The sequence below is a fragment of the Metabacillus sp. Hm71 genome, assembly GCF_051842955.2.
Lineage (GTDB): Bacteria > Bacillota > Bacilli > Bacillales > Bacillaceae > Metabacillus.
This window is the reverse complement of sequence record NZ_CM200278.1, coordinates 4,610,023-4,667,693: the sequence shown is the minus strand read 5'-3', so window position 1 is coordinate 4,667,693 and position 57,671 is coordinate 4,610,023. Positions and strand designations below refer to the sequence as shown.

Annotated in this window: 48 protein-coding genes and 1 riboswitch (2 of these 49 only partly in view); of the genes, 36 read left to right on the top strand and 12 right to left on the bottom strand. The window is 38.1% G+C overall.

Features of this window, described 5'->3' with window-relative positions:
• The 3 genes from kimA to ACSVDH_RS22995 form a co-directional block, all read left to right on the top strand.
• Positions 1–1,419, top strand: partial view of a potassium transporter KimA gene (kimA, locus tag ACSVDH_RS23005; RefSeq protein ID WP_439251706.1) — the 3' portion only. Its footprint begins 408 nt before the window's first position; only the last 1,419 of its 1,827 coding nucleotides appear in the window; the start codon falls outside the window, past its left edge; its stop codon occupies positions 1,417–1,419.
• Positions 1,420–1,656: 237 nt separating this feature from the next.
• Positions 1,657–1,838: riboswitch (Lysine riboswitch) on the top strand.
• A gap of 245 nt (positions 1,839–2,083) precedes the next feature.
• Positions 2,084–3,502 carry an amino acid permease gene (locus tag ACSVDH_RS23000; RefSeq protein ID WP_439251707.1) on the top strand — a complete coding sequence of 473 codons (1,419 nt, stop codon included), beginning with the start codon at positions 2,084–2,086 and terminating at the stop codon, positions 3,500–3,502.
• Positions 3,503–3,617: 115 nt separating this feature from the next.
• A complete protein-coding gene (locus ACSVDH_RS22995) occupies positions 3,618–4,868 on the top strand; it encodes a cation:dicarboxylate symporter family transporter (protein WP_439251708.1) in 1,251 nt (416 codons plus the stop codon).
• Between the two features lie 155 nt (positions 4,869–5,023).
• Here the strand turns inward: ACSVDH_RS22995 and ACSVDH_RS22990 are convergent, their stop codons facing one another.
• The 5 genes from ACSVDH_RS22990 to ACSVDH_RS22970 form a co-directional block, all read right to left on the bottom strand.
• Complete coding sequence (locus ACSVDH_RS22990; protein ID WP_439251709.1) at positions 5,024–5,788, bottom strand: sulfite exporter TauE/SafE family protein; 765 nt, start codon at positions 5,786–5,788, stop codon at positions 5,024–5,026.
• Between the two features lie 709 nt (positions 5,789–6,497).
• The gene (locus ACSVDH_RS22985; protein WP_439251710.1) at positions 6,498–6,974 is read right to left on the bottom strand and encodes a small multi-drug export protein; all 477 of its coding nucleotides are present in this window, start codon (positions 6,972–6,974) and stop codon (positions 6,498–6,500) included.
• A 197-nt stretch (positions 6,975–7,171) separates the two neighbouring features.
• Positions 7,172–7,444, bottom strand: coding sequence for a YkvA family protein (locus ACSVDH_RS22980; protein ID WP_299087567.1), 273 nt, complete (start codon positions 7,442–7,444; stop codon positions 7,172–7,174).
• Positions 7,445–7,490: 46 nt separating this feature from the next.
• Positions 7,491–7,877 carry a sporulation protein gene (locus ACSVDH_RS22975; protein ID WP_439251711.1) on the bottom strand — a complete coding sequence of 129 codons (387 nt, stop codon included), beginning with the start codon at positions 7,875–7,877 and terminating at the stop codon, positions 7,491–7,493.
• A gap of 23 nt (positions 7,878–7,900) precedes the next feature.
• Positions 7,901–8,023, bottom strand: a complete 123-nt coding sequence (locus tag ACSVDH_RS22970; protein ID WP_084822273.1) for an FbpB family small basic protein — start codon at positions 8,021–8,023, stop codon at positions 7,901–7,903.
• 712 nt (positions 8,024–8,735) lie between these two features.
• Between ACSVDH_RS22970 and ACSVDH_RS22965 the strand changes: the two genes are divergently transcribed.
• The 8 genes from ACSVDH_RS22965 (at position 8,736) to rhaA (ending at position 18,721) form a co-directional block, all read left to right on the top strand.
• Positions 8,736–9,458, top strand: coding sequence for a (Fe-S)-binding protein (locus tag ACSVDH_RS22965; RefSeq protein WP_299087226.1), 723 nt, complete (start codon positions 8,736–8,738; stop codon positions 9,456–9,458).
• Between the two features lies 1 nt (position 9,459).
• Positions 9,460–10,884 carry a LutB/LldF family L-lactate oxidation iron-sulfur protein gene (locus tag ACSVDH_RS22960; RefSeq protein ID WP_439251712.1) on the top strand — a complete coding sequence of 475 codons (1,425 nt, stop codon included), beginning with the start codon at positions 9,460–9,462 and terminating at the stop codon, positions 10,882–10,884.
• Between the two features lie 2 nt (positions 10,885–10,886).
• On the top strand, positions 10,887–11,606 hold the full coding sequence (locus tag ACSVDH_RS22955; protein ID WP_439251713.1) for a LutC/YkgG family protein: 720 nt from the start codon (positions 10,887–10,889) through the stop codon (positions 11,604–11,606).
• Between the two features lie 69 nt (positions 11,607–11,675).
• Complete coding sequence (locus tag ACSVDH_RS22950; RefSeq protein WP_439251876.1) at positions 11,676–13,784, top strand: bifunctional aldolase/short-chain dehydrogenase; 2,109 nt, start codon at positions 11,676–11,678, stop codon at positions 13,782–13,784.
• A gap of 291 nt (positions 13,785–14,075) precedes the next feature.
• Positions 14,076–14,846: a rhamnose catabolism operon transcriptional regulator RhaR gene (rhaR, locus tag ACSVDH_RS22945; protein WP_439251714.1), complete on the top strand. Its 771-nt coding sequence runs from the start codon at positions 14,076–14,078 to the stop codon at positions 14,844–14,846.
• A gap of 51 nt (positions 14,847–14,897) precedes the next feature.
• Positions 14,898–15,860, top strand: coding sequence for an AraC family transcriptional regulator (locus ACSVDH_RS22940; protein ID WP_299087218.1), 963 nt, complete (start codon positions 14,898–14,900; stop codon positions 15,858–15,860).
• Positions 15,861–16,046: 186 nt separating this feature from the next.
• Positions 16,047–17,462, top strand: coding sequence for a rhamnulokinase (gene rhaB / locus ACSVDH_RS22935; protein ID WP_439251715.1), 1,416 nt, complete (start codon positions 16,047–16,049; stop codon positions 17,460–17,462).
• A gap of 5 nt (positions 17,463–17,467) precedes the next feature.
• Positions 17,468–18,721 carry an L-rhamnose isomerase gene (gene rhaA, locus ACSVDH_RS22930; RefSeq protein ID WP_439251716.1) on the top strand — a complete coding sequence of 418 codons (1,254 nt, stop codon included), beginning with the start codon at positions 17,468–17,470 and terminating at the stop codon, positions 18,719–18,721.
• Here rhaA and ACSVDH_RS22925 read toward each other — a convergent pair.
• From ACSVDH_RS22925 to glcD, 3 genes are all read right to left on the bottom strand, one after another.
• Positions 18,707–19,261 (bottom strand): hypothetical protein, encoded by a 555-nt coding sequence (locus tag ACSVDH_RS22925; protein WP_439251717.1) that lies wholly within the window; start codon positions 19,259–19,261, stop codon positions 18,707–18,709. The two genes, rhaA and ACSVDH_RS22925, sit on opposite strands and share 15 nt — an antisense overlap.
• Before the next feature lie 101 nt (positions 19,262–19,362).
• Entirely contained in the window at positions 19,363–20,697 is a 1,335-nt protein-coding gene (locus ACSVDH_RS22920) for a (Fe-S)-binding protein (protein ID WP_439251718.1), read from the bottom strand.
• Positions 20,694–22,106 (bottom strand): glycolate oxidase subunit GlcD, encoded by a 1,413-nt coding sequence (glcD, locus tag ACSVDH_RS22915; protein WP_439251719.1) that lies wholly within the window; start codon positions 22,104–22,106, stop codon positions 20,694–20,696. The genes ACSVDH_RS22920 and glcD overlap by 4 nt, the downstream gene beginning before the upstream one ends.
• A gap of 158 nt (positions 22,107–22,264) precedes the next feature.
• Here glcD and ACSVDH_RS22910 point away from each other — a divergent pair, with 158 nt between their 5' ends.
• The 5 genes from ACSVDH_RS22910 to ACSVDH_RS22890 all read left to right on the top strand — a co-directional run bounded on the left by ACSVDH_RS22910 (position 22,265) and on the right by ACSVDH_RS22890 (position 27,473).
• Positions 22,265–23,119 (top strand): HAD family hydrolase, encoded by an 855-nt coding sequence (locus ACSVDH_RS22910; RefSeq protein ID WP_439251720.1) that lies wholly within the window; start codon positions 22,265–22,267, stop codon positions 23,117–23,119.
• Positions 23,120–23,223: 104 nt separating this feature from the next.
• Positions 23,224–24,132, top strand: coding sequence for an N-acetylmuramic acid 6-phosphate etherase (murQ, locus tag ACSVDH_RS22905; protein ID WP_439251721.1), 909 nt, complete (start codon positions 23,224–23,226; stop codon positions 24,130–24,132).
• Between the two features lie 12 nt (positions 24,133–24,144).
• Positions 24,145–24,999, top strand: a complete 855-nt coding sequence (locus ACSVDH_RS22900) for a MurR/RpiR family transcriptional regulator (RefSeq protein WP_439251722.1) — start codon at positions 24,145–24,147, stop codon at positions 24,997–24,999.
• 96 nt (positions 25,000–25,095) lie between these two features.
• Complete coding sequence (locus ACSVDH_RS22895; protein ID WP_439251723.1) at positions 25,096–26,457, top strand: PTS transporter subunit EIIC; 1,362 nt, start codon at positions 25,096–25,098, stop codon at positions 26,455–26,457.
• Positions 26,454–27,473: a MupG family TIM beta-alpha barrel fold protein gene (locus tag ACSVDH_RS22890; RefSeq protein ID WP_439251724.1), complete on the top strand. Its 1,020-nt coding sequence runs from the start codon at positions 26,454–26,456 to the stop codon at positions 27,471–27,473. The genes ACSVDH_RS22895 and ACSVDH_RS22890 overlap by 4 nt, the downstream gene beginning before the upstream one ends.
• A 96-nt stretch (positions 27,474–27,569) precedes the next feature.
• Here the strand turns inward: ACSVDH_RS22890 and ACSVDH_RS22885 are convergent, their stop codons facing one another.
• Positions 27,570–28,511: a LysM peptidoglycan-binding domain-containing protein gene (locus ACSVDH_RS22885; protein WP_439251725.1), complete on the bottom strand. Its 942-nt coding sequence runs from the start codon at positions 28,509–28,511 to the stop codon at positions 27,570–27,572.
• 555 nt (positions 28,512–29,066) lie between these two features.
• Positions 29,067–29,720, bottom strand: a complete 654-nt coding sequence (locus ACSVDH_RS22880; RefSeq protein WP_439251726.1) for a TetR/AcrR family transcriptional regulator — start codon at positions 29,718–29,720, stop codon at positions 29,067–29,069.
• A gap of 163 nt (positions 29,721–29,883) precedes the next feature.
• On the opposite strand from ACSVDH_RS22880, the gene ACSVDH_RS22875 reads away from it, so the two are divergent.
• The 10 genes from ACSVDH_RS22875 to ACSVDH_RS22830 all read left to right on the top strand — a co-directional run bounded on the left by ACSVDH_RS22875 (position 29,884) and on the right by ACSVDH_RS22830 (position 41,152).
• A complete protein-coding gene (locus tag ACSVDH_RS22875) occupies positions 29,884–30,081 on the top strand; it encodes a DUF2187 family protein (protein ID WP_299087197.1) in 198 nt (65 codons plus the stop codon).
• Between the two features lie 25 nt (positions 30,082–30,106).
• Positions 30,107–30,271 (top strand): hypothetical protein, encoded by a 165-nt coding sequence (locus ACSVDH_RS22870; protein WP_299087195.1) that lies wholly within the window; start codon positions 30,107–30,109, stop codon positions 30,269–30,271.
• A 348-nt stretch (positions 30,272–30,619) separates the two neighbouring features.
• Entirely contained in the window at positions 30,620–32,380 is a 1,761-nt protein-coding gene (locus tag ACSVDH_RS22865; protein ID WP_439251727.1) for a sensor histidine kinase, read from the top strand.
• 1 nt (position 32,381) lies between these two features.
• Positions 32,382–33,455 (top strand): response regulator transcription factor, encoded by a 1,074-nt coding sequence (locus ACSVDH_RS22860; protein WP_439251728.1) that lies wholly within the window; start codon positions 32,382–32,384, stop codon positions 33,453–33,455.
• 86 nt (positions 33,456–33,541) lie between these two features.
• Entirely contained in the window at positions 33,542–34,825 is a 1,284-nt protein-coding gene (locus tag ACSVDH_RS22855) for an ABC transporter substrate-binding protein (protein ID WP_439251729.1), read from the top strand.
• A gap of 118 nt (positions 34,826–34,943) precedes the next feature.
• On the top strand, positions 34,944–35,849 hold the full coding sequence (locus ACSVDH_RS22850) for a carbohydrate ABC transporter permease (RefSeq protein WP_439251877.1): 906 nt from the start codon (positions 34,944–34,946) through the stop codon (positions 35,847–35,849).
• On the top strand, positions 35,846–36,670 hold the full coding sequence (locus ACSVDH_RS22845) for a carbohydrate ABC transporter permease (protein WP_439251730.1): 825 nt from the start codon (positions 35,846–35,848) through the stop codon (positions 36,668–36,670). Before ACSVDH_RS22850 ends, ACSVDH_RS22845 begins: the two co-directional genes overlap by 4 nt.
• 22 nt (positions 36,671–36,692) lie before the next feature.
• Positions 36,693–38,699 carry a beta-galactosidase gene (locus tag ACSVDH_RS22840; RefSeq protein WP_439251731.1) on the top strand — a complete coding sequence of 669 codons (2,007 nt, stop codon included), beginning with the start codon at positions 36,693–36,695 and terminating at the stop codon, positions 38,697–38,699.
• Positions 38,700–38,711: 12 nt separating this feature from the next.
• The gene (locus ACSVDH_RS22835) at positions 38,712–40,040 is read left to right on the top strand and encodes a glycoside hydrolase family 30 protein (RefSeq protein WP_439251732.1); all 1,329 of its coding nucleotides are present in this window, start codon (positions 38,712–38,714) and stop codon (positions 40,038–40,040) included.
• 119 nt (positions 40,041–40,159) lie between these two features.
• Positions 40,160–41,152, top strand: a complete 993-nt coding sequence (locus ACSVDH_RS22830) for an AraC family transcriptional regulator (RefSeq protein ID WP_439251733.1) — start codon at positions 40,160–40,162, stop codon at positions 41,150–41,152.
• A 98-nt stretch (positions 41,153–41,250) separates the two neighbouring features.
• Here ACSVDH_RS22830 and ACSVDH_RS22825 read toward each other — a convergent pair whose 3' ends face one another.
• Together ACSVDH_RS22825 and ACSVDH_RS22820 are read right to left on the bottom strand one after the other, a co-directional pair.
• Positions 41,251–42,825, bottom strand: a complete 1,575-nt coding sequence (locus tag ACSVDH_RS22825) for an alpha-L-rhamnosidase-related protein (protein WP_439251734.1) — start codon at positions 42,823–42,825, stop codon at positions 41,251–41,253.
• 33 nt (positions 42,826–42,858) lie between these two features.
• Complete coding sequence (locus ACSVDH_RS22820) at positions 42,859–44,226, bottom strand: MFS transporter (protein ID WP_439251735.1); 1,368 nt, start codon at positions 44,224–44,226, stop codon at positions 42,859–42,861.
• 315 nt (positions 44,227–44,541) lie between these two features.
• Here ACSVDH_RS22820 and ACSVDH_RS22815 point away from each other — a divergent pair, with 315 nt between their 5' ends.
• The 10 genes from ACSVDH_RS22815 to iolB form a co-directional block, all read left to right on the top strand.
• A complete protein-coding gene (locus ACSVDH_RS22815) occupies positions 44,542–46,332 on the top strand; it encodes a sensor histidine kinase (RefSeq protein ID WP_439251736.1) in 1,791 nt (596 codons plus the stop codon).
• On the top strand, positions 46,310–47,788 hold the full coding sequence (locus ACSVDH_RS22810; RefSeq protein ID WP_439251737.1) for a response regulator: 1,479 nt from the start codon (positions 46,310–46,312) through the stop codon (positions 47,786–47,788). Before ACSVDH_RS22815 ends, ACSVDH_RS22810 begins: the two co-directional genes overlap by 23 nt.
• 185 nt (positions 47,789–47,973) lie before the next feature.
• Positions 47,974–49,266, top strand: a complete 1,293-nt coding sequence (locus tag ACSVDH_RS22805; protein ID WP_439251738.1) for an ABC transporter substrate-binding protein — start codon at positions 47,974–47,976, stop codon at positions 49,264–49,266.
• Between the two features lie 62 nt (positions 49,267–49,328).
• Positions 49,329–50,210: a carbohydrate ABC transporter permease gene (locus ACSVDH_RS22800; RefSeq protein ID WP_439251739.1), complete on the top strand. Its 882-nt coding sequence runs from the start codon at positions 49,329–49,331 to the stop codon at positions 50,208–50,210.
• 18 nt (positions 50,211–50,228) lie between these two features.
• Entirely contained in the window at positions 50,229–51,077 is an 849-nt protein-coding gene (locus ACSVDH_RS22795) for a carbohydrate ABC transporter permease (RefSeq protein WP_439251740.1), read from the top strand.
• A gap of 43 nt (positions 51,078–51,120) precedes the next feature.
• Positions 51,121–53,844, top strand: coding sequence for a family 78 glycoside hydrolase catalytic domain (locus ACSVDH_RS22790; protein ID WP_439251741.1), 2,724 nt, complete (start codon positions 51,121–51,123; stop codon positions 53,842–53,844).
• A gap of 158 nt (positions 53,845–54,002) precedes the next feature.
• Positions 54,003–55,334 carry an aminotransferase family protein gene (locus ACSVDH_RS22785; protein ID WP_439251878.1) on the top strand — a complete coding sequence of 444 codons (1,332 nt, stop codon included), beginning with the start codon at positions 54,003–54,005 and terminating at the stop codon, positions 55,332–55,334.
• Positions 55,335–55,598: 264 nt separating this feature from the next.
• Positions 55,599–56,363: a DeoR/GlpR family DNA-binding transcription regulator gene (locus ACSVDH_RS22780; RefSeq protein ID WP_439251742.1), complete on the top strand. Its 765-nt coding sequence runs from the start codon at positions 55,599–55,601 to the stop codon at positions 56,361–56,363.
• A 76-nt stretch (positions 56,364–56,439) separates the two neighbouring features.
• Entirely contained in the window at positions 56,440–56,829 is a 390-nt protein-coding gene (locus ACSVDH_RS22775) for a tautomerase family protein (protein WP_439251743.1), read from the top strand.
• A gap of 398 nt (positions 56,830–57,227) precedes the next feature.
• A protein-coding gene (iolB, locus tag ACSVDH_RS22770) for a 5-deoxy-glucuronate isomerase (RefSeq protein ID WP_439251744.1) crosses the window boundary here: on the top strand, positions 57,228–57,671 show its 5' portion. The gene runs 372 nt beyond the window's last position; 444 of the gene's 816 nt are visible here — the first part of the coding sequence; the start codon lies at positions 57,228–57,230; its stop codon lies off the right edge, out of view.

The following is a 57,671-nucleotide window of genomic DNA, read 5'->3' as shown; positions in this document are numbered from 1 at the left end:
TTTCCAGCCTTACATTCATACAATGTCATCATTGCGTGTTTACTTGTTGTGTTTTTAACTATCTTGAATTTAAGAGGGGTTACTGAATCAGCTTCCTTTTTAGCCTATCCAGTTTACTTATTTGTTTTCGCTTTGTTTGTCTTAATTGGAGTAGGCTTATATCAGATTGTGACTGGTCATGTCTCACCAGAGCTTCATGCACCTGTTGGTTCGCCGGTTACTGGTATAACCTTGTTTTTGCTGCTTAGAGCATTTGCGTCAGGTTGTTCTGCTTTAACTGGTGTAGAAGCGATTTCGAATGCGATCCCCAATTTTAAGGACCCAGCTCCGAATAATGCAGCGAAAACACTGACAGCAATGGGGGTATTGCTCGCGATATTATTTTCAGGTATTGTGTATTTAGCCTATTATTATGGCATAACGCCAAAAGCAGAGGAAACGGTTGTTTCACAAATAGCATCAGAAACATTTGGAAGGAATTTCATGTATTTCTTCATTCAAGGAACAACAGCTATGATTCTTATTCTAGCGGCAAATACCGGTTATTCTGCTTTCCCTCTATTGGCTTTTAATCTTGCAAAGGATAAATATTTGGCAAGAATGTTTACCATTAGAGGAGATCGCTTAGGGTATTCTAATGGTATCATATTTCTTGGAGTGGCTTCCATTCTTTTGATTATCGCCTTTAGAGGACATACTGAGCAATTAATTCCGCTCTATGCAGTTGGTGTATTCATACCATTTACCTTATCTCAAACAGGGATGCTGGTTAAATGGATTCGTGAAAAGCCTGATGGCTGGGTGGTAAAGCTGACAATTAACTTTGTCGGGGCATTCATTAGCTTTTTAGTTATGATGACGTTCTTTATCACTAAATTTGGCCAGGTGTGGTCTGTGTTGGTTTTCCTGCCAATTCTTGTGTTCATTTTTCATCGGGTGAAAAAGCACTATGACGCAGTAGGAAACCAATTAAGAATCACAACATGTGAACCAGTTAAACCAATTGAGGGAAATGTGATTATTGTTCCAGTCGCAGGAATTACTCATGTTGTAGAGAATTCATTAAATTATGCGCAATCTTTAAATGCTGACCAAATCATTGCTGTTTATGTTTCGTTTGAACGAAAGGATGAAAAAACCTTTGAACAGAAATGGGAAAAATGGCAGCCGGATATTCGGCTAGTGACATTACACTCATATTACAGAAGCATCATCCAGCCGCTATCAAAATTTATTGATACAGTGGAACATAAAGCAGATGAGTCAAATTATCGGGTTACGGTGTTAATCCCGCAATTTATTCCGAAGAAAAGATGGCACTATATTCTTCATAATCAGTCAAGCTTGTTAATTCGGGCTGTCCTTTTGTATAGGAAAGATGTTGTAGTTACTACAGTTCCTTATCACCTAAAGGAATAGGATTCATTTCTGTTAACTTATTCCATTAACCTTACTTGATTAAAATGTTCAACCTAAAAGGAATAGCGAAAAACCTTCTATCTTAAAGGATATGAAGGTTTTTCATTTTTTAAAATGAGAATCATTCTGAAGAAACAGAATATTAGAGCTTTTTTTCAAATGATTGACCATCGGAAAATGATTTGCTATTCTCGAAATCTAGTAAATTAAATATCGATAAAATCCTCATCGCTATCCCGGTGAGGTAGAGGTTGCGACAATTAAGAGTAGTTCTTACTGAGATCTGGTGGGATCGTTGAAGGAGATACAAAAGGAATTGTTGCCGAAGCAAGTATAGACCACACATCTATTCCTGCTGGGACTGCACTGAAAAAGTGCAGGACTGTCATAGATTGTTTCTATGGAGAGCTATAACGGGATAGGGAGCGGGTTTTTTGTGAAAAACGCGTAGAGTATGAATCTATGCGTTTTTTTTATAAAAAGGTAAGTATAATATTTTAACCTAGTTTTAGTGTCTAGTTCCAGGCGCCATCGGCTCTAGGGTCTAGTCAAATAGGAATTGAAGGTAAAGAACACCTTCTATTCCTATTTGCCTTATGCTTGTCGCCGAATGCTTAGCGCCTTGCGCTTTTCTTATATAATTTATCAATTCGGAGGAATTCTTATGATAGACAAAAAATGGGGGCTTTTAGTTTTGACCTCCTTAGTAGTTGGAAATATGGTAGGCTCGGGCATCTTTATGCTTCCAAGCACACTTGCACAGACAGCAAGTCCTTTAGGGGTAACCTTTGCATGGATCATTACCGGGCTGGGTGTTTTGATGATTGCCCTTGTCTTTGGTAAGTTAGCAATCCGCAGGCCTGATTTAACAGCTGGGCCTCAAAGCTATGCACGTGAATTATTTGCATCAAAGAATAAGGGAAATGTTGCCGGTTTTGGTATGGTTTGGGGATATTGGATCGCAAATTGGATAAGTAACGTTGCGATTATTACAAGCTTTGCAGGCTATCTATCTACTTTCTTTCCTATCATGAGCAACCCATCCATTTTGTTTACAATTGGAAACCAAGATGTTGAATTAGGGAGACTTGTGACATTTATTGTTTGTACCCTGTTACTATGGGGAACACATTTCATTTTGGTAACGAACCTAAATGTTGGAGGAAAAGTAAATGTTGTAGCAACTTCTACAAAAATTATTGGCTTTGTTTTATTTATTGTCGCAGCGCTTTTTGCATTTCAATCCTCAAATTTAGGAGATTTATATTCACCTGTTGTAGATGCTAATGGACAAACACATGGATTATCCAGTCAAATCAATTTAGCGATGATTTCGACCCTATGGGCATTTGTTGGGATTGAGTCTGCTGTGATCTTATCTGGACGGGCAAAATCTCAACGCGATGTCAGCCGCGCAACTATTATTGGCTTGTTTATCGCGTTAACGATCTATATAGGAATTACATTACTGATCATGGGCGTTTTACCGCAGGAGGTATTAAAAGCTTCTGACAAACCATTCGTAGATGCGCTTTCTGTTATGATTGGCGACATGGGTGCAACCGTTATGGCCATCCTTGCGATTGTTTCATTGCTTGGCTCGACAATCGGTTGGATCCTTCTAAGTGCTGAAGTGCCTTATCAAGCGGCAAAAAAAGGAACTTTTCCAAGCTTTTTTGCCAAGGTAAATAAGAAAGGAAGCCCGGTTCGTGCTTTAACCGTTACAAATGCTATGTCGCAAATTTTTATTCTTTCCGTCATTTCAGGTACGATTAGTGAGGCATATACATTTTTGACAACTTCTGCAACACTGGCCTATCTTATTCCTTATTTTGTTTCAGCGTTATTCTTCTTAAAGCTTGTGATAAAAGGAGAAACATATGATCGTATAGCAGGTTCTAGATGGTTCGACGGTTTGATTGCAGTTTTAGCACTTATCTATTCGGTATGGGTTATTAAATCAGGAATCTCAGATTTAACGACATTTTCGTTGGGAATTGGATTATTTCTAGCAGGTATTATTATTTATCCGTTTGTAAATCGTAAAAAAACTAACAGTCAAGTTGGTCATGAAGCCGAATAACCAACGATTTTAGATTAACCAATATCGCGTCTATTATTTTTGCGAAAAAATAAAATTTAATATAATATAAATAGTTGGGATTGATGTAAACTAGATTTAGATAGGAGGAATCAATTTGAAAAGAATTGGGCTAGCTTGGCAAATTCTTATTGGACTCATCCTCGGAATTATTGTAGGAGCCATTTTTTATGGAAATGAACAAGTGGCGTCATACTTACAACCGATTGGTGATATATTCTTAAGATTGATTAAAATGATTGTGGTACCTATTGTTATTTCAAGTATTATCGTTGGTGTTGCAAGTGTAGGTGATACAAAAAAGCTTGGTCGTTTAGGCGGCAAGACCATACTTTATTTTGAAATTATTACGACGATTGCCATCATATTAGGTCTCGCAGTTGCGAACATCTTCCAGCCTGGTGCAGGTGTGGATATGGGAGCCATTGAAAAAACAGATATTAATAGTTATGTTGAAACATCTGAGGATGTAGAAAGTCATGGCATCGCTGAAACATTTGTCCATATTGTACCAAGTAATGTCTTTACATCATTTGTTGAAGGCGATATGCTGGCGATTATCTTTTTCTCTGTCCTATTCGGTTTTGCTCTTACAGCAATTGGAGAAAGGGGGAAACCTGTCCTTGCCTTTTTCCAAGGCACAGCTGACGCCATGTTTTACATGACAAATCAAATTATGAAGTTTGCTCCTTTTGGTGTTTTTGCTTTAATAGGGGTAACAATTTCAAAATTTGGTTTAGAGTCTCTTATACCACTAGGAAAATTAGTGATTACTGTTTATTTAACGATGGCGTTTTTTATCATTGTCGTACTAGGTTTCGTTGCGAAATTAGCAGGAGTTAATATTTTTCACTTTATCCGAATCATAAAGGATGAATTGCTATTAGCTTATTCAACAGCCAGCTCTGAAGCAGTATTGCCAAGAATTATGGAGAAAATGGAGAAATTCGGATGTCCGAAAGCCATTTCCTCATTCGTCATTCCTACAGGTTATTCGTTTAATTTAGACGGTTCGACTTTATATCAAGCATTAGCAGCTGTTTTCATTGCGCAAATGTATGGCATTGATTTATCGCTATCACAACAGATTTCTTTACTGCTTGTGCTAATGGTCACATCTAAAGGTATAGCAGGTGTTCCAGGTGTGTCATTTGTTGTGCTGTTAGCTACCTTAGGTACAGTTGGTATTCCGATTGAAGGTTTAGCTTTCATTGCAGGGATTGACCGTATTTTAGATATGGCCAGAACAGCAGTGAATGTCGTAGGAAACTCACTGGCAGCAGTGGTTATCTCCAAGTGGGAGGGCGAGTTCAAACCTAATACTTCTCCTTCTAGGCAAATTGCATAACGATATAATGATTGGAATAACCTTTATCTCAAGACGTGAGTTCTCCATCATTATGGCGACCCTAGGAATTGCCGGCGGGCTAATGCCTTGGAGTAACAAAGGTCAAATAGTAAAGAACAACAAAGAACCCCTTCTTGATGAAGAGGTTCTTTTGTTTAAATGAGCTTTAATCCACTAACGAGAATAATTGTTGCCATGACCGCTTGTAGTGGTTTAGGTGATACTTTTGCAGCCAGCATGCTTCCTACTATAACTCCAGGGATTGAGCCGATTAGCAAGTTAGCTGTTAGCAAATAGTCAACACTTCCAAATCCGGCATTTAATATTCCAGCCACAGTTACAAGTAAAAAGGCATGTGCAATATCTGTACCAACTAGTTCAGATGTCTTCATTTTGTATAGATAAAGCATAGCAATTGCAAATAAAGATCCAGAGCCAATCGATGTTAAGCCAACGATGAATCCAAAGATGACCCCAATGAAAATCGTTAAGGCTTTTTTGTTTTCTAATGGCAGGCTCTGCCACTTGTTAGGGCGAATTTTCTTATCGAAAAATACTCGAAGCAATATCGATATAGCAACTAAAGTAAGAACGTATCCTAAAGCATGGGTAATGATTTTTTCCTGGTGCTGGTGAAGTGCTGGAAATAAATGAAGAGTTCCGATCGCTAGCACTGCACTAGGAATACTGCCAAAAGCTAAATATTTAACCATTTTAAAATTAATGGTTTTCTGTCTCCAATGCTGAGCAAATCCAAATAATTTTGTAATGGAATTATAAACAAGGTCAGTTCCTACTGCGATCGTAGGATTAATCCCTAAAGCTATTAAAAGAGGAGTTAACAAAGCAGCGCCTCCAACACCTGTTAAACCTACTAATATACCAACTGCTAATCCCATAATCATAATACTAATACTCATTTGGTATCCTCCTGATCAAAATCCGAGTATGTTTATCTGATTTTAACCTATTAGCGTTATTTAGTAAATAAAATTCTTACTATTCAGCTAATTTTTTCTTAACATTAGGGGCAGGAAGCCTCCTCACGTTTTTTTCTATTCCTGCAGGTACTTTTTGTTTCCTTATTCACTTTCGAAGCATCAACAAGCTTAAACACAATTCTTTTAAAAAAGGGAGTTAGTGTAAAACAAGAAAGATAGATTGTCTTATTTTTCTCAATTTGACTTACGGTATCATTACGAACTATTATATTCATTGATTTTATAATCGCTATTACATTTTTAAAAAATGTTCATTTGTGCAAGAATTGTATAATAGGGGTGCAAGTTTGTGAGAAGGAGACTTATCAGTGATTAAACTATTGCGGTAAATGATTGAGCGGGTGGGAATTCTCATTAATGTTGTTGTAGGACTCATGGCAGGAACAAGTGCCTTGCAAACATAAAAAGCACTGTACATCACACAGCATACGTTTTTTTCGACAAGGGCTAAACCCCTATTTGTGCAGGGAAGCAGCCGAAATGATCCTGAACGGCAGCGCAGCGAAAGCGATGCGATTGCCATCAGGAATCAAAAACGTGCACTTGCACATGTAGGAAGAGAAATAAGATAAGATCGCTATATGCTTAGATAGCGATCTTATCATTAAAAACAATGGTTAATCTATCATTATATCAAATCCATATAACCGAAACCATATACAGAACCAACTGTCAATGCAATGGTCCATAGTGCAAGACTAATAGCCATCCAAGAGATAACACGAGGACGAGAAGATCCGAAGCTTAGGGCCAAGATTGCTGCTAAGTCTGTTCCAACTATCCCTGGTGCTACTAAAGCTAGACCGGGAAGTCCATATCGTTCCCATATTCTTCTTGCTCTTGTTTCCCTTTTTGACGGAGTTGTAATACCTTTCTTTTGTCGTCTTTTATCTCTCCATTTTGAAAGTTGCTTAAAGAAGAAGCCAAAAAGAAGTACTATTAAAAAGTTCCCAGCAAAACCAATAATACCGACTGCCATTGGATTTAGACCTAATGCTACCCCAAAGGGCACAACAAGAAATACATCTAATAACGGTGCTGCTGCGAGCACAAATAATATAACATATTGCCATATTCCATCAGTTTGTTGAATCCATTCCATCATTAACATAGCCCTCCGTTATTCTATTCATTGAATACATATACGCACCAATTTTGCAAAAAGTTTCATAGTAATATTAATTTTTGAAAAAAAGAAAGCTTGTAAAGAAAATAGAATCCTTTTCTTTACAAGCTGAGCAAAAAGCTAATGCTATGGGTCTTGTTATTTATTATAAAATGGTGTAACTCCCTATATCTTGATTAGTGAAGCTGATATTTGTCTTTTAAAGACGCTGGAGCCATTTTAATCATCCCATCTAAAATAAATCCTGCAATTACAACATCATCGACAATCCCAAGTAGTGATAAAAAGTCTGGGATTAAATCAAATGGGAAAAAGACATAGGTTAATATTAATAAAACCCCTAGTACCTTTTTATGGAGTACAACCTCTCTTGAAAGAAAAAAATCTTTTAAGAAAGGAATGAACTTCCAGAACTTAAGGATAAATTTTATTCTTTTAAAAAACTTAATCAAACGAATCACCCCTTTTAAGGTAATTTTCATGCTTACTTATTTCTTAGATTACCTGGATGATGTCTTGGTCTTTACTTTCAACCCCTTCGTTAAAGGTCAATCGAGTTTTAAAGCGATAAGAGATTTTCTCGCTTGAAATAGGAATTGACTCAGGCAGCTTAAATGTAAAAGAAACGGTATTTGATTCATCTGAATGAATATTCTTTGATGATAAAATGGTCGCGGTATCGATTACCTTTTCTTGACCAGTCGTTTGGTCGTGCATCACTAAATCACAGTCAATACGTTTAAGCTGTTGTTCTATAGTACCGCCTTTTATATAGAAATGTCCGTTTATTAGCTCGCCGCGTCGATACGTTTCCTTTGGCAAAATGAGGTCAATAATTGCTGAACCTACACCTAATAGCGACATATATTTTCTAAGTAGCATCATGTTCCTCCCGTATTCTCCTTTTATTTGCTTTGTTTAATATATTTTTGATCAAGACGTTTTTCAATTTTTTCTAGTTGTTTTTTATCATTTAGCAGCTCTTCCTTATTCTTTTTTATTAATTCAACGAATGACATTTTTTTCATAGTATAGTTCTCCTTTCGTTACCCTAAAGAAGGATGTTCAACAGAAAAAAACCTTTACCGTCTTGGTAAAGGTTTTAGAAAACAAATAAAGACCTTTACCAATAAGTAAAGGTCTTGCTAACAACGGAATGTTGCCAACAAAGCCGAGAGCTTAACATCCACTCTGTAATGACGACTTTATTGTAAAAGCTACTCCCCTTTAGGAGATACGATATATTATTTGAGTAAATCATATGCTATTTTAAAATATTCGTCAACAGGTATTTACATGATTTTTTAGGGAAAATGTTACAAATATGTTAACTGCTTCTCGATTTTATTTGAAAATAGTAATAAAATACGTTAGACAGTAAGATCTTTACAAGTTTACCAATCTATTTTCAACCAATTATCGGTAATGGGCTAATCATAGGAGTTATTTTATAGATATTTATCGAAAAATAATCAACTGGGAAAAGGTAGAACCTTCAACATAACGAATTTCTATTAGATAGAAGGTTGACTTAAATGGTCGGCCTTATTTTTTAATTTAATGAAGAGAAACGTGTTAGAATCAGCCCATCAATGAAGAAAAACAAATCAAACCAAAATAAACAAATGCTTATATCTAAAAAACAGACAAAAACGGGTGTTAAAACAAAAAGAAAAGTAGTATAATCATATTAATAGATAGGAAAGAGGAAATTGGTTCATATTGAATGGAGGTTATGAAATGAAGGTCTCTCTTTTTATTACATGCTTGGCAGATGTATTTTATTCAAATGTTGGGAAGCATACAGTAGAACTTTTAGAGAAACTGGGCTGTGAAGTTGATTTTCCTGAACAACAAACATGCTGCGGACAGCCTGCTTATAATAGCGGTTATCATAAGGAAACAAAGGAAGTAGCAAAGCATATGATTCGTACGTTTGAAGGATCTGATTATGTGGTCGGTCCATCAGGGTCATGTGTGGCCATGCTGCGTGAATACGGACATTTATTTGAAAATGAACCAGTTTGGAAGGAAAAAGCTGAAAAATTAGCAAGCAAATCATATGAATTAACACAATTTATTGTAGAAGTATTAAAGGTCGAAAACGTGAATGCTAGTTTACCAGCATGTGCCACTTATCATAAATCCTGCCATATGACAAGGCTGCTAGGTGTGAAGGATGCCCCTGGAAAGCTTTTAGAAAATGTAGAAGGCTTAAAGGTGAATCCGCTTCCGAACAGTCAGGATTGCTGCGGCTTCGGCGGGACGTTCTCAGTGAAAATGGTGCCGATTTCTGAGCAAATGGTCGATGAAAAGGTGCAGCATATTGAGGAAACAGGTGCAGAAATTTTAATTGGCGCGGATTGCGGCTGCTTAATGAATATCGGTGGGAGAATCAACCGTAAGGGCAAGCCAATCAAGGTGATGCATATTGCAGAAGTACTGAATAGTGAGGTGAAGTAAGATGGCAATGAAAATTAGCGATGATAAGTTTTTTGAACGGGTTGATAAAGGTGTTCACAATACATTTATGCGTAATGCAGTTGTCTCCGCCCAGGAGCGTATGCAGGGAAAGCGTTTGGCAGCGGCTGAGGAATTAGGAAATTGGGAGGAATGGCGCAAGCTTGGTGAGGAAATTCGTACACACACGCTTGAAAACCTCGATTACTATTTAGAACAGCTAAGTGAAAATGTCACGAAGCGCGGGGGTCATGTTTTCTTTGCTTCAACAAAGGAAGAAGCAAATGAGTATATTTCCAAAGTAGTCAAAGAAAAGCAAGCTAAGAAGGTTGTAAAGTCGAAATCAATGGTAACAGAAGAAATTCATTTGAATGCTGCCCTTGAGGAGGCTGGCTGTGAGGTCATTGAAACAGATTTAGGCGAGTATATTCTTCAGCTTGATGATCATGATCCGCCATCCCATATTGTCGTTCCTGCACTTCATAAAAATAAAGAGCAAATTCGGGACACATTTAAGGAAAAACGGGGCTACGATAAGTCGGAGATTCCCGAAGAGCTTGCGCTTTTTGCAAGAGAGCAGCTTCGCCAGGAATTTTTAACTGCAGATTTAGGAATTACAGGCTGTAATTTTGCTGTTGCGGAATCCGGATCAATTAGCCTTGTAACAAATGAAGGAAATGCAGGACTTGTAACCGCTTTACCTAAAACGCAAATTACGGTTATGGGGATGGAGCGGATTGTTCCTACCTGGGAAGAGCTTGATATCCTTGTAAGTTTACTGTGCCGAAGCTCTGTAGGGCAGAAACTAACAAGCTATATTACAGGCTTAACAGGGCCGAAGGATGAAGGGGATGTTGATGGTCCTGAGGAGTTTCATCTTGTCATTGTCGATAATGGACGTTCCAATATATTAGGCACTGAATTCCAAAGTGCGCTCCATTGTATTCGTTGTGCAGCATGTGTGAATGTTTGCCCGGTTTATCGCCATATTGGCGGCCACTCCTATGGATCGATTTATGCTGGTCCAATCGGGGCTGTCTTAACACCATTATTAGGCGGTTATGAAGATTATAAGGAGCTACCATATGCTTCTTCTTTATGTGCGGCATGTACGGAAGCATGTCCTGTAAAAATACCGCTGCATGAATTGCTCATTAAGCACCGGAGAAAAATTGTCGAAGATGAGAAAAAATCGCCATTTGCTGAAAAGCTTGCCATGAAGGGCTACCAGTTAGCTGCAAGTTCACCAAGTCTTTATAAGGCGGGAACAAAATCAGCTTCAACCGTTATGGCGCCATTTACCCAAGCGAATAGCATTCAAAAAGGGCCTGGTCCTATGAAGCCTTGGACAGATGTTCGTGATTTTCCAGCGCCAAGTAAGGAAAGATTTAGAGATTGGTATAAAAAGAGAGAGAAAGGTGGGGAATAGAAATGGCACAGGGACAAATCTATCATCGCGAATCATTTCTAAATACCGTTGCAGCAAAGCTTGGTCGCAGACGTAAATCAACTGTTACTAAGCCTGAGTGGAAAACAACCCCGCAATATGATGTGTTAAAGGATGCTTCACAGGATGACTTAGTAACGGTTCTAAAAAAGCATTGTGATGTAATCCATACACAATTTATCGAAACGAATTCAAATGATTTAACAAAAAACCTGCGCAAGGTTTTTGAACAATATGAAGTTGGCAGCGTTGTAACCTGGAAGGATGACCGTCATAAAGAGTTTCATTTGGAGGATGAGCTTCAAACAAATTGGCCTGCTGAAGGTATTGATGTTCATATTTGGGACCCTGCCCTTAAGGAAAAGAATCTTGAAGCGGCAGAAAAAGCGGATGTAGGAATCACCTATAGTGACATCACCCTTGCTGAATCAGGCACAGTTGTCTTATTCAGCAGTGAAAATAAAGGCCGGTCAGTTAGCTTATTGCCTAAAACGTATATTGCGATAATTCCAAAAAGTACGCTCGTTCCAAGAATGACACAAGCAACATCATTCATTTCTAAACAAGTCAAGGAGGGGAAAAACATTTCTTCTTGTATCGACTTTATTACCGGTCCAAGCAATAGTGCTGATATCGAACTCAATTTAATTGTTGGTGTACATGGTCCGATAAAGGCTACTTATATATTAGTAAACGATAAATAAAATAATTTCAAAAACAAACAAAAAATATATTCAAAAACAAACAAAAATATAGTATAATAAAACCAAGATATAAAAAGAGGAAACAGAAATAAAGAGGAGGAAACAAAAATGGTACAAAGCTTATGGAATAAAGAAAAGGCTTCGGCACTACAACCGGGGTTAGAGGAGTTAGTTTACCGCTCTAATCTTATAGGTTCAGACCGTTCCGTTTGTAACTGGGGCGGCGGCAATACATCAATGAAAACAATTGAAAAGGATTTCCGCGGCCGTGAAGTAGAAGTCATGTACGTTAAAGGAAGCGGATCTGACTTAGCAACGATGAAGGCTCACAATTTTACTGGCTTAAGAATGGAAGATATTCGCCCATTAATCGAGCGTGACGAAATGTCAGATGAGGAAATGGTAGCATATCTTGCTCACTGTATGATCGACAGCAAGCATCCCCGTGCATCAATCGAAACATTATTACATGCATTCTTGCCATTTAAGCATGTTGATCACACACATCCAGATGCGATCATCAGCATTTGCTGTGCAGACAATGGCAGACAAATTGCTGAAGAGATCTACGGTGACCGTTTCGTGTGGGTTCCATATGTTCGACCAGGATTCACTTTATCAAAAATGATCGCTGAAGGCGTCAAAAACAATCCAAATGCAGAGCTTGTTCTTATGGAAAAGCATGGATTAGTCGTTTGGGGAGAAACAGCTGAAGAAAGCTATGAAAAAACAATTTCCGTAATTAATGAGGCTGAACAATATATTCAAGCTAAAGTGGTAGAAGAAAACGTATTTGGCGGTCAAAAATACGAAGCGCTTTCTGAAGAAGATCGTAAAAAAGTTTTAGCTCAAGTTATGCCTGTTATCCGAGGTGCAGTTAGCGAAGAAAAGAAAATGCTTTTAACTTATGATGATGCTGAAGATGTATTACAATTTGTAAACAGCAACAATGCTCCGGAATTATCACAAGTAGGAGCAGCATGTCCTGATCACTTAGTTCATACAAAAATGACACCATTATTCATTGACTGGAATCCTCAATCTGAAGATGCTGCAACGCTGATAGAAAAAGTAAAAGCCGGAATTGCAAATTTCAAAGAAGAGTACAAAGCATACTTTGAAAGAAACAAAAATGAAGGTGACCAAATTTCTGAAACAGCTCCACGTGTTATTTTAATTCCTGGGATTGGAATGGTGAACACTGGTAAAAATATAGCAATGGCTAACGTAAGTGGTGCTCTATACCACCGTGCAATTGCGGTTATGAAGGGTTCAACGACTCTAGGAAGCTTTGTTTCTTTAAATGAAAATGAATCATTCAATGTTGAATACTGGCCATTAGAGCTTTACAAATTATCTCTTGCTCCTGCTGAAGCTGAATTTTCAAGACAAGTAGCATTTGTTACAGGTGGTGCAGGCGGTATCGGCAGTGAAACTTGCCGTCAATTTGTTGCAGAAGGCGCACATGTAGTGATTGCTGACCTTAATCTTGAAGGGGCAGAAAAAGTTGCAGCAGAAATCAATGAAAAATATGGTGAGGGCCGTGCATTCGCTGTGAAGATGGATGTAACAAGTGAAGAGGCTGTTCAAGCTGCATTTGAACAAACTGCCTTAACATACGGCGGTGTTGACATTATTGTTAACAATGCAGGTCTTGCAACATCAAGTCCATTTGACGAAACATCTTTAAAAGAATGGAATCTTAATATGAATGTACTTGGAACTGGTTATTTCTTAGTTGCCCGTGAAGCATTCAAGCAAATGAAAACACAAGGCACTGGCGGTAATATGGTATTCATCGGTTCGAAAAACTCAGTATATGCTGGTAAAAATGCAGCAGCTTACAGCTCTGTTAAAGCGATGGAAACTCATCTTGCAAGATGTATTGCGGCAGAAGGCGGAGAATTTGGCATTCGCGTAAACTCTGTACTTCCAGATGCTGTGCTTCAAGGATCAGCTATTTGGGGATCAAGCTGGAGAGAAGAACGTGCTGCAGCATACGGAATTCACCCAGATCAGCTAGAAGAGCACTATCGCAAACGTACAACTTTATTAGTGAATATCTATCCAAAAGATATCGCTCAATCGATTTTATTCTTTGCTTCATCTAAATCAGATCGTACAACGGGCTGCATGCTAACTGTTGACGGTGGTGTACCAGCTGCGTTTACTAGATAATAGATAAACGTTCAAGAGGTTATCCCAAAGGGTCTGACTCCTTTAGACAAACACCAATATACGGAATTTTCTTTTAGTCAAAATCCATATATCATGTGTTTGAGGGGTCTGACCCTTTTCTGTAAGAAAAAATTTTTTACAGACAATGAAAACGCTTAATATGGAAGTCTAATAAGGACTATACGACATTTGCAGACTATGTGATAATATGAAATTAGGGACAACAAGCACAAGGTCTGGCACTTATAGTCATTCCTCATTGTAAGTATAACTTGGAGGTATTCATTCAAAATGCTTGTAGCAGAAAGACATCGGAAAATCGTTGAAGTAGTAAATGAAAAATTAAGTGTAAGAGTAACAGAGTTAAGCAAGCTTTTTAAAGTTACCGAAGAAACCATTAGACGTGATTTAGAGAAATTGGAAAAAGAAAATTTACTTCGCCGCAGTCATGGCGGTGCCGTAAGTATTCAGGATGAGCAATCAGAGGTTTCTTATACCGAAAGAGAAATTACGAACGCAGCAGAAAAGAAAGCTATTGCACTCGAAGCAGTAAAGCTTATTCAGCCTGGTGACCAAATTGTTTTAGATGCAAGTACATCCGCATGGTATATGGCAAAGGAAATGCCTGATTTGCCATTAACCGTCATAACAAACTCTATTAAAGTGGCGGTTGAGCTCAGCAAAAAAGAGCAGGTGAAAGTGATCTCGACCGGAGGGATGCTCTTGGCAAGATCCCTTTCATATGCAGGCCCTTTAGCAGAAAGATCATTAAATATGTACCATGTAAACAAAGCGTTTATTTCTTGCAAAGGAGTTCATTTGGAAGGCGGCTTAAGCGATTCAAATGAATGGCAGGCTTTATTGAAAAGACAAATGATGTCAATAGCAGATCAAACCATCCTGTTGGCGGATTCTACGAAGTTTGGTGTTCGCACCTTTGCTCATATCACCAACATCGGGCAGGTTAGCTCTATACTGACTGACTCCAAAATTGATGATTCATACAGCAAGGCATTGGAGGAAAAGGGTGTCCAAGTTAATACTGTTAAGGTTGCAGAATAAATCCGGGCAGGCAGCATGACAAGCTTGCCCAATTTAAATGAGGGATCTAAGGTGAATTCTGATCTTTTACAGGAATTACTCCAACTGACTGAAGAAGAAAAGCTAATGCTTCAACAAAAAAAAGAAGTGAAAAAAGAACTGTACACAAGCCAGGATCACTTTATTGTTGAAAGTGAGAAATTTCTTAATAATAATTCGATGATCATGGTGCGAAAGCATACAAGGTTTGTTGACTTTCCAAAGCATAAACATAATTATATCGAATTGAATTATGTGTATCATGGAACGCTAAAGCAAACGGTCGGAAATGAACGTTTTACCTTAAAAAAAGGCGATCTTCTGTTTTTAAATCAACATATTGAGCATGAGCTTGAGGCATGTGGTGAAGAGGATATTATCATCAATTTTATCATCAAGCCAGAATTTTTCTCGTTTATCTTCTCCTACTTAACAAGCGAAAACCTGCTCAGCAATTTTTTAATCAACAGTCTTTTTAATCATACTCAAAACGGGCAATACCTTTATTTTGCTGTATCAGAGATTGAGAGTATCCAAGAGCTGGTTGGGAAAATTATCGTTGAAATCATGCAGCCCTCGTTCATGTCTGAATCAACCATTAAATTATATATGGGCTTATTAATGGTCGAACTTATTAAGCATTCTGATAAGATGAAATATAAAGAGGATGCTGATAAACATCATACCATTATTGAATCGTTGAAATATGTAGAAGAACACTATCAAGACGCATCCTTATATCAGTTAGCTGAAAAATTAAATCAGCCGCACTATGCCTTAAGTAAACAAATCAAAAAGGCTACGAATCTAACCTTTAAAGAATTGCTGCAGGAAAAAAGATTAAGTGTTGCAAAGGATTTATTAGAAAATACATCTTTATCAATCACTTCGATTATTGAACAGGTTGGATATGAAAATATCAGTTACTTCTATCGAGTATTTAAAAGCAAATACGGATATACACCAAAACAATTTAGAGAACTGACAATTAAATAGTTTTCACAAATAGCCATATTCCATCTAGTTAAACTAAGAAAATATGGCTTTTTTTGTCGGTAATCGACAAATCAGGTGAATGTGCAAATAAGGACAATAAATTGGTTGAATGGCGATATTGGATAAACGGCTAAACTATTTTATTATATAAATAAGCAAGCGTTTTCAATGAAGAGGGTGAAAAAAATGAGTAAATACAGCTTAGCAGTAGATATAGGAGCTTCAAGTGGAAGATTGATTCTTGGGCATCTTGAAAATGGCAAGCTAAAATTAGATGAAATTCATCGCTTTGAAAACAATATTGTTCAGAAAGGTGAGCATTATTGTTGGGATATAGAAAAACTATTCAATGAAATAAAAGCGGGAATCAAGAAATGCAATGATTTAGACATAAAACCAGAAAGTATAGGGATTGACACTTGGGCTGTTGATTTTGTGCTGCTAGATGAAAACGATCATCCATTAACAGATGCAGTCGCCTATCGTGACCCGCGCACAGATGGGATGATGGAGGAAGTTTTTAAAATCATTCCTAAGGAAAAGCTTTATTTAGAAACAGGTATTCAATTTCAAAAATTCAATACAATCTATCAGCTTTATGCATTAAAGCAAAAGTCGCCAGAGGTACTAGAAAAAGCGAAATCATTTCTCATGATACCAGAATACTTTAACTTTTTACTAACCGGCAAAAAGGCAAATGAATATACAAATGCAACCTCAACACAGCTAGTGAATGCATTTACAAAAAAATGGGATCATGAGATTTTGGATCAATTAGGAATAAATAATCAAATGTTTCAAGAAATCCATCCGCCAAAAACGGTATTAGGCACTCTTTCTGAAGAGCTTATAAGTGAAGTTGGATTTGATATGAAGGTTGTTCTGCCAGCAACGCATGATACCGGGTCAGCTGTCATTTCTGTTCCTGAATTAAAGGATACGATTTATATCAGCTCTGGTACATGGTCATTAATTGGTGTGGAAAACCGCTTCCCAATTTGTGTACCGAAGGCTCTTGAATATAACTTTACAAATGAAGGCGGAATGGATTACCGCTTCCGTTTTTTAAAGAATATTATGGGACTCTGGATGATTCAAGAGGTGAAACGAAATTACAATGATCAATATTCATTCGCTGAATTAGTTAACTTCGCTCGTGAGGAAAAGGAGTTTAGCTCAATTGTGAATGTTGATGATGACCGTTTCTTAAAGCCTGAAAATATGGTTGCGGAAATTCAGAAGTACTGTGAAGAAACGAATCAGCAGGTACCGCAAACACCGGGACAAATCGCAAAATGCGTCTATGAAAGTTTAGTTGAAAGCTATAAGCAAGCTATTAATGAAATTGAAGAAATCTTTGAAAAGACATTCCCTAAAGTAAATGTCATCGGCGGGGGCTGCCAAAATGAAATGTTAAATCAACTTATTGCCGATGTGACGAATAAAGAGGTCGTAGCCGGACCGGTTGAAGCTACAGCGATTGGCAATATTGTCTCACAGCTTATGGCCCTTGGAGAAATAGAAGACATTACCCAAGCACGATCAATTATTAAAGATTCTTTTGAAGTGAAAACCTATAAACCGTTATTAGTGAAAGGATGAGAGCAATGTCAGTAAAAGAAAGCTTTGAATTAGCTAAAAAGGAATACGAAAAATGGGGAATCAACGTTGATGAAGTATTCGAACAATTAAAGCAGGTGCCTATTTCGATTCATTGCTGGCAAGGTGATGATATCGCCGGCTTTGAAGTAAATAAAGGTGAACTATCCGGAGGAATTGATGTAACAGGAAACTATCCTGGAAAAGCAACAACACCTGAAGAACTAAGAAGCGATTTAGAGAAGGCACTTTCCCTTATCCCTGGTAAACACCGTGTCAATTTACATGCAATCTATGCTGAAACAAACGGTGTAGCTGTGGATCGAGATCAATTAGAACCAAAGCATTTTGAAAACTGGGTAAACTGGGCAAAGAAAAATGGGCTAGGCCTTGATTTTAACCCAACGCTATTCTCCCATGAAAAAGCAGCAGATGGCCTAACATTAGCACATCCGAATCAAGAAATTCGCGAGTTCTGGATTAACCACTGTATTGCCAGCCGTAAAATTGGCGAGTACTTTGGAAAAGAATTAGGTACACCAGCGTTAACGAATGTCTGGATTCCTGATGGCTATAAAGATGTCCCAAGCGACCGCCTTACACCAAGAGTACGTTTAAAGGAGTCTTTGGACAAAATTTTTGAAGAGCAAATTGATGAGCAATACAATATCGATGCAGTTGAAAGCAAATTGTTCGGCATCGGCTCTGAATCCTATGTTGTTGGCTCACATGAATTTTATTTAGGCTATGCCTTAAAAAATAACAAATTATGTCTGCTTGACACTGGACATTTCCATCCAACTGAAACGGTATCAAATAAAATTTCGTCCATGCTATTATATAGCGACAAGCTTGCCTTACACGTTTCACGTCCGGTACGATGGGACAGTGACCATGTTGTCACACTCGATGACGAGTTAAGAGAAATTGCCTTAGAAATCGTTCGCAACGATGCATTGGACAAAGTCATGATCGGACTTGATTTCTTTGACGCAAGCATCAACCGTGTTGCAGCGTGGGCAATCGGAACACGCAATATGATTAAATCCTTGCTGTACGCAATGCTTGTTCCAAATAACCACTTAAAACAACTGCAAGAAGAAGGCAACTTTACAGAAAGACTAGCATTAATTGAAGAATTCAAAACATACCCATTCGGAGCGATCTGGGATTACTACTGCGAACAAATGGGTGTACCAGTAAAAGAAGCTTGGTTAGAAGAAGTGAAGAAATATGAACAAGAAGTATTATCGAAAAGATAGATAAAAGGCAAGGGCTGCAGCCGCTTGGGAAGAGTGGTGCAGCCCTTTTATTTTGGTCATAAGGTGTCTTTCAAAAATGTGAGATACGCAGTTTAATTGGGTTTCGCGGAAATAAAGGGGGAATTTCTGATAAATTTGAGATTCCGCCGATAAAAAGAAAAATCCGCCGATATATCTGAGATTCCGCCGATAAAAAGGAAAATCCGCCGATAAATTTGAGATTCCGCCGATAAAAAGGAAAATCCGCCGATAAATTTGAGATTCCGCCGATAAAAAGAAAAATCCGCCGATATCTTTGAGATTCCGCCGATAAAAAGGAAAATCCGCCGATAAATTTGAGATTCCGCCGATAAAAAGAAAAATCCGCCGATATCTTTGAGATTCCGCCGATAAAAAGGAAAATCCGCCGATATATCTGAGATTCCGTTGATAAAAAGGAAAATCCGCCGATAAAAAGGAAAATCCGCCGATATATCTGAGATTCCGCCGATAAAAAGAAAAATCCGCCGATAAAATGCAGAACCCGCCGAATAGTGCCAATGCACCTATTAAAAAGGAGAGGTATCCGTTAAATTCCGTTTAAATTGGTTACCCCTCCAATCAATCTCAACTCACTATCCTTAACATTCTCTGCAAAACCCTTACTCTTCCTGAGAATCCTGCAAAGCTTCCAATAACAAATCCACAATATGCAAGGCACGCACACGCTCAGACAGTCCTTCACGTTCAATCCCGAGCTTCATTTGCAATAAGCAGCCTGGATTCGCAGTAACAATCGTAGTAGCATGTGTTTCTTTAGCTTGTTCCATTTTATGATCTAAAATCTGCATGGACATTTCCGATTCGACAATGTTGTAGATTCCAGCTGAACCGCAGCATCGGTCGGCATCCTTCATTTCCTGAAAATCAATGCCTTTTATCGCTTGCAGCAGAAGGCGCGGTTCAATGGAGGTCTTCATCACATTACGTAAATGGCAGGAATCTTGGTACGTCACAACTTGTGCGGGCAGCTTCAAGTTTCGTTTATGGAATTCCAGCTCAACTAGGACAGCCGAAACATCCTTCAGCTTGTCAACAAAAGCTTTGGCACGTTCCTTCCATTCTGGATCATTTTTTAATAAATGATCATAATCGATTAGGAATGCCCCGCAGCCGCCTGCATTGGTAATAATATAATCAATGTTAAGTTCTTCAAACGCTCGAATATTGCGTTTTGCTAATTCCTTTGCTTGTTCTTTTTCTCCGCTATGACCGTGAAGTGCGCCGCAGCATGCTTGATTTTGCGGAATCACGATTTCACAGCCAGCTGTTTGTAGGAGTTTGACCGTTGCATTATTTGTCTCTAAAAACATCGTATCCATTAAACAACCTGAGAAAAAGGCGACTCTTTTTTTACGTGTCCCTTCAGCTTGAAGATGGGTAGGCCGGTTTTTCATTTCCTTCATTGTCGGTACTTTCGGAAGCACTTTTTCCATTGTCACCAGATGATCAGGCAGAAGATTTAGTAAGCGGGTTTTTCTCATCATGCTTTGTAAACCTGAACGCTGATAGAATCCTAGAAACCCGGTGGCCATCATCATTCGATTTTGATGTGGAAAAAGTCCTGCAAAGACGGCCTTTCGTACGGCACGGACAGGCAGTGAATGTTTTTTATTTTGGTTAATAATATCCCTTGCTTCCTCTAGTAAATGTCCGTAATTGACACCAGATGGGCAAACAGGTTCACATGCGCGGCAGCCAAGGCAAAGCTCCAACGAACGTTCAACATCCTCGTCTGGTTCAATCAGTCCGTCTGCTACCGCCTTCATTAGGGCAATCCGTCCCCGTGGAGAATGGGATTCCTTAAAACCTGATTCTACGTAAGTCGGACAAGATGGCAAACAAAAGCCGCAGCGCATGCAATTCAGAAGCTCATCTTCATTCATGCGTTCTTTAAATTGTTGTTGAATCGTCTCACGTTCTTTTAAGGTTGTCATCTTGTTACCACCACCCGTTTACGAGATTCCTTGGCAAAAACTTTCCCTGGGTTCATAATATTGTTTGGGTCTAAGGCAGTTTTGATCGCCTTCATCGCTGCGATTCCTTCTTTTCCAAGCTTTAGTTCCAGGTATGGGGCTTTCATCACGCCGACACCATGCTCGCCTGTAATGGTTCCGCCAAGCTCGATTGCTTTTTCGAAGATCTCCGCGAATGCTTTTTCAACACGTTCAATTTCATCATGGTTTCGTGAATCTGTTAAGCATGTTGGATGAAGGTTTCCGTCACCTGCATGACCAAATGTACAAATGTTGACCTCGTATTTTTTCGCGATTTCATTAATGGCACGTACCATCTTCGCGATTTCTGAACGCGGAACAGTTGCATCCTCCAGAATCGTTGTTGGTTTTAAACGAGCAAGCGCTGATAAGGCTGAACGACGTGCGGTTCGAAGCGCCATTGCCTGTTCTTCTGATTCGGCCACTTGAACGGAAATAGCATGTTCCGCAGCACAAACTTCCGAAATTCGTGTTATATCTCGTTCAACTACTTCAGAAGGTCCATCTTGTTCAATTAAGAGAACGGCTTGGACATTTGTCGGCAAGCCAATTTTTGCAAAGTCCTCCACGACCTGAAGTGTAGGCTGATCAAGAAATTCCAGTGTCGTTGGGATGATTTTACTAGCGATCATTTTTGAAACAGAGCGTGCTGCGGCTTCAAGATCCTGATATAACGCAAGAATGGTTTTTTTCGTTTCCGGCATCGGGATTAATTTTAAAGTAGCTTCTGTAATGATCCCCAGAGTCCCTTCAGAACCGACAAATAATCGCGTTAAATCATATCCAGCTACATCCTTTGCCAGTTTTCCTCCTGTGCGGATGATATCTCCGTTTGCCAGCACAATTTCAAGGGCGATGACATAATCACGCGTCACTCCGTATTTTAAGCCGCGCAAGCCTCCGGAATTTTCGTTAATGTTCCCGCCAATGGTTGAAATTTTCATTGAACTTGGATCCGGTGGATAGAATAAGCTGCGTGCCTCAACTTCATTAATCATATCGAGCGTAATCACACCGGGCTGAACCGTAACAGTTAAGTTTTCTTCATCTATTTCAAGGATGTGGTTCATATGCTTAAACAAGATGACAAGTCCGCCTTCAGTCGGACATGTGCCTGCACAAAGATTTGTGCCAGAACCGCGAGGCACGATCGGAATTTTATATTCATTGCAGATTTTCACAATTTCAGAAATCTCTTTTGTGGTTCGCGGAGAAATGACCCCATCTGGCATTGATTGAAACTGCGGGGTCGCATCATAAGAGTAAACAAGTCGTCCGGCCTTGGAATCATCAAAGTTTTCCGCACCAACGATTTCGATCAATTTCGATTTAATGTCTGATGTAATCATTTATTTCACACCTTTATCATATAGATTAAATTTTGCATTTCTTCTATTAAAAAATCAATCTATGCATCGATAGTTTACAATAGAATTGAAATAATATTTTAATAATAGTATATTATAATTAAAATAAAAAATCAAAATGAATTCGCGAGGTGTTAATAATGAAGTATTCAATACTGGCTGTTGACCTAGACGGAACGCTATTAAATAAAGAACATGAAATCGATAAAGAATCGGTTGAGGCGATCCAGGAGTATCGCGCAAACGGAGGTAAGGTGGTGATTTGCAGCGGAAGAACGACGCTATCGACAAGATGGATTGCAGAAACGATCGGGATTACAGACCCGATTGTTGCGTTAAATGGTGCAGTTATTCAATCACATAATGGAAACATTATAGAGAGATTCCATTTTGAAAACAGAACTTTGCCTGGATTTATTGACTTTTGCCTTACACATGGGGCGTATGCCCATTTTTATGAAGAGGATTCGATTCTTGTACCTGAAGAAAATCGTTGGAATGACAGCTGGGTGGAAAAAAACATTTTGCCATTGCAAAGGACTGGTGGTAACCCGGAGGTTTGCCAACAGTACCGTGATCAATGCTCTGTTCAAGTGGTGACAGATTTTAATCATTATATTAAAAAAAATCCGATCATCTCAAAAATTGCAGTTTTTCATGAAGAAGACTCACTTTATGAATTTTCAAAGAAGCTTGCCGAGCAATCGAACGATTATGAAGTTTCCTCCAGCCTTAATTATTCAAATTTGGAAATATCGCCAAGCGGCGTTTCAAAAGCAGGGTCAATTACTAGGCTGGCCGCTCAATTAGGTGTTCCCTTATCAAAAGTAGCTGCTATTGGAGATAATTATAATGATATGAAATTACTTAAAGCTGCCGGATTGGGAATTGCGATGGGAAATGCTCCTGAAAAAGTGAAATTGGCTGCAGATGTGATAACTGATACGAATGGTGAAGCTGGTGTTGCAAAGGCGATACGGAAATTTTTATTCTAAAACTAAAATTTAATTTTAAAAATTTATTTTATATGTTGAAATTTAATTTCAAACACGCTATACTGAACGTAGATTTTGCAACACGATAATTGGAGGTCAATTCAATGGATCAAAAACTCACCTTATTGACAACAGAATCTCGTAACGAACGAACCATGCATATAGATACTGCCGATACGGCTGAAATTTTAAGAGTGATGAATGAAGAGGATCAGAAAGTGGCCTTGGCTGTTCAGCAAGTGCTTCCCGATGTCGAAACGGCGATAAATTTTGCTTTTGAGTCATTGAAAAATGGCGGCCGTCTTATTTATCTTGGAGCTGGTACGAGCGGCAGACTTGGTGTGTTAGATGCGGTTGAATGCCCGCCGACATTTAGTACAGACCCAAGCTTAGTCCAAGGCATAATGGCTGGTGGAGAAAAAGCATTTGTGAAAGCGGTTGAAGGTGCTGAGGATAAGGAAGAACTTGGTGAGCAGGATTTAAGAGATATTCAGTTAAGTTCAAATGATACAGTCATGGGCATTGCAGCAAGCGGTCGTACTCCTTATGTAATTGGAGCCCTAAAATATGCAAGAAGTGTTGGTGCTAAAGCTGTGGCATTATCCTGTAATGAAAACTCACCAATCAGCCAGGTGGCAGATCTTAGCATTGAAGTTGTTGTTGGTCCTGAAGTACTGACAGGCTCAACAAGATTAAAAGCTGCAACCGCACATAAAATGATTTTAAATATGATCTCAACAACGACGATGATTAAGCTTGGTAAGGCATATGAAAATTTAATGGTAGATGTGCATGTAAGTAACTTTAAATTAAAGGAACGTGCCACAAATATTATTCGTAAAATTACCAATGTCTCGTATGAACAAGCGAAAGAAACGCTGGAATTAGCAAACAATGAAGTAAAAACAGCGATCGTCATGATTAAAACAGGAAGAGAGTATGAAGAAGCTAAAAAGCTGCTTGAACAGGCGAAAGGATATGTGAGAACAGCAATTGAACTTAGTAAGAATTAAAGGAGAGTACAGATGGCATCAGGCGGATTAAACATGATTAAAAATGTAATACCGAGTCTTCCAGAATCTGAGCGGAAAATTGCTGACTATATTTTAGAGCATCCAAAAGAGATAGTGAATTGTACCGCTGGAGAGCTGGGGACATTGGCTGGTTCAAGCAGCGCAGCTGTGATTCGTTTATGCAAGTCGCTTGGTGTAAAAGGGTTTCAGGAGTTAAAGGTAAGGATTGCCGGAGATTTAGTGAAGCCTGTTGAACAAGGGTATCGGGACATTGAGCCAGATGAAACGATTCAATCAATTGTTCAAAAGACAACAAGCAACAGCATCCAAAGCTTGAGCGACACATCTGAGCTTATCAACAACTATGAGCTTGAGCAAGCAGTAAATGTGCTGCTTAAAGCAAAGAACGTTCATTTTTTTGGAATTGGTGCTTCACATATCATTGCGATGGATGCCCAGCAAAAGTTTCTGCGAATTAATAAAGGTTCAACAGCCTTTACAGATGCACATCTTGTTGCAACATTAATTGCAAATGCAGATGAAGATGATGTTGTATTTGGCATTTCCTTTTCAGGAGAAACAAAAGAGGTCATTAACGTACTTTCACTGGCAAAAGAAAATAATGTGAAAACAATAAGCTTAACGAAATATGGCCAGTCAGCGGTTACTTCTTTGGCAGAAATTAATTTATTTACATCATACTCAAACGAGGCGCCGTTTCGAAGTGCTGCCACCTCTTCCCGGCTTGCCCAGCTTTATGTCATCGATTTGCTGTTTTTATGCATGGCGGCTAAGCAGTATGATGATACAGTCCAATATATTGATAAAACAAGAGAAGCGATAAAATTTTTAAAAAAGAATAAATAATTGCCTGTACCTAATGATTTCAGGCTTTTATTTCAGAAAAATAATAGCGTTTTCAAAACAGCAAGATTGCCGAAATAGAAAAAAGGGGGATTTAAAATGTCTGGGGAAAATCAATTATTAGCAAAAAAAATACTTGAAAAGCTTGGTGGAGCTGAAAACATTGCATCATATACACATTGCATGACCCGTCTTCGTGTAACGCCAGTTGACGGAACAAAGGTTAATAAAGAAGCACTCAAAAAGATAGATGGTGTGCTAGGACTTGTTGAACAGGAAACATTACAAATTATTTTAGGCCCAGGGAAGGTTGCGAAAGTGACAGAGGAGTTTGGCAAGTTGGTAGATGCTTCAGGAGGCATCGATTTAAAAGAGCGTGCAGCTCAGAAAAAATCAGAGCTAAAAGAAAAAAATGCGACACCATTTAAGCTTTTATTGCGAAAAATTGCGAGCATCTTTATCCCGCTTATCCCTGCTTTAGTAGCGTCTGGTTTAATCACAGGGATTACAAAGGCGATTGTTCAGGCGGGCTGGCTGCCGGCAGAATCACAAACGGCAATTATCTTGTCAACGATCGGAGGAGGCCTGTTTGCCTATCTCGGAATTTTAGTGGGGATCAATGCAGCGAAGGAATTTGGCGGTTCACCGGCGCTTGGAGGTTTAGCAGGTATCTTAATTATAAACCCTGCTGTTGCAGGCATCAGTCTTTTCGGTACAGAATTATTGCCTGGTCGCGGCGGTTTAATAGGGGTTTTATTTGCGGCGATCTTTATTGCTTTGGTAGAAAAGCGTGTTCGCAAGTTTGTACCACAGTCACTTGATATTATTCTTACGCCAACAATAGCTTTACTCATTACTGGTATTTTAACTTATCTTGTCTTTATGCCAATTGGCGGAATAATTTCAGACGGATTAACAAAAGGCTTGCTGGCTGTCTTGGATATGGGCGGCATTGTCGCTGGATTTGTGTTAGGCGCAACCTTCCTGCCTCTTGTTGTTACTGGATTGCATCAAGGATTAACACCAGTTCATTTGGAATTAATTAACTCAATCGGTGATGATCCATTGCTTCCGATTTTAGCAATGGGAGGTGCAGGTCAAGTTGGTGCAGCATTTGCTATTTATATGAAAACGAAGAAAAAACGTTTGAAACGAGCAATTGGCGGTTCCCTTCCTTCTGGGATCCTTGGAATTGGCGAACCATTAATTTTCGGGGTAACGTTGCCGCTAGGTCGACCGTTTTTAACAGCATGCCTAGGAGCAGGAGTTGGCGGTGCATTTCAGGCCTACTTTAATGTAGCAACAGTTGCTGTTGGTGTTTCAGGAATACCATTAACATTCTTAGTTCATGCCCAACAGATCGTCTTATATTTAATTGGCTTAGTTATTGCATATGCAGCAGGCTTTATCTTTACGTTCCTATTTGGATTTAATGATCGGATGGCTGGTGAATTTGAGTGATCGGTATCTCATTTTATTTAAATGATTCAAAAGCTGAACAACGGATAATAGAAGCGAGCAAGAAAGGTGTGAAGCGGGCATTTACCTCGCTTCACATTCCTGAAGAAACAGGTGATCTTGCTAAGAGAGCCAAAATACTTCTTGAAGTGGCAAGAGATTACGGGGTTGATGTATATGCCGATGTATCGAAGAAAACACCTAAACACCTGGGAATTCAAGCATTAGAAGATTTATCGTCCCTTGGTGTTGTAGGATTGCGTCTTGATGATTTTTTTGAGGATGAAACCATTCTCAAGCTTTCAAAACAATTTCGGCTTGCCATTAATGCAAGCATCATCCTGGAAAGTGACCTGAATTCCTTATTGGCAAAGGGGATCGATGCAGATCGATTAATTGCTTGGCATAACTTTTATCCCCGTCGTGAAACAGGGCTTGATGAAATGTTTTTTCAAAAGCAAACCGCTCTCTTCAATCGTTATAATATTCCAGTGTATGCGTATGTGCCTGGTCGAGGGGAGAAGCGGGGACCGCTGTTTGAGGGATTGCCTACTTTGGAACGCCATCGTTATCTAGATCCATTTGTTGCTGCAGTTGAGCTTTATCGTTGGGGCATTGCTGATGTGTATGTCGGCGATCCTGATCCTGGTGAAGGGCTGTTGGAACAATTGGTAAAATATGATCAGGACAAAGAGATTCCAATCCGGATTCAATCGTCTGTGCTTCAAGAAGGCGAGTATCGTCCGCGTCCTGACTTTGCAAGAGATGTACTTCGGTTAATGGATACAAGAACAGAAGAAGCGGTTGTTCCTGACAATACAATTGAACGAACGCTTGGCACGATTACAATGGATAATGATCTTTACGGCCGCTACCGCGGTGAAGTGCAAATCGTTTTAAGAGATCTTCATGCCGACGAACGAGTTAATGTAATCGGCCGGGTAATTCCTGAGGATTGTCCGCTGTTATCTCTAATTCAGCCGGGGCAAATGGTGTTTTTTAAGAAGATAAATGGTTAAGCTATTGAAGAGGCTGTCTTGATTTCAAGACAGCCTCTTCGTGCTTGATTAGAGCATCTAGAACATCTACTCATGCAAATTTAAAAACACACTAACCTACCTCACTCGAATCGTATTCAAGATATCAATCATATGCGGTGTAATCCCTTCAGATTCTTCCTTGTTCAGGTAATGGATCGTAAATCTGATTAATTTTCCATCTACTTCTTTCACGACAATATTTGTTTGTGTTTTGCTGTTTGTACCATGTAAGAAGAATTCAGCATTTTTATAAAATGGATGGGCAATTCGGTCGGTTGAATAATCGGTTATTTTGTTACCTTTTAAATAGGCCATTGAATTTTTCTTAATCTCATTCAAATTGGCATTTGCATTAAGCACTTCTATTCTAGAAAAATAGCCATCATTTTTCGTATATTGGACGATAAATCGTCTCGGTTCTTCTGCATGGAAGGTGAAATGATCTGTTACAGTAACTTCAACCTTTACCTTTTCAGGATCATAGTGGTCAGGAGCAGTCGTCACACCTCCATATTTCGCAACGATGAGTTTTTGACCGATTTTTATCGTTGTGGAGGTTAATCCATTAATAGCTTTAAGTTCATCTACCGTCAGTCCGTAATTTTTGGCTATTCGATAAAGTGTATCGCCTTTTTTAACAATGACAGTTGTAGGAATGATTAGCTTTTCGCCTGCATAAATCATAGTTGAAGACAGATGATTTATAGATTTGAGCTGGGAAACACTCGTATTGTACTTTTTAGCAAGACTAAATAAAGTATCGCCTTTCTTAATGGTGATGGTGGTAGGAAGCATAAGATATTGGCCGGCATAAATGATTGGAGAAGTCAGGTTATTTAGCTGCATTAATTGTGAGACAGATACATCATTTTCGCTGGCAAGACTGTACAAGGTATCGCCTTTCGTAATTTTATATATCGTTGAGGCAGCTGCATGTGTATGACCGAATACAGATACTGTAGCGAGTCCTAACATGATGGCTGCAATTTTTAAAAAGTGAAACTTTTTTTTCTCCATAGTAATCCCTCCTTTATAAATGAACGGAAGTGCTTATTACACCAGAAAGCATAAAACTTTATGGATGATAGTATAAGATAAACTAAGGCTTTCGCCATTAGGACTTGGCGACAAGCCAAGTTTTTCTAATAAGATTCCGTATTACTCTATTTGACGAGGGAAAAATCAAATAGTTTCATTCGGATAAGCCTAACTTTATATCGATTGCCATTAAAAAAGCGTAAAACAATAGAGGACAAATTGTTTTACGCTTTTTGCTGTTATTGCATAGGAAATTATAAAATTCTTGGACTGTGTATAGCGCTTTGACATCCAGCTCTAGCGCCTAGCCCCTCTAGGGTCTAGCCAATTTAGAATTGAAGGCAAAGAACGCCTTCTATTCTAAATCGTCTTATTTGCCCTAGGCTGAACGAGGCTCTTGCGCTTTTGTTCTCATGCACAATAAAGGCTGTTTTTTCACATTTTTATTCGTGACTTTACAAGTTCTGATGGGGTATAATAATCCTTATATAGTTCTTCTTCTTTTTTAAAACATTATTAAAATGTTTTACTCAACTATGCTTCACGACTTTCCTTTTTTAATTTCTCCAATACCTCTGGAGGGAACACTAGCCGGCATATGACTTTAGCAAGTTCATAGTAGTCTGTTCGATCGCCGCTTTCCTTTTGCTTTTCTGGTACTTGATCTGATAACACCATAATTGACCATGAAACGGTCTCTAAATCTAGGTCTTGCCATACCATTCCTTTTTCTTTAGCATGTTTCAAGCTTGAATATATTCTGGCATGTATTTTTTTTCTAGCTTCAAAAATCACCTCAGCTAATTGAGAATCCTTCAGCAACAATTCAGGTAATACACGGTGCAGGCCTAATTCTTCAAGACGATTGTAATGCTGCTCCAAAAGTGTGGAAAAAAATGCTTCTGGATCAACATTCGACCAGCTCGGTTCAGGAGGCAGCAGCTTCGCCAATTGATCTTCCAACAGCGACATCATCAGCTGCCGTTTATCAGTGAAATACCTGTAAAATGTTCCAATTGCAACACCGGCATGTAATGCGATTTCTTTTGCGTTTGTTTGCTCATATCCTTTCTGGGTAAACAGAGCACGACCGCTCTCAAGCAATGCCTGTCGTTTCAATTGTGCCCGTTTTTGTTTTGGCAAGTAAGGATATTCCCCAACTAGCTGTTCATCATCATGCTCAGACATAGGATCACCTCGGTACTACTATACCATAAAAAAGCAAAACGTGAACTTAAGTTCATATTTATTGACATAGCTATCAGTTGGTGTAATACTTGATTTATCGTTCAATGAATCATTGAATGAATCCATTTAAAGTGAAAAAAAGAAAATGGAGTGTAAGGCTAAGATGAATGAAAATAACATAGCTAAAGAAGGAGAGAAGATCCGCTTTGAGCGGAATGGATTGGTGCTTTTGGGTGAAGTAGTAAAAGTAAGAGAAGAAAGTGTCATCGTACAGATTAGCAAATCCGATGCAGAAGAAATAAATGTTGAAACACCATTAACTGTCGTTTCTCACAAAAACTATCAAATTATTAAAGACTAATTTAGCTAGGAAGGTGTGAAATTAGATGGCAACAGATACTCCAAAACCAATTGCTGTTAATTCAACTATTTCTTTAAAAGGAATTGTTAAGGCTATATTTAATGATACTGTTCATGTTCAAATTGGCGGAAAGATTATTGCCCTGCCAATTTCAGATAGCAATCTATTAAAAGGTGACCATGCGAAATAATGTTCACCGCCCCTTTAATATAGGTATAGAAAAAAACGGCTGACCTTTCGGTTAGCCGTTTTTATGTGTTTCTTTGGTTATATGTTAGATACTGTTTCGGGGTAACCATTCGATCATTGTTCGCTGAATATATTCCGCAATAATTGCCCCCTCTTTTTTTGATGCATCGCCGCATTTTCTGCAAGAAGCGGACAGCATGGACACATGCTAATCAATTAGAAAAAAAGACTATCTTTAAATAGACGAAACCATCTTTTTTAAAGATAGTCTTTTTATCTATCATTTTACGATTTATAATTATCAAAATATCAGTAAAAAGCAGATGGAAATCCAAATGGAGGATGAATCATGAGATTTCGAGGCAGAGTAAAGCATTATTTTAACAAATACGTTATTGAAAGCATTAAGCACAAGTTAATGGGGACCCTGCTTCTGGTCATGATGGTTCCGCTTTTAATCTTCATGCTGATCTCAACTCATATTTCCAGAGGAACCGTTGAGTCATCAGAAATTAGCTCCAATCTTTCCCGGATGGAACTTTCGAAGAGTTATATTGAAGAGCAAATGTACTGGTATAATGACTTTTTATTTTCAGCACTTGTGGACGAAAAGCTGGTGCCAAGCATTACGACTGTTGATAATATAAGCACGATTAATGCTTTTAATATACAGTCCTATCTAAAAGATAAACTATTTGGTTTATATAATGGGGATGATGATATTTTATCTGCCTCACTTGTTTCCTATGAGGATGATCGCTTATACAAAGTGGAAATGAACGATTTTTATGTAAGCAATGATGTAAGCTCACCATCGAATCAAAATAAGAAAGACGCTATTTTCAATGTCGATCCAGCTACAGAAAGTTTTTCATTATCGCGTAATATCTATCGATTTGAGGACCAAAAGCTGGTTGGGAGACTTGAAATACAAGTGGTGTTTTCATTTATGGATCATATAGCCGAAAACCTGCAAAGTAATGAAGAAGAGTCAGTATTGCTCCTTGATTCCCATGGGAATTTGCTCTTTAATCCGGATCAGCTCGATATGAATAGAGAGATCAGCAAGGACATCTCCAACGAAATCATTTCTTCACAAGAAAGCCATTACTTGAAGAAGGATAAGAATTATTATTTCTTTCAGGAAATGATGAACGGAAAAATCATCTTATTAAAAGTGGTCCCAGAAGAAGTGATGATGGTAGGAGCGGTTTATATTGGCCAATCTGGTTTCGTCATTCTTATTATATCGATCTTCTTAACGGTTTTATTATCGATTATCGTCTCAAATCAAGTGGCCAAACCAATTGTAGCACTCTCTAAGACAATGGAACATGTTGAAGATACAAACTTTAACGTTCAAATAAACGATAGACGTACAGACGAAATAGGGATTCTTCAAAGAAAATATAAAGAAATGATAGAACGGATCAGAGAACTGATCGAAAAGGATTATAAACGTGAAATGGAAAATCGCGATGCACAATTTCTTGCCCTGCAAGCACAAATTAATCCGCATTTTTTATATAATACGCTGCAAGTCATCAGCGGGATGGCTTTGAAAAAACAAGCTAAAGACATGTATGAAATGACACAGCGTCTTGCGAACATGTTTCGTTATATCACAAATAAGCGTGGAGACTTGGTTCCTATCCGTGAAGAGGTTAGCCATTTGAAAAATTATTTATATATTCAAAAAGTTAGATTTGGTGAAAATATTTCGATTCACTTATTTGTTGATGAAGCTGTCAATGATGGCCTTATTCCGCTTTTATCCCTGCAGCCGATTGTAGAAAACTCTTTTAAACATGGCTTTGAGTCACAAATTGAAAAAGGCAGGATTAAAATTGATATTCAAAAAATATTTGATGAAATTGAAATTGTCATTGAAGATAATGGTGTGGGAATGACAGCACATGTTTTAGATGAGATTAGGAGAAAGCTGCTGATTGATGAGGGGACACAAAATCGAAGCATTGGCTTAAAAAATGTAGATGCGAGACTGAAGCTTTATTTCGGAAATGATTATGGGATTGAGCTATACAGTAAGGAAGCGGATTATACAAGAGTGATTTTAAGAATGCCGTATATACAAAGGGATGTGAATTGATATGAATACTATCTTACTTGTTGACGATGAAAGCTGGACTAGAGAAACGGTTAAAGCATTAATAGATTTCGAATCATTAGACATCACACATCTAATGGAGGCAACAAATGGGGAAGAAGCCCTTGAATCCATTAAACGCAAACGCCCTGATTTCATCATAACAGATATGAAGATGCCGGGAATTGATGGAATTGGACTGCTTGAAGTACTTGAAAAAGATTTTTCACATATCCCGGTCATCGTTCTAAGCGGTTATCAAGACTTTGTTTATACTAGACAAGCCATTAAATCACGTGTGATTGAATATTTACCAAAGCCTATCGATGGAACAGAACTAAATAAAGCATTAGAGAAAGCTTTGTATGAAAAAAGAAAATGGAAACAGCAGCAAATAGGTTTCCCATTATTTACAGTAAATCCTGAACTGGAAGAATTAATTCAACCCTTTCATCACACTCTGGCTTTTTCCTTAAAGGAATTGAATGCTTCCGAGCTTTCTAAAAGTATTGAGCGGTTTCTTAGCAAATTAAATGATTCCCAAAAGAAAGATGAATTGCTAATTTTTCACTTGCATCAAGAATTTTTATTTCTCCTTAAGGAAGCTTTGAAGGAACATAACCTTAGAATGGAGGATATCGGTTTAGATTGGGAGCAATTAAGCCACCATGCAAATATCACGGTTGAAGATGAGCTTACAAACCAATTAAATATCGGCAAACAAATCATGATAAAATTTGATGAAATCAGGAAACAGAAAAACAAAATAAACTTGGAAGATATTAAGGACTATATTGATAATCATTCTGCGTCACCGAATTTATCACTTGAAATGATCGCTAAAACCTTTTTTGTCAGCAAAGAATATTTAACGACAGCCTTTAAAAAAAGATATAGCTGCAATGTGACTGAGTATATCATCACAAAACGGATGGAAAAGGCAAAAGAGCTAATCATGACTACTTCATTACAATATAAGACAATTGCCGAAATGGTTGGATATGAAGATGTTTCATATTTTTATCGCGTTTTTAAAAAATACTTTGGAACATCTCCGGGAACAATTCGGAAAACTTAAAATAGTCCAAATGTAAGCGTTAATATTTTCAATTTCATAACCAATACAAACAGATTATGATTAAAACAGAAAGGGGAGATTACCAAATGAGAAAAGCGCTTACATTATTTCTTGTTTCCATTTTATTTGCAGGTTTACTTGCAGGGTGTACTGCACCCGGCAGCAGCAGTTCATCTGGTGATGCAGGTGGAGGCGATGGGAAAAAGGTAGAATTAAAGGTCTTTATCGGACAGCCTCGTTTTAAGGAGCAATACGAAACATATATTGATCAGTTTATTAAAAAACAAAAAGAAGAAAAAGGTCGAGATGTAACAGTTAAGCTTGAATTGCCAAGTGTGAATGAAGCAGATCAGTTATTAAAAACACGTCTAGCTTCTGGTGATAGTCCGGATGTTTTTGCTCTTCATGCGGTCAATGACATCCCGGTATATGATAAGGCAGGTTATTTAGAGGATTTATCTGGTGAACCATTTGTGGAAAATCTTTATGACACAGTATCACCAGCGGTAACAAGAGATGGCAAGGTTCTTGCTGTACCTTTAGAAACACTACAATGGGGATTTATTTATAACAAAGATATCTTTGAAGAAAATGGCATTGAAGTACCAAAAACACTCACAGAAATGAAAGCGGTTATAAAAACACTTGAAGACAAAGGAATTACACCATTCATTCGTGCTTATAAAGATTCCTATATTCCACAGCTGTTCCTTCCTTTAACGGTTGGTGCATTAGAAAGTACAACAAACAAAGGTTTTATCGACAGCATGAATGCTGGAGAAGGCTCATTTGCTGATTTAAAAGGCATGTTTGAGATCATTGATCTTGTTCATGCTCATGGAACAGACCGTCCATTTGAAGTTGGTCAGGATCAAGGGGCTGCAGCCTTTGCGAGCGGTGAAGCAGCCATGTGGGTTCAAGGACCATGGATGGCCGAGTCTATGCTTGCAACAAATGAAAAGTTCAACTTCGGTGTTGCAGCACTTCCGATTAATGATGATCCAAATGCTACGCTCATTAATTTAAGTACATCTACATCTCTAGCAGTTTCAAAAGTAAGTAAAGTGAAAGACGTAGCGAAAGATTTTGTGAACTATATCTTAGATGAACAAGATTCTAGTGCATTTTATGAGAGCTTAGGCTTTAATCCGATTTCTGAAGTTCATACATTTGAAACTTACCCTTGGTTAAAGGATTCGGCGAAATATGTGGAAGAAGGAAAAGTATATCAGGATCCGGTTATTCCTGCAGCAGTAAAATCTGCTTCTGAAAAATTACTGCAAAGCTACTATGCTGGCGATTCCTCTAAAGAAGATGTTATTAAAGGATTAGACCGGGCATGGCAGGAGTATAACAAAGTGAACAAGTAAAAGAGATTAATAAACAGTGAAAGAGAGGCTTTAGAAAGCCTCTTTCACTTTAAGAATCTAAGAATGAAAGGAATGAAACCAAGTGCCTGTTAAAGAATTGAATGTACCAAATGTACCTATGAAGGAAGCGGCAACGAAGAAAAAGCTTAAAGCAAAAAGCAACCATTTAAGTTTGATTTTATTTGTCCTTCCGGCATTTGCTTTTTATTTCGTGTTTTTATTTATCCCAACGATTGGTGCAGGAGTGTATAGCTTTACGGACTGGAATGGATTAAATCCAACGTTCAACTTTGTTGGATTCAGTAATTATTTTGAGGCCTTTAGTGATGATCCAGCATTTAGACATTCCTTTTGGTTTACGTTGCGTTACACGATTTTCATGTTTGTGATTCAAAATGTTGCCGCATTGCTTTTAGCTTTATTAATAGAGTCACGAATGAAATCAAAAGGATTTTTTCGAACGATTTTCTTTATGCCAAATATGATAAGTTTAATCATTAGCTCATTAATGTTCTCATTCATTTTCACAAATGTCTTTCCAGAACTTTCAGAACAAGCCCTCTTTTCAATTTTAGATCAGTCCTGGATTGGGGATGCTAGGGTATCATTTTACTCAATTTTAATTGTTTCGCTTTGGCAGGGAATTGGCTATATGATGGTTATTTATATGGCAGCATTACAAGGCGTTCCAAAACAATTAAAAGAAGCTTCAATGATTGATGGTGCAAATGTTTTTCAACGATTAAGACATGTTGTAATTCCAATGATTATGCATGCGATTACCATTTGTTCGTTCTTAACCTTAAATGGAGCGTTTAAAGTATTCGATGTTGTCTATGCTTTGACACAAGGCGGTCCAGGGACTTCAACTCAAGTAATGGCTTTAAATATTTACGAGGAAGCCTTCTCTAATAACTTCCGTTTCGGCTATGCCAATGCAAAAGCAATGATTCTGTTCCTCGTTGTATTGATTATTACATTGATTCAAGTAACGATCTTAAAGCGTAAGGAGGTTGAAGCATGAGGGAGAACCGTGCCGTTTCATTTTCCATTAACCTAATCTTGACTGTTTTTGCGGTTATTTCATTTTTTCCGATCTATATGGCCGTGATCAATTCTTTTAAATCACAAGGGGAAATCTTTAACTCGGTGTTATCGATGCCCAATTCACTTTCACTAGAAAACTATCTGGGTGTTTTTACAGAGTTAAACCTATTAGGAAGTGGTTTTAATACATTGATTGTTACCGTAATTGGCCTTGCGGGGATTGTATTTTGCGGGTCACTTGCCGGCTATAAGCTTGCTAGAACATCAGGGAAACTTAGTGCACTTATTTTTACGCTTTTCATTGCCTCAATGCTCGTACCTTTTCACTCGATCATGATTACGTTGAGTCAAATGGCAAAAATTCTTGGCTTCCAAGGATCACTTTATGGTCTTGGTCTCATTTATATTGGGCTGGGTGTAAACATGGCTGTGTTTCTCTATCACGGATTTGTGAAATCGATTCCGAAAGAGCTGGAGGAAGCAGCGAAGATTGATGGCTGCAACGATTTTCAAATCTTTATTAAAATTATTTTTCCATTGCTTAAACCGATAACGGCAACCATATTGGTATTGAATGTGCTTTGGCTTTGGAACGATTTCCTCTTGCCATTGATCATGCTGACAGATGTCAATAATTATACGCTTATGCTATCGATTAATATGCTGTTCGGCCAATATGTTGCAGACTGGCCGAAGATCCTGGCTGCATTGGTATTAACAGCATTGCCTGTTATCGTCTTCTATGCCTTTTTCCAAAAATATATTTTGGAAGGCATTGCTGATGGTGCGATTAAGTAATGGATGAAAGGAAGAGAGAAAGTTGAAGCAATTACTATATGGTGTCGCTTATTATGACGAATATATGCCGCATGACCGGCTGGAAACCGATATCCAAATGATGAAGGATGCAGGAATCAATGTCGTCCGCATCGCTGAATCAACATGGAGTACCCATGAGCCGCAAAACGGAGTCTTTGATTTTACATCTGTTAATAGAGTACTAGATGCCATGCATAAAGCGGAAATTTCTGTTATTGTCGGCACTCCGACCTATGCGGTGCCGACTTGGATGGTAAAAGAACATCCAGACGTATTAGCTGTCACGAAGCAAGGCAAGGGAAAGTATGGCGCAAGACAAATTATGGATATTACAAATCCGACCTATTTATTTTATGCAGAGCGGATCATTCGAAAGCTGATGGAAAATGTGAAAGACCATCCAGCCATCATCGGTTATCAAATCGATAATGAAACGAAGCATTATGATACGAGCGGACCGAATGTCCAGCATCAATTTTTGAAGTATTTAAAAGAGAAATTTAAAACGACAGAAGCTTTAAATAAGGAGTTTGGACTTGCATATTGGAGCAATGATGTTCATGCTTGGGAGGATATGCCTTCGGTTGTTGGGACAATTAACGGCAGCTTAGGAGCAGAGTTTTCTAAGTTTCAGCGCAAGCTTGTGGATGATTTTCTCGCATGGCAGGTTGATATTGTCAAGGAATATCGCCGAGAAGGACAATTTATTACGCAAAACTTTGACTTTGAATGGCGAGGCTATTCATATGGAATTCAGCCGAACGTCAACCATTTTACTGCATCAGAACCATTTGATATTACCGGAGTGGATATTTATCATCCATCACAGGATGATTTAACAGGAATGGAAATTTCCTTTGGCGGGGATGTCGCTCGTTCAACGAAACAGCAAAATTATCTTGTCCTTGAAACAGAGGCACAAGCCTTTACGAATTGGACACCTTATCCAGGCCAGCTTCGCTTACAGGCTTTCAGTCATGTTGCCTCAGGTGCGAATATGGTTGCATACTGGCATTGGCATTCGATTCATAACTCTTTTGAAACGTATTGGAAAGGGCTTTTAAGTCACGATTTTCAGCCGAATCAGGTCTATAATGAAGCAAAAACAATTGGCGCTGATTTTAACCGTCTATCACCAAAACTCATAAACCTTAAGAAGAAGAATAAAACAGCGATTCTTGTAAGCAATGAAGCTTTGACAGGTGTTAGCTGGTTTAAATTTAATCAGAAATCTGAGTTGAATTACAACGATATCTTTCGATTAATCTACGATGAACTTTATAAATTAAATGTAGAGTGTGACATCATCAACCCGGATACCGAGAACTTAAACGATTATGCAATGATCATTGTTCCTTGTTTATATGTCGCTTCAGACCAATTGCTTGATCGTTTAAATCAATATGTAGAAAATGGCGGTCATGCCATCTTTACCTTTAAATCTGGATTTACGAACGAACATATCAAGGTGCGAACATCTGCTCAGCCAGGAATCATTGAAAAGGCTTGTGGTGTGCAATACCAGATGTTTGTGGAGCCAAAGAATGTTAAGCTTTTGGGCAATCCATATGGAGTTGAGGAAACTCATAATCATATTCACACATGGATGGAACTGCTGACACCTACAACAGCAGAAGTATTGGCTACATATGATCATCCTGCATGGGGGGAATATGCAGCCATTACTGGTAATGAGTATGGAAAAGGATTTGCGACTTATATTGGCTGTATTGTATCTCCAGAATTGATGTCTGCGATTCTTGCTCAAGCCCTTAAACGGGCGGGTATTTGGAATTCAGAACAAGAGATCAGCTTTCCGCTGATTGTGAAGAGCGGAGTGAATGAACAAAGTAAAACGATAAAGTTTATCTTTAACTATTCAGCTGAATCACAAGAGTTAATGTATCCGTTTAAAGATGCTGTTGAATTATTATCTAATAAACTATTTAAACAGGGTGAAACCATCTTATTAAAGCCTTGGTCATTTATGATTTTTGAAGTGAAGTAGAGGAGAGGGAACATGGGAACAAGTTGGATTTCAACAACAAAAGAACAACTCTGGAAAGAACAACGTCCAGTGCCTTCTTCTGCAGGGGCAACGCCAAATTTACTTGTAACAAATGAAACAAAACGCGTTATTGATGGATTTGGCGGCTGTTTTAATGAACTTGGCTTTGAAGCGCTAAGCCACTTGTCAGAAGAAGATCGCAACAAAGTATTTGATGCGCTATTTTTGCCAGAGGGCGAGTGTCAATTCTCAATCTGCCGCCTGCCAATTGGGGCCAGTGACTATGCGCTTGAATGGTATAGTCATAATGAAACACCTGAAGATTATGAGATGAACTATTTTAGCATTGAGCGCGATAAAAAATATTTAATTCCATATATCAAGGAGGCTTTAAAACGTAATCCGGAGTTAAAGCTATTTGCCTCTCCTTGGAGCCCGCCAACATGGATGAAATATCCGAAAGCATACAATTACGGAACACTTCGCTGGAAAGCGAAAGTGCTTGAAGCATATGCCCTTTATTTTGTTAAATTTGTTCAAGCCTATAAAGAAGAAGGAATTATCATTCATCAAATCCATGTTCAAAATGAAGTTGTGGCGGATCAGAAATTTCCTTCATGTCTTTGGACAGGGGAGCAGCTTCGCGAATTTATTGCTGATTATTTAGGACCAGCCTTTGAAAAACATGGGATTGATGCTGAAATATGGCTAGGAACGATTAACGCACCTGAACCATGGGAAGAGTTGATGAAAGGAACAACATCGGATTATGATGCGTATGCAAATACGGTGTTAAGTGATCCAAAGGCTTACCGCTATATAAAAGGTGTCGGTTACCAATGGGCAGGCAAAATTGCGATTCAACGTACAGTACAAAGCTATCCTGAATTAAAATATATGCAAACCGAGAACGAATGTGGAAACGGTGAAAATACATGGGCATATGCTCATTATGTTCATAATCTGTTTCGCCATTACTTTGTAAACGGAGCGAATGCTTATATTTATTGGAATATGGTCTTAGAACCTAAAGGCAGAAGTACATGGGGATGGGAACAAAACTCCATGATGACAGTAGATCCTGAAACAAAACACACGATTTACAATCCGGAATATTACGTGATGAAGCACTTTTCTCATTTTGTCAAACAAGGCGCAGTTCGGCTTGAAACAGTTGGTCCATGGACAGGGAATACAACGGCTTTTCTAAATCCCGACGGATCGAAAGTGCTTGTTGTTGCAAATCCGTTCAAGGATGCACGTGAACTGACAATTGAAGAAAATGGAGAAGTTTATTCGTTTAAATTAGAAGCCGAATCTTTTCATACAATTGTGTTATAAGGGAATCTTTAGGCGCCATTCGATTTTTTATGTGATTTCGTCTTCAATTTTGAAAGGTAACTGAAATTCAATTAAAATGAAAGAAAAGTAATCAGTTTCTATTGTTCAGGAGAATGAAGATGAATCACCAACAATTAGATCAATTCTTGCGCAAGCTGGATGATATTGAAAAAATTCAAATCATCACCCATGAAAATGTAAATGATTATGATGGGAATGAGCTGATCATTGAAGATGACAGCTCTATTCCGCGTTTACAGGAAAAGTATTTTTTTGATAAAGGGTCTGTCTATATTAGCAAGCACCATCGTTTTGCCGATATGCCCCTGCATATGCACACCTTTATTGAAATGAATTATGTGTATTCAGGGGAATGCCGGCAGCTTTTAAATGGGAAAGAAGTAAAATTGACTCAAGGGCAGATTTGCTTGCTAGATAAGGATGTTCCGCACTGCATCCCTGAATTGGGGGAAAATGATATATTGGTTAATATCATTATGAAAAAAGAGACATTTTCAACTGCCTTTTTAGGACAGTTGAGCAATAAGGGCATTGTTTCGAGCTTTTTGGCGAATGCTGTTTCAGAGAATCAGCGTCATGACAGGTATATACTATTCCATACTGAAAATCATGAAAACTTGCAATTGATTATTCGGAATATGCTTTGCGAGTATTTTGATCCGCAGGACTACTCGATGGAATTGGTGAGCTATTATATGCCAATCCTCTTTACTGAGCTTATGCGTGTTTACACATTAGATAAAAACTTTGAACTTGCGAAATCATCAGGAAAGACAAATATCATTGAAATACTGCAGTATATTGAGGAGCATTATAAGGATTGTACATTAACAAGTTTAGCAGAAACCTTTAATTTCAATGCAAATTACCTAGGAAATATGCTAAAGGAACGAACAGGTAAAACATTTCTTGAACTTGTGCAAACACAAAGAATGATTAATGCTGAAAGCCTACTAACAAATACTGATAAAAGTATCGATGAAATTGCTTTTCAAGTCGGCTATGACAGCCTTAGCTTCTTTTACCGAAAGTTCAAAGAGCTTTACGGAGAAACGCCGAGTCGATATCGGAAAAATAAAAGGACTGTCTAAATACGGGGGCAGTCCCAGGTATTTTTTACGCGAATTAAAAGGGACAGTCCCAAAAATCGTACTATTTGGGACTGTCCCTTATATTGAAATTGATAAATCTATAAAGCATACTTACGTATTAAATACGTAGGAGTACAGCTCCAAGCATGGCAGTAACTATTGATTAGATAGCTTCCGTACGGTGAAAAGCTCTTATTGGCGGGATCGTATAATTCCCAGAATGTATCAGCGCCATCCTTGATCATTTCCCCCCAGTAAGCCTTCATCTGCTCGATGGCTTGTTCTTTTTCACCAACTAGTATGAGTGCTTCCACAAGATAATGATACATATAAGGTGTTGTCAGCCCAACTTCAGGCTTTTTGGCTAACAAGTGATTCATAATCTTACGGTTAGCTTCAGGTGCCGACACTTCCGCATGAACCATCCAGATTTGGCTTGCCCAGGAAACTTGGCGATCTGAGCCGCTTACGAAAAATCCGAGGTCTTCATCCCAAAGATGTTCCTTTGTCGCATCAATCACTGCTTGCAGCTGTTTTTCTAAATACGCTTGCTTATCGCTCTTCAGAAGAGCTGCCATTTTTATTGTTCTTCTTAAAGTATAAATTAAGATTGCTTGTGAAGGAGCTTGCTTATTTAGTTTTTCATTCCAATCAATAAATGACCACCATGTTTCATCATCCTTGACAATTCCTCGCTCATCTAATCGTTCAAGTGCAATCTCAACCTGTCTGTATGCCAGCGGCCACAATTCTGCCAGTGTTTCGTAATCATTCGTTGCTTCAACATAATCGAATAAAGACGTTGTAAATAATAAGGAATAATCAAATAAATACGTGTCATCTGCGATTAGAGAAGGGGCGATAAATAAGTTTGCTGCCACTCTTCCCTTGTCATCAGGTACGCCGGCAAATAAATACAAGCATCTTTTCACTAAATCATTTGCTTGAAAGGTCTCATAATTCGCAAGGGCCTGCAAGCGTAAATCACCAACCCATAAACGGCGATCACGTTTTGGTCCGTCCTCGAAGACCTCTTGCATACAATCCTGCAAAGTTTTGATGCTTACTTTGTCAATTTCCTTTAGCATTGCATCTTCATGAGCTAATTCTTTTACAAGTGAAGCATCACCAGAAGTAACAGTTATACACTCGACATTATCAAATGCTACACGATATTTTTTGGATGTATCAAGAACCTCAACTTTTAAATAGCGGAAGCTGTAACGTCGCGGCAATTCAATTACTCCTGGCAACACATCAACATGCAGCGTTTCCTCCTGCAGCCAGGATGAGCTGATCCATCCGTTATATTCAGAAAAAGGCTCAGCCATTTCAACGGGCATTTCTCCGAATGTCAATTTCAGGTGAAGTGGAGCATCAGGCGGACTTCCTACTGGACTTACCTTCATGGAAAGATACCCAACAAGATGTGTACCAAAATCCAAAATGAATTGACCTCCTTTCCCATAATCGTAGTTTGATAGGTGATCTGCTGATTCAATCACTTCTGTTCCCCAGCCATGAATTTTAGCGGGATTTTCCTCTATTTTTATGAGGCTTTGTGGACGGACTGTTTCTTTTAAAAATTCAGGCATTAATCGTTCAGCTTTTGAGATAAATGTTTCATTTCGTACGATGACTTGATCGGCAACTTTTTGAATTTTTTCGGACATGACAATTTCCACCTATCCTTTGCTAGTTTCATATTATGCTAATTTTGAATGGTCAAATGTTCCATTATCTTCTTTATTTCGTGCATCAATTTCTGCACGGATTTTTGGATACAATTTATCCAAATTATAAAAACACATAATAATCATTGAAATCACGACCATACCTGCTGGAATGATTAAATAGTTCATTTTAATGGCAAATAAAGCAGAAGCAGTTTGCGTTTGATTTGGAACATAATTTCCCCAACTTAAAAATAATCCGGAAAGAGCTCCGGCTGCTGCTAACGCAACTTTGCCAATAAATCCGTTTAAGGCCATCATGATGCCGGCTGCACTTATTCCTGTTTTCCATTCGCCAAAATCTACGGGATCTGCTTGCATTGAAAAATAAATACTTTGTTTTACTCCAAAACCTAATGCTGTAATGACAGCACCAATCATTAATCCTGTAACGTTTACATTTGCGATGATCATCATGATGATGCCTGCAAGATTAATAGTACTTGAAATCATAAACAAGGTGCGTTTATACATTTTACTTGCAAGAAAAGGTGTGAAAAATGTTCCAATGATTGGAACGAAGGCTCCAATACTAGCTACTACTGAAGCTAATTCTGGCTGCCCAACATTATAAGTGTAATAATAAATTAATGCTCCCTGCATAAAGAAATGAGATCCAAACATAAACACAATATTTAATGCGAAAATCAACCAAGGCTTATTCCCTTTTAACGTTGAAAATGCTTGTTTTACAGTTACCTTTTCCTGACGCAATTTTACCTTTTCCTCAACGTTTTTAAAGGTTACGAAGAATAACAATGTTGCAATGATTGCGAAAATCACCATCGTCCACAAGAATCCTTGAGCTTGAGAGCCATTTCCTAAAGCATTAACTAAAGGAAGGGTAATGGCACTAACTGCAGTAGCTCCAATAAAGGAGAAGATCATTCTAACGGTAGCAAGATTCGTACGCTCCTGTTCATTACTTGTTAAGCTCGGCAGAATTGATGCCAACGGAACATTTACCATTGTATAAGCAGTGGATAAGCCGATATAGGTGATATATGCATAAATGAGTTTGCCAACAGGTCCTATATCTGGAACATAAAAGGCTAAAATGGCGAGCAAACCAAATGGTATCGCTCCCAATAAAAAGTAAGGTCTGGATTTTCCCCAGCGTGTATTCGTTTTATCAATGATAACCCCCATAATGATATCAGTAATCCCATCGACGATTCTTGTCACAAGGAACAGCATGCTGACTTGAACAAGAGCAAGTCCCATAACATCTGTATAGAAATACATCAGATAAAGCGTTATCATTTGCCATATTAAATTACAGGATAAATCGGCAACGCCATAGCCCAAACGTTGGCGCCATAAACCAGTATTGTGATTCATATCATTTCCTCCATTTTTTTAACACTAAATTTATCAAAAGATCTTTGTAAAATAGCTTAGTTCTATTAAAGCGATTTCTGAATGCGTAAACAATGATTGTTTTACAGGAAAAGTTGTCCGTTTTACAGGTGGGAAATATAGTTATTAGTTTTTGTTATTCTTTTCTATTTCTTTTTTTATTTTTGTTTTATATCATATAGTAAATTAATATTTTTATTCGTTCGGTTTTGAAAAAGATAGATCACTAGGGTTTTTAAATTATTTTTAATATCGCTAGAGTTTTCGAACATCCTAGCAAAGAAAGCAGGTTCTAGTATGATCAAGCATTTTCATAAGTTTGCATCTCGCTTTCGGTTTCGAAAAATTCGCAGTCGCTTTCTCGCTGTAATGATTGCTTTATCAGTTCCCCCGATCTTTATCGTAGGGGTTTTGTCTTATCACATTTCGAAAGAGACATTAATAGAAAATCATCTCCAGGCAAATGAAAATCATTTAAAAACGACGAGCGAAAGAGCAGATTTATTGTTGCGCAATGTCATTAATATGGAAAGAATTATCCTATCAAATAAAGATTTACGTCAGCAATTAATTGAAAGCGGATCCATTTCAGATCAGGAACAGGAGGCGCTTAAACTTAGCACATCCAGCCGTTTGCAGCAGATTATGTCAGATTATGCAACTGAGCAGAAATACATTGATTCTGTCTGCTTGTTTGATAATTATTTTCGAGCTGTCTGTTATGGGCGATCTGACAATGCGGGACGTTACGAAAGTGAAAATAAGCGAATAGGGATTAAAGAAAGTGACTGGTATAAAAAAGCTGTCCAAGCTCAGGGGAAAGAAATCTTTTTTGCTAATAATGTACTAGAGGACTTAGACTGGAACAAAACGTTTTCTTCTGTGAAATTATTAAGAAATCCAGCTTCAAAGGATTTTGAAACAATCGGACTATTAATTGTAAATATTAATAAATCGATGTTTTCCGAAATGATGAACGAGACGAAGAATAATGAATATTTAATTTTAGATGCTTCTAATAATGAAACGAATACAGTATACGCTTCAAATTCACATTATTATGATGAGAATTCAAAAAACGACTTATCGGAAATTTTTAAACAAAAAGAAGAGGATGGTTATGTCGTAAGCAGTTATGAAAATGAAACAACTGGTTGGTCGTTTGGTTATTTTATTGAAGAACAGGAATTGTTAAAACAACCTCACCAAATTCGAGCCGTTACAAACTTAATTGCAGCACTCATTGCGATTAGTGCCGTCATCTTTTCGGTCATTTTATCTGATACCATTACCCGCCCTTTGCAAAGAATTAAAAAAATGATGGTGTTATGGGCCAAAGGATCAAGTGAATTTAAAGAGACATTTCATGATGATGAAGTTGGGGCTATTGGTGAAACCTTTAAACGAATGACAGCAGAAAATAAAGACCTCAGCGAGAGGCTTATTCGTTCACAATTAAAAGAAAGAGAGACTGAGCTTAGAGTATTACAGGCGCAAATCAATCCTCATTTCCTCTATAACACATTAGACTCAATTTATTGGATGGCGATGATTCACAATCATGAAGATATTGGAAAAATGGCCGTTTCTCTATCTGAAAGCTTTAAAATTAGTTTGAATAAAGGGAAAGAGCTTATTCCGCTTCATCAGGAATTGAAGCATATTGAGCATTACATGACAATTCAAAATATTCGATTTGGCAATCGGTTTACCTATATTCAAGAAGTTGATCCTGATCTATTGGATCAGGAAATCTTAAAGCTTTTGCTGCAGCCTCTCGTCGAAAATGCCATTTACCATGGGCTGGAGCCCAAAGTTGGAGAAGGAACGATACGATTAACAGCCAGTCGTCTTGAATCAGGCTACATTCTTTTTATTGTCGAAGATGATGGGGTAGGAATAAAGGACATAGCATTAACTGAAAAGGGCTATGGATTAGGAAATGTACGTGAGCGTTTGAAAATTTATTACGGATCAACTAGTTCATTGACGATTAAGAGTGAGGTAAACAAAGGGACAAAAATTGAAATTCGCTTTAATCCTAACGAAGGGAGATGGATGGGAGATGTTGAAAGTCGCAATTTTTGATGATGAATTTATTGTCATTGAAGGCTTAAAAAAAATGATTGATTGGTCTAAATACGGAATGGAGCTTGTTGGTACTGCGAAAGATGGAAATACAGCGTTATCCATTTTTCATTCACAACGACCAGATATAATTTTTACTGATATTCGTATGCCAGGTCTAGATGGTCTTCAGTTAATTGGCAAAATCTTATCAGAAGCTCCGGAAACGAAATGTATCGTTTTTAGCGGATTTAATGAATTTGAATATGTAAAACAAGCGATAAAATTGGGGGTTATCGATTATTTACAAAAGCCGATTACGATCCCAATGGTTGAGGAGGCTTTGGAGAAAATTACCCATCGAATTACTAAAGAAAATGAAGTGTTGGAGCTACGTTCTAGATGGCACGAAAGCCAGGAGGAATTGTTACAGAAGGCTACGTTAGATTTATTACTAGAAGGAAAGGAGGCTGAATCCAAGTGGCAGGAATGCTTTGGAACAGCAGAGGCAAAAAAAATAATGGGTGTTACGGTTCTTGCCTATTCAGGTGATCGCTCACTGTTACAATCGAATGCTATGTTCAGTGTTGTTCCGGTTTGGAATGGCACCACACAACTACTGGTGTTATTTCATTATGAAAATAATCTTGAGACGGTTGCGGAACAATTACTGGCTTGGACTGAACAGGAAGAAGTTACAATTGGTTCTGGTAACACTTATCCTGCTATCAAAGATGCAAAGAAAAGTTATCGGGAAGCGCTACATGCATTAAGATATGGCCGTTTTTTGGAAAGTAAGGGTTGGACAAGATTTGAAGACGTAGGGAAAAACAATAAAATTCCTGAGGATTTATCAGCACAAGAGGAAGCCGTTTTGTATTATATGCGCACGGGAAATAAAAAAAGTCTGCTTGGCCAGCTGGATATTTATATTCAATGGCTTGATTCACAAAAACTCAATCCGGACATGACTGAAAGTGAATGTTTAAAGCTTGTTTATCTCGGCTTAGAAGTTGTAAAAGAAACAGGTGAGGATATTAAATTAATAGGTTACTACCCGCAAAGGGAAATCCGAGAATTAAACACAAGGGAAGAGATGACGAATTGGTTATTTTGCCAAATGGAAAAGATGATTGATTTAATCATCACATCTAAAATCTCAAATAAACACAAGGCTGTTGAAAAAGCTAGAGAATATATTGAGAAGAATTATGATCAAGATATAACTTTGCAAGAGGTCGCTGAACTTGTAGGAATGAATCCTAACTATTTTAGCGTCTTGTTTAAAGAAGAAATGGGTCTTACGTATATTAAATATTTAACGAAGTACAGAATGGAACAAGCAAAGATCATGCTGAAAGCAGGACAAAAAATTTCTGAGGTGAGTGAGAAAGTAGGGTATCTTACGTATCGGCATTTTTCAGAAGTGTTCAAAAAATATACTGGCATGACGCCAGGGCAGTTTAAAGAGTCATAGAAATTATTCTTATTAAATGTTCGTTCATAGCGGCAAACAGGAAAACTGTTTGCTCTTTTTTTTGATAATCTGAATAAAACGGACATCACCTGAAAAATGAAGCGCTTACAATAGGTTTTTATTTTATATAGAATTTAGTTAAGGATATACATCCTAAATAAACACATAAAAAGGGGCGTTGTTTGATGAAAAAGGTATTTTTATTATTATTATTATCGATTGTCATGATTTTCGCTGTTGTCGGTTGCGGTGGAAATAATGATTCAAGTTCTTCGGGTGGGGGAGAAGAAGGCAATAACACAATGAAATTTATCTCAGAAGATACGGCTGATGAATCAGATGCAAGTATCCTCATGGGACTTACTGAAGAAAAAACAGATGCAAGCATTGAACTAGAGACTGTTTTACGAACGAATTTAATGCAAAAAATTCAGCTATTAACAGCTAGTAATGATCTTCCTGAATTATTCAAATATGAGTCTAACCAGCTGGGAGATATGATAGATAACGATCAATTGCTTGATTTGGAAAAGACATTTAAAGATCTGGGCATTTATGAAAAGTTAAATCCAGGAGCAGTTGATTTGTTGAAAAACCTTAGCGGTGACCGGGGTCTTTATGCGTTGCCTGTTGAATTAAATATTGAAGGTTTTTGGTATAACAGGAAATTGTTTGAAGAAAACAATTTGGAAGTCCCAACGACTTGGGATGAAATGATGGCTGTAAGTAAAGTCTTTATGGAAAAAGGAATCCAGCCTTTTGCTGTAGCGGGTAAAGAAAAATTCCCGATCACACGTTTAATCAATGGCTATGTCATCCGTTTATATGGAGCGGATGCAATGAAGCAAGTAAAAGAGGGGAAATTGAGTGTTACGGATGAAGGATTTGTTGAAGCAGCTAAAATGGTACAAGAAATGAATGCAAAAGGGTATTTTGGCGAAGGTGTAAATACAATTGATTATGATACAGCAAGCAATACATTCCTTCAAGGAAATGCAGCTATGTATTATATGGGAAGCTGGGCTTTAAATGAGTTTAATGATGAAAATTTAAATAAAATTGGCATCGACAATATTGGCTTTTTTAATATTCCGCTTGTTGAAGGAGGAAAAGGGACGATCAATGATTACTCAATGAATGCGGGCTTAACGCTTTCATTCTCTAAAGCAAAATATAATGAAGAAGTTGGAAACTGGATGAAGGAAGTATTCTCAATCTATGGCGAAAAAGCAATCTCAGAACGCGGTTTAATTTCCGGCTTTAAGGTTGAAAACATGCCTGAAGATGTAAGCCCTTTAACAAAAATGACATTAGAGAAAATCGAAGAGGTCGAAAATAGTGCCCTTTGGTTCGAAGGTTATTTTGATCCAAAAACAAAAACGGTTGCAGAAGATGGTGCACAAAATTTACTCAATGATGGAGTTACTCCTGAAGAGTATATGAGCAGCATAGAGAATTCTTTAGAAAGCGGTAAATAAGCTTTGGAAGGTCCGAATACCGGGCCTTTCTGTTACCTTAATGCTGTAAGGAGTGAAAATTCATGGAGAAAATCTTAAAAGACCCTAAAGCCATTCTGATTTTTGTTGGACCGGCTTTATTAATTTATACGGCGATACTCTTAATTCCAACAGTATGGTCTACTGTGTATACATTTTATTCAGGCTCACTTATTAGCGGGTTTGAATTTGTCGGGTTAGAAAATTACCTTACTTTATTTAAAGACAAGGATTTCTTGTCAAGCTTGTGGATCACACTTAAATATACGATTTTCGTTTCAGCGGGACAGATTATTTTAGGTTTAGGTCTTGCCTTACTGTTTGCATTCTATATTAAGCGTTATTCTACACTGATTCGAACGCTTATCTTTTTCCCGGTTGTTCTTCCTGCTGTAGCGGTATCGCAATTGTTCGCAAAACTCTTTGAAATTGCCCCTCAAATGGGACTGGTAAATAGTTTACTTAATTTCTTAAACTTAGATATGTTTGTTCAGCCTTGGCTTGGTCAAGGAGATACAGCGTTTTGGGTACTTGTGATCATGGATATTTGGAAAGCAATTGGTTTTTATGCAGTTATTCTTTTTGCCGGTTTAGTAGATATACCTGAGGATGTTCTAGAAGCGGCCAAATTGGATGGGGCAAAAGGCTGGAAACTGATGCAATTTGTTGTGCTTCCGTTATTAAAACCTGTTTTAATTTCATCGATTATTTTTAGCTTAAACGGAACATTAAAAGTGTTTGAGTCAGCCGTTGCTTTAACAAATGGCGGACCAGGTAACAGCACAACGACTTTATCCATTTATATGTATAACAATGCCTTTACGTATAACCAATATGGATATGGAAGTACTGTAGCGGTATTTTTATTAATCTTTTCTCTTCTGATCACATTAATTGTTTACAAAATTGCTAGAAATGATGCATAACAACAAGGAGGGAATAACGTGAATCATTTAACCGGAAAATCTAATAGTGTTGGTATGCTAATTGGGAAATTAGTCATCCTTCTTTTATTAATAGTAGAAGTTTATCCTATTTTGTGGTTATTACTCTCTTCATTTAAAGCACCAGATGAATTTTCTGAAAATCCAATGTACGCCTTACCGGAGGGTCTGCATTGGCAGAACTTCACAGATGCATGGAATATAGGGAATATGGGCACTTACTTTCAAAATAGTATTCTAGCGACTTTTCCATCACTGTTTTTAATTATCTTTTTAGGAGCGGGGGCTGCCTTTGCGATTGAGAAAATGAGATGGAAATGGAGTAAAGGTGTCATGCTGTTGTTTACAGCAGGCATTATGGTACCAGTACAAATTGTCCTTCTGCCTTTATTTACAATCTTCTTTAAGACAGGTCTATTAAATAATTTTTGGTCGCTTATTTTAGTATATACAACGTTTGGTTTACCACTAACAATCTTAATGTTTTCCAGCTATTTCAAAGCATTGCCGAATGAAGTGATTGAATCGGCTGTTATGGATGGGGCAAATATTTATCAAATCTTCTTTAAAATTGCCATACCAATTGTATCAAATGCAATTGTCACAGTCGCTTTAGTTCAGTTCTTCTTTGTTTGGAATGACTTAATTTTCGCAATGACCTTTATTAGTGATACAGAACTTAGAACATTACAGACAGGTTTAATTTCATTTACTGGAGAATATGGCCAAAAACAATGGGGGCCGATTTTTGCCTCAATCTCTCTAGCTGTCGTTCCAACCCTGCTTTTATACTTGTTCCTAAATAAACTGGTGATGAAAGGGATGACAAGCGGAGCTGTTAAAGGATAACGTAACGAATAACTACGATAAAAATCATGGGGGGGAGTAGATGATGAATCATTTAAAAGTAAAAGAAACGAAGTGTGAATACAGAAAAAATCCGCTTGGATTGGATGTTCCAAACCCAAGGATTAGTTGGACAATTGACGCTGATCGCCGCGGAACGCTTCAACAAGCTTATCGATTACAGGTTTTCCTTTCAAAAGATGAGTTAGAAAACACGTTTTGGGATACAGGCAAAATAGATTCCGAGCAATCGATTCATATCGAATACAATGGACCGAAATTAACTTCCAGAACTAGATATTACTATCGGGTGAAGATTTGGGATAACTTTGGTCAAGAGTCTGATTGGAGTGAACTGGCCTGGTGGGAAACGGCACTCTTACAGTCGAGTGAATGGCAAGCAAAGTGGATTACACCGAACCCTGATGAGTTAGACCCGTTGATGGAACAAGTATTTCTCCTAAGAAAACAGTTTGAGCTAAAAGAAGGCGTAGAGTCAGCGCGAATTTATGCAACAAGTGCTGGTCTATATGAATTGTCATTAAACGGGAAAAGAGTTGGTGACGAGCTGTTGACACCTGGATGGACAAGCTATGACCACCGACTTCAATACCAAACCTATGACGTCACTGAACAGCTTTTACAAGGGACAAATGCACTGGGCATTGCTTTGGCGGACGGATGGTATAAAGGAGATTTAACGTGGCTTGATAAACGTCATATATATGGAGACCGTCGTGCGGCATTGCTCCAGCTTCATGTTCGCTATGAAGATGGTACAGAGGAAATGATCGGAACCAACTCAACATGGAAGGCCTCAACTGGACCGATTTTAATGTCGGAAATCTACCATGGTGAAGTTTATGATGCCCGTTTAGAAAAAAGTGGTTGGGACAGTGCTTACTATGATGATACAAATTGGAAAGGTGTAGTCATTTACAACTTACCAATGGATCATCTAGTTGCTCAGGAGAATTGGCCTTCACGAGTAACTGAACAAATTTACCCTGTATCAATAATCGTTACTCCTGCTGGAGATACAGTGTTAGATATGGGACAGAATATGGTGGGGCGAATTAGATTAAAAGTAACCGCACCAAAAGGAACTAGAATTGTCTTGCAGCATGCTGAGGTGCTTGATAAGGAAGGGAATATTTATTTTGGCAATCTTCGAAAAGCAAAGCAAACAGTAGAATATATTACAAAAGGAGAAGGATCGGAGGAGTATGCCCCTTATTTTACATTCCAAGGCTTTCGATATGTTAAAGTTGAGGGATATCCGAACCAAGAAAAGGGTCTGCCACTTGAAAATTTTATTGGTGAAGTGATCCATTCAGATATGGAACCTACAGGAGAATTTGAATGCTCGAACCAAATGGTAAACCAGCTTCAACAAAATATCGTTTGGGGGCAAAGAGGAAATTTCGTAGACGTACCGACAGATTGTCCACAGCGGGACGAGAGGTTGGGTTGGACAGGGGATGCTCAAGTGTTTATTAGAACGGCTTTGTTCAACTACCAAGGAGGTCCATTTTTTACAAAATGGTTAAGAGATTTAAAGGCTGATCAAAGGTCTAATGGCTCCGTTCCTTTTGTGGTTCCAAATGCGCTGAAGGATTATGTATCGTCAATGTGGGGAGATGAGACGTATACATCATCTGCCTGGGGAGACGCAGCAACTGTGTGTCCGTGGACTTTATACCTGTGTTATGGTGATAGACGAATTCTTTCCGAACAATATGAAAGCATGAAAGCATGGGTAGAATTTATTCGCTCGCAAGGAGAGAATGAATATTTATGGGATACTGGCTTTCACTTTGGGGATTGGCTTGCTCTTGATGCCGAAGAGGATAGCTATTTTGGCGCAACTCCTGTTCATTTGGTTGCAACAGCTTATTATGCTCTCTCTACTCGGATTCTTCGTGATATAGCAGCTGTCCTAGAAAAGAATGAGGATTTTACTGATTATAGTGAGCTGTTAGTTGGCATTATTGCCAAATTTAATCAGACATTTATTTCAGCTGACAATCACATGATTGCCCAAACTCAAACGGCGAACATTCTGCCGCTAATGTTTGATTTAGTAGGGGGAGATGTTAGAAAGCAAATCGCCCATGACCTCAACGAGCTTATTGTCAAAAATGACTATCATCTGACAACTGGTTTCGTTGGTACCCCTTACCTATGCATCGCTTTATCTGAAAATGGCTATCATGACACTGCTGTAAAGCTGCTGCTTCAGGAAACCTATCCTTCCTGGTTGTACTCGATTAAAAAGGGCGCAACAACCATATGGGAGCATTGGGATGGCATTAAAGAAGACGGTTCATTCTGGAGCGATGATATGAACTCATTTAACCATTACGCCTATGGTGCTATTGGAGATTGGATGTACCGCTTTGTTGCAGGATTAGACCTGGATGAAGCAAAGCCAGCTTATAAACATATTCGTATTCACCCAAGAATCAATGGTGGAGAAATGACTTTTGTCCGTGTTAAGCACAATTCCATGTATGGCCAAATTGTATCAGCATGGAGCCTTTCAGACGAAAACATAACGATTGAAGTAAACGTTCCAGCTAACACAAAAGCAACAATCATCTTACCATTTGCTCAACTAAAGAGTGTGAAAGAAAGTGGTGTATTACTGCCGGATGTAGAGGGTGTTTCAAATGTAAACCAAATAGAAGAAGGTGTCTCGCTGGAAGCTGGTTCTGGCACGTATCGATTTGTCTATCAAAACGAGCTTATCTTGAATAGTAAAAAATGAACAGAAAAAGCATTATGAAGCAATAAAAAAGTCAGCAGAAGCTGGCTTTTTTATTTTATAACCTAGTATTTTATTTAGAGGAAACATACCTCACCATTCCCTTCTCATATAAATGGAGTATATCAAGGAGGAAAAAATAGATGGGAAGGGTGTTTAACATGAAAAAAGATTTGGACGTCATCGGGGAGCTAACCGAATTAGATAAAAAGCATTTCCTTCATCCGACATCACCGATTCAACAACAGCAAGAACAGGGGCCAACGTTTATTTTTACAGAAGGAAAAGGGGTATACCTCTATGACCTTGCTGGAAATAAAGTGATTGATGGCATGTCCTCACTCTGGAATGTCAATATTGGTCATGGGAGAACAGAATTGGGGCAGGCAGCTGCGGAACAAATGTCAAAATTGGCCTTTACCTCCAGTTTTGCAACGTTCAGCAATGAGCCTGCTATTCGATTGGCAGCGAAACTAGCAGAGGTAGCTCCAGGGGATTTATCTGCAACATTCTTTACTTCTGGGGGGTCTGAGGCAAATGATACAGCCTATAAACTGGCTCGCCATTATTGGATGTTAAAGGGAGAACCAAGGAGAAAAAAAATCATTTCGCGTACAAAGTCTTATCATGGTGTCTCGATGGGAGCAACAAGCGCGACCGGCCTTAAGCCGTTTAGGGATTTTACAAACTCCTTAGCCCCTGATTTCTATTACACTAATAATCTCTCTTCACAATCTCTTCGGGACGTTATTGAAGCGGAAGGTCCTGAAACCATTGCAGCATTTATTGCAGAACCCATCCAAGGTGCAGGTGGTGTTCATATCGCTCCAGAAACCTATTTTATAGAAGTTAGAAAGATATGCGATGAATACGGTATTTTATTTATTACTGATGAAGTGATTACAGGTTTTGGCCGGACAGGAACGTATTTTGGAGTGGAACATTATGGAGTCACACCAGATATGATGTGTTTTGCAAAGGGTGTGACCAGCGGCTATGCTCCGTTAGGCGGCGTTATGCTTTCAAAAGACATTCACCAACAATTCATAGAGCTTTCAACAGGTACGCTTTTACATGGGTATACGTATAGCGGGCACCCGATGGGATGTGCCGTAGCATTAAAAAACCTTGAAATTCTTGAAAACGAACAACTAATGAATAATGCGAAGATAATGGGGGAAGAAATGCTGAAGGGCTTCCGCTCTATTCAAAGGATGTGTCAAATAGTTGGTGAAGTAAGAGGACTAGGATTGATGGGGGCTGTTGAAATTGTTAAAAATAAGTCTTCACGAGAAAGATTTTCAACACCTTTAGCACCAGTTATTGTTTCAGAAGCAGCAAAGCGCGGACTCATTTGCCGCTCAGTTGTTTTTGATGGTCAAGATACAATCGTTTTTGCCCCGCCTCTCATCATTAGTAACAAAGAAATAAAAAGCTTGATTGAAATTCTCTATGATTCAATTCATGCGATCGAGCAAAAACAGTTGCATTAACCGATTCACTTTTAAATACCCCCACCTTTATTGGATTGAATGTTTTCTTCTAAAAGGTGGGGATATTAAATAATTACATATGATTTTATATTGGTTATGTTTTGGTTCATTCAAGCTAAATTTGACCAAAATGTTAAAGGTGAAAATAAAAACTAAATTATATTTCAAAAAAGTGGTGAACTTTTGGGTATCTTTTGTTAATATGTAGGTAAGGTTCAGAAAACTTAGAGCCTTTGGTGGAATTTAAGTCAAGAAGGGGTAGTCATGTTAAAAACAGAACGGATTGAACAGATACAAGAATATGTACTAGTCCATGAAACGGTTTCACTGGATGAGCTTTGTAATGTTTTTAATGTATCAAAAAACACCATTCGCCGTGATATTCAGCAATTGGTTGATCGTGGAACGATTAAAAAGGTCTATGGCGGAGTTGCTGTTAATCATGCAACACTAACATCCTTTCATGAGAGGCAAACAAGAAACGCACGTCTAAAAAAGGCAATTGGCAAAGCGGCAGCGGACTTTGTTGAGGATGGGGATATTATCTATATTGACTCAGGTACAACTACATTAGAAATGGTGGATTATTTACAACAGAAAAATGTAACAATCCTTACAAATAATCTTGATTTTATTTTTAAGTCCTTTCCATACAACAACTTAAATGTCATTTCTACTGGTGGAGTGTTAGAACGCAAAACGAAGTCATTTGTTAGTATGAAAAATATGGACCTGCTGAAATCATACAATATCAACAAAGCGTTCATGGCTTCTGCAGGTATTTCCATCACAAATGGTGTCACTCATTCATCCCCTGTTGAAAATGAAATGAAGCAGACCGTTGTAGGCAAAAGTTCAAAGGTTTATGTCCTTGTCGATCATGAAAAGTTTGATCAATATGCGCTAATGACTTATTGTGATTTATCAGATCTTGATGCGATCTTTACAGATCAACCACCAAGTGATGCCTACCAGGAATTTGCAAAGAAGCATGATATACAGCTTGTCATTTCTAATAAATTAGATTAAGAAAACGTTTAAGTCTATTACAAACAAAGGGCTTAAAAGTTTTACTATATATAAATGTTTAAGGAGGAAATTAGTTATGCCATTATTACGATTTGATTTAATTGAAGGACGAGATGAGCAGTCTCTAAAAAAATTATTGGATACCGCCCACAATGCAATGGTGGAAGCATTTAACGTACCTGAACGGGACCGTTATCAAATTGTTCATCAGCATCCAGCTAATGAGCTTATTATTCAGGATACAGGATTAGGTTTTAATCGAACAAATAATATGGTTATTATCAGTATTGTAAGCAAAGCTAGAACAAAAGAACAAAAAGAAAAGTTATATTCGTTGCTTGCAGAAAGACTTGAAGCGGAGTGCGGGATATCACCTGAAGACTTGATGATCTCCATTACTGAAAATGGAGAGGCCGATTGGAGCTTTGGTCTTGGTGAAGCACAGTTTTTAACAGGTAAATTGTAAATAAAATAACTAAGAAATTATCGATCTATTAATTTTAAGCATACCTATTGAAAGCGTTTTATATAAATGATAAGATAGAACCTAAGAATAGGAATACTTAGTTTTTAACTACTATCAAACTAGTCTTATCGTGAAAAATTTTTATTATCAATGAAATCGATTGCAATTAAAACACGTTGTTTACGAATTAATTGAACTTGAAAAGTGAAAATTTCTGAAAAAAACACCTTATAAATGCTAAAAAGCATTGACTGAAAACGGTTTAACGATTAATCTGTATAAGAAATGAGAAAAAATGTATGCATGATTAGACAATTCTATTTTTATTTTTAAAGATATCAATGAAATCGATTGCAGTTAACTTTCTTACCTTACAAAAAAAATAGGAGGAGATTGCATTGAGTAAATTGCTGCGTAAGCCTGTTCAAAAAGAGCTGGAACAAGGTGTAACACTTATTCATGAAGTAACATCAGAAAATTCATCGTTGGAATATGTCAGATTTAAAATGATTGACCTGGCTCCTGGTGCTGCATATTCAGAAAAACTTGGAAACCAAGAATGCTGTATTGTCGCTTTAACTGGGAAGATAAATGTTTCAGATGGAGAGGTCAATTTTGAAGAAATTGGTACACGTGAATCTGTCTTTGAAAAGAAACCAACAGACAGTGTTTATGTATCAAATGATCGTACATTTAAAGTAGAGGCAGTAAGCGGAGCACGTGTTGCTTTATGCTATTCCCCATCAGAAAAGCAATTGCCAACAAAATTAATCAGTGCAGAAGATAATGGGGTTGAGCATAGAGGAACAGGCAACAACAAACGCATGGTGCACAATATATTA

What these genes read in the sequence shown, in the direction of transcription:
- glcD (WP_439251719.1), bottom strand. Translation starts at nt 22,106, where the DNA reads ATGATTACATCAGACATTAAATCGAAATTGATCGAAATCGTTGGTGCG.
- ACSVDH_RS22845 (WP_439251730.1), top strand. Translation starts at nt 35,846, where the DNA reads ATGAGGGAGAACCGTGCCGTTTCATTTTCCATTAACCTAATCTTGACT.
- ACSVDH_RS22825 (WP_439251734.1), bottom strand. Translation starts at nt 42,825, where the DNA reads ATGTCCGAAAAAATTCAAAAAGTTGCCGATCAAGTCATCGTACGAAAT.
- ACSVDH_RS22830 (WP_439251733.1), top strand. Translation starts at nt 40,160, where the DNA reads ATGAATCACCAACAATTAGATCAATTCTTGCGCAAGCTGGATGATATT.
- ACSVDH_RS22895 (WP_439251723.1), top strand. Translation starts at nt 25,096, where the DNA reads ATGTCTGGGGAAAATCAATTATTAGCAAAAAAAATACTTGAAAAGCTT.
- ACSVDH_RS22900 (WP_439251722.1), top strand. Translation starts at nt 24,145, where the DNA reads ATGGCATCAGGCGGATTAAACATGATTAAAAATGTAATACCGAGTCTT.
- rhaB (WP_439251715.1), top strand. Translation starts at nt 16,047, where the DNA reads ATGAGTAAATACAGCTTAGCAGTAGATATAGGAGCTTCAAGTGGAAGA.
- ACSVDH_RS22775 (WP_439251743.1), top strand. Translation starts at nt 56,440, where the DNA reads ATGCCATTATTACGATTTGATTTAATTGAAGGACGAGATGAGCAGTCT.
- ACSVDH_RS23000 (WP_439251707.1), top strand. Translation starts at nt 2,084, where the DNA reads ATGATAGACAAAAAATGGGGGCTTTTAGTTTTGACCTCCTTAGTAGTT.
- ACSVDH_RS22875 (WP_299087197.1), top strand. Translation starts at nt 29,884, where the DNA reads ATGAATGAAAATAACATAGCTAAAGAAGGAGAGAAGATCCGCTTTGAG.
- ACSVDH_RS22780 (WP_439251742.1), top strand. Translation starts at nt 55,599, where the DNA reads ATGTTAAAAACAGAACGGATTGAACAGATACAAGAATATGTACTAGTC.
- ACSVDH_RS22800 (WP_439251739.1), top strand. Translation starts at nt 49,329, where the DNA reads ATGGAGAAAATCTTAAAAGACCCTAAAGCCATTCTGATTTTTGTTGGA.
- ACSVDH_RS22820 (WP_439251735.1), bottom strand. Translation starts at nt 44,226, where the DNA reads ATGAATCACAATACTGGTTTATGGCGCCAACGTTTGGGCTATGGCGTT.
- ACSVDH_RS22990 (WP_439251709.1), bottom strand. Translation starts at nt 5,788, where the DNA reads ATGAGTATTAGTATTATGATTATGGGATTAGCAGTTGGTATATTAGTA.
- rhaR (WP_439251714.1), top strand. Translation starts at nt 14,076, where the DNA reads ATGCTTGTAGCAGAAAGACATCGGAAAATCGTTGAAGTAGTAAATGAA.
- ACSVDH_RS22920 (WP_439251718.1), bottom strand. Translation starts at nt 20,697, where the DNA reads ATGACAACCTTAAAAGAACGTGAGACGATTCAACAACAATTTAAAGAA.
- ACSVDH_RS22790 (WP_439251741.1), top strand. Translation starts at nt 51,121, where the DNA reads ATGAATCATTTAAAAGTAAAAGAAACGAAGTGTGAATACAGAAAAAAT.
- ACSVDH_RS22850 (WP_439251877.1), top strand. Translation starts at nt 34,944, where the DNA reads ATGAAGGAAGCGGCAACGAAGAAAAAGCTTAAAGCAAAAAGCAACCAT.
- murQ (WP_439251721.1), top strand. Translation starts at nt 23,224, where the DNA reads ATGGATCAAAAACTCACCTTATTGACAACAGAATCTCGTAACGAACGA.
- ACSVDH_RS22960 (WP_439251712.1), top strand. Translation starts at nt 9,460, where the DNA reads ATGGCAATGAAAATTAGCGATGATAAGTTTTTTGAACGGGTTGATAAA.
- ACSVDH_RS22860 (WP_439251728.1), top strand. Translation starts at nt 32,382, where the DNA reads ATGAATACTATCTTACTTGTTGACGATGAAAGCTGGACTAGAGAAACG.
- ACSVDH_RS22810 (WP_439251737.1), top strand. Translation starts at nt 46,310, where the DNA reads ATGTTGAAAGTCGCAATTTTTGATGATGAATTTATTGTCATTGAAGGC.
- ACSVDH_RS22970 (WP_084822273.1), bottom strand. Translation starts at nt 8,023, where the DNA reads ATGAAAAAAATGTCATTCGTTGAATTAATAAAAAAGAATAAGGAAGAG.
- ACSVDH_RS22975 (WP_439251711.1), bottom strand. Translation starts at nt 7,877, where the DNA reads ATGCTACTTAGAAAATATATGTCGCTATTAGGTGTAGGTTCAGCAATT.
- ACSVDH_RS22865 (WP_439251727.1), top strand. Translation starts at nt 30,620, where the DNA reads ATGAGATTTCGAGGCAGAGTAAAGCATTATTTTAACAAATACGTTATT.
- ACSVDH_RS22880 (WP_439251726.1), bottom strand. Translation starts at nt 29,720, where the DNA reads ATGTCTGAGCATGATGATGAACAGCTAGTTGGGGAATATCCTTACTTG.
- ACSVDH_RS22805 (WP_439251738.1), top strand. Translation starts at nt 47,974, where the DNA reads ATGAAAAAGGTATTTTTATTATTATTATTATCGATTGTCATGATTTTC.
- ACSVDH_RS22955 (WP_439251713.1), top strand. Translation starts at nt 10,887, where the DNA reads ATGGCACAGGGACAAATCTATCATCGCGAATCATTTCTAAATACCGTT.
- ACSVDH_RS22835 (WP_439251732.1), top strand. Translation starts at nt 38,712, where the DNA reads ATGGGAACAAGTTGGATTTCAACAACAAAAGAACAACTCTGGAAAGAA.
- ACSVDH_RS22785 (WP_439251878.1), top strand. Translation starts at nt 54,003, where the DNA reads ATGAAAAAAGATTTGGACGTCATCGGGGAGCTAACCGAATTAGATAAA.
- ACSVDH_RS22815 (WP_439251736.1), top strand. Translation starts at nt 44,542, where the DNA reads ATGATCAAGCATTTTCATAAGTTTGCATCTCGCTTTCGGTTTCGAAAA.
- ACSVDH_RS22910 (WP_439251720.1), top strand. Translation starts at nt 22,265, where the DNA reads ATGAAGTATTCAATACTGGCTGTTGACCTAGACGGAACGCTATTAAAT.
- ACSVDH_RS22965 (WP_299087226.1), top strand. Translation starts at nt 8,736, where the DNA reads ATGAAGGTCTCTCTTTTTATTACATGCTTGGCAGATGTATTTTATTCA.
- ACSVDH_RS22985 (WP_439251710.1), bottom strand. Translation starts at nt 6,974, where the DNA reads ATGATGGAATGGATTCAACAAACTGATGGAATATGGCAATATGTTATA.
- ACSVDH_RS22885 (WP_439251725.1), bottom strand. Translation starts at nt 28,511, where the DNA reads ATGGAGAAAAAAAAGTTTCACTTTTTAAAAATTGCAGCCATCATGTTA.
- rhaA (WP_439251716.1), top strand. Translation starts at nt 17,468, where the DNA reads ATGTCAGTAAAAGAAAGCTTTGAATTAGCTAAAAAGGAATACGAAAAA.
- ACSVDH_RS22855 (WP_439251729.1), top strand. Translation starts at nt 33,542, where the DNA reads ATGAGAAAAGCGCTTACATTATTTCTTGTTTCCATTTTATTTGCAGGT.
- ACSVDH_RS22870 (WP_299087195.1), top strand. Translation starts at nt 30,107, where the DNA reads ATGGCAACAGATACTCCAAAACCAATTGCTGTTAATTCAACTATTTCT.